This window comes from Sphingomonas sp. R647, assembly GCF_020177055.1.
Taxonomy (GTDB): Bacteria; Pseudomonadota; Alphaproteobacteria; order Sphingomonadales; family Sphingomonadaceae; genus Sphingomonas.
Genome location: NZ_JAIQXT010000004.1, coordinates 222,590 through 277,958, shown reverse-complemented (window position 1 = coordinate 277,958; position 55,369 = coordinate 222,590). Strand labels below are relative to the sequence as shown.

At 67.0% G+C, this 55,369-nt stretch carries 57 protein-coding genes, 1 tRNA gene and 1 other RNA gene (2 of these 59 cut by a window edge); 29 read left to right on the top strand and 30 right to left on the bottom strand.

Annotated elements, in window-relative coordinates; translation table 11 throughout:
• The 4 genes from flgK to K9B35_RS11445 all read left to right on the top strand — a co-directional run.
• Positions 1-434: the end of a flagellar hook-associated protein FlgK gene (gene flgK, locus K9B35_RS11460; RefSeq protein ID WP_224921973.1), read on the top strand. It extends 898 nt beyond the left edge of the window; only the last 434 of its 1,332 coding nucleotides appear in the window; the start codon falls outside the window, past its left edge; the stop codon is at positions 432-434.
• Between the two features lie 5 nt (positions 435-439).
• Positions 440-1,348, top strand: coding sequence for a flagellar hook-associated protein FlgL (flgL, locus tag K9B35_RS11455; RefSeq protein WP_224921972.1), 909 nt, complete (start codon positions 440-442; stop codon positions 1,346-1,348).
• 92 nt (positions 1,349-1,440) lie between these two features.
• Complete coding sequence (motA, locus tag K9B35_RS11450; protein WP_224921971.1) at positions 1,441-2,304, top strand: flagellar motor stator protein MotA; 864 nt, start codon at positions 1,441-1,443, stop codon at positions 2,302-2,304.
• A 3-nt stretch (positions 2,305-2,307) separates the two neighbouring features.
• The gene (locus K9B35_RS11445) at positions 2,308-3,210 is read left to right on the top strand and encodes a flagellar motor protein MotB (RefSeq protein ID WP_224921970.1); all 903 of its coding nucleotides are present in this window, start codon (positions 2,308-2,310) and stop codon (positions 3,208-3,210) included.
• A gap of 22 nt (positions 3,211-3,232) precedes the next feature.
• Here K9B35_RS11445 and K9B35_RS11440 read toward each other — a convergent pair whose 3' ends face one another.
• The 3 genes from K9B35_RS11440 to K9B35_RS11430 form a co-directional block, all read right to left on the bottom strand.
• Positions 3,233-5,752: a TonB-dependent receptor gene (locus K9B35_RS11440; RefSeq protein WP_224921969.1), complete on the bottom strand. Its 2,520-nt coding sequence runs from the start codon at positions 5,750-5,752 to the stop codon at positions 3,233-3,235.
• Between the two features lie 219 nt (positions 5,753-5,971).
• A complete protein-coding gene (locus tag K9B35_RS11435) occupies positions 5,972-7,087 on the bottom strand; it encodes a glycosidase (protein WP_224921968.1) in 1,116 nt (371 codons plus the stop codon).
• A gap of 45 nt (positions 7,088-7,132) precedes the next feature.
• Entirely contained in the window at positions 7,133-7,426 is a 294-nt protein-coding gene (locus K9B35_RS11430; protein ID WP_224921967.1) for a chorismate mutase, read from the bottom strand.
• Positions 7,427-7,539: 113 nt separating this feature from the next.
• Here K9B35_RS11430 and K9B35_RS11425 point away from each other — a divergent pair, with 113 nt between their 5' ends.
• Positions 7,540-8,553, top strand: coding sequence for a polyprenyl synthetase family protein (locus K9B35_RS11425; protein WP_224921966.1), 1,014 nt, complete (start codon positions 7,540-7,542; stop codon positions 8,551-8,553).
• Between the two features lie 104 nt (positions 8,554-8,657).
• Here K9B35_RS11425 and K9B35_RS11420 read toward each other — a convergent pair whose 3' ends face one another.
• Positions 8,658-8,870: a hypothetical protein gene (locus K9B35_RS11420; RefSeq protein WP_224921965.1), complete on the bottom strand. Its 213-nt coding sequence runs from the start codon at positions 8,868-8,870 to the stop codon at positions 8,658-8,660.
• A gap of 94 nt (positions 8,871-8,964) precedes the next feature.
• On the opposite strand from K9B35_RS11420, the gene hrpB reads away from it, so the two are divergent.
• A complete protein-coding gene (hrpB, locus tag K9B35_RS11415) occupies positions 8,965-11,415 on the top strand; it encodes an ATP-dependent helicase HrpB (RefSeq protein ID WP_224921964.1) in 2,451 nt (816 codons plus the stop codon).
• Between the two features lie 10 nt (positions 11,416-11,425).
• Positions 11,426-11,707, top strand: a complete 282-nt coding sequence (locus K9B35_RS11410; protein ID WP_224921963.1) for an ETC complex I subunit — start codon at positions 11,426-11,428, stop codon at positions 11,705-11,707.
• Between the two features lie 3 nt (positions 11,708-11,710).
• On the opposite strand, the gene K9B35_RS11405 is transcribed toward K9B35_RS11410, so the two are convergent.
• The 5 genes from K9B35_RS11405 to K9B35_RS11385 form a co-directional block, all read right to left on the bottom strand.
• On the bottom strand, positions 11,711-12,244 hold the full coding sequence (locus K9B35_RS11405) for an NUDIX hydrolase (RefSeq protein ID WP_224921962.1): 534 nt from the start codon (positions 12,242-12,244) through the stop codon (positions 11,711-11,713).
• The gene (locus K9B35_RS11400; RefSeq protein ID WP_224921961.1) at positions 12,241-12,915 is read right to left on the bottom strand and encodes a TPM domain-containing protein; all 675 of its coding nucleotides are present in this window, start codon (positions 12,913-12,915) and stop codon (positions 12,241-12,243) included. Before K9B35_RS11400 ends, K9B35_RS11405 begins: the two co-directional genes overlap by 4 nt.
• Positions 12,915-13,727, bottom strand: coding sequence for a TPM domain-containing protein (locus K9B35_RS11395; RefSeq protein ID WP_224921960.1), 813 nt, complete (start codon positions 13,725-13,727; stop codon positions 12,915-12,917). The genes K9B35_RS11400 and K9B35_RS11395 overlap by 1 nt, the downstream gene beginning before the upstream one ends.
• Entirely contained in the window at positions 13,724-14,146 is a 423-nt protein-coding gene (locus K9B35_RS11390) for a TPM domain-containing protein (RefSeq protein WP_224921959.1), read from the bottom strand. Before K9B35_RS11390 ends, K9B35_RS11395 begins: the two co-directional genes overlap by 4 nt.
• Before the next feature lie 83 nt (positions 14,147-14,229).
• On the bottom strand, positions 14,230-14,814 hold the full coding sequence (locus K9B35_RS11385) for a LemA family protein (RefSeq protein WP_224921958.1): 585 nt from the start codon (positions 14,812-14,814) through the stop codon (positions 14,230-14,232).
• Between the two features lie 143 nt (positions 14,815-14,957).
• On the opposite strand from K9B35_RS11385, the gene mscL reads away from it, so the two are divergent.
• Positions 14,958-15,416 carry a large conductance mechanosensitive channel protein MscL gene (gene mscL / locus K9B35_RS11380; protein ID WP_224922238.1) on the top strand — a complete coding sequence of 153 codons (459 nt, stop codon included), beginning with the start codon at positions 14,958-14,960 and terminating at the stop codon, positions 15,414-15,416.
• A 111-nt stretch (positions 15,417-15,527) separates the two neighbouring features.
• Here mscL and K9B35_RS11375 read toward each other — a convergent pair whose 3' ends face one another.
• Positions 15,528-15,959, bottom strand: a complete 432-nt coding sequence (locus K9B35_RS11375) for an RrF2 family transcriptional regulator (protein WP_224921957.1) — start codon at positions 15,957-15,959, stop codon at positions 15,528-15,530.
• A 47-nt stretch (positions 15,960-16,006) separates the two neighbouring features.
• Between K9B35_RS11375 and ssrA the strand changes: the two genes are divergently transcribed.
• Positions 16,007-16,390, top strand: a transfer-messenger RNA (tmRNA) gene (gene ssrA / locus K9B35_RS11370).
• Here ssrA and K9B35_RS11365 read toward each other — a convergent pair.
• The 8 genes from K9B35_RS11365 to K9B35_RS11330 form a co-directional block, all read right to left on the bottom strand.
• On the bottom strand, positions 16,390-17,532 hold the full coding sequence (locus tag K9B35_RS11365; protein WP_224921956.1) for a serine hydrolase domain-containing protein: 1,143 nt from the start codon (positions 17,530-17,532) through the stop codon (positions 16,390-16,392). The genes ssrA and K9B35_RS11365 overlap by 1 nt on opposite strands.
• Positions 17,532-19,358: a DUF885 domain-containing protein gene (locus tag K9B35_RS11360; protein ID WP_224921955.1), complete on the bottom strand. Its 1,827-nt coding sequence runs from the start codon at positions 19,356-19,358 to the stop codon at positions 17,532-17,534. Before K9B35_RS11360 ends, K9B35_RS11365 begins: the two co-directional genes overlap by 1 nt.
• Before the next feature lie 77 nt (positions 19,359-19,435).
• Positions 19,436-21,160 carry a methyl-accepting chemotaxis protein gene (locus K9B35_RS11355; RefSeq protein ID WP_224921954.1) on the bottom strand — a complete coding sequence of 575 codons (1,725 nt, stop codon included), beginning with the start codon at positions 21,158-21,160 and terminating at the stop codon, positions 19,436-19,438.
• A gap of 153 nt (positions 21,161-21,313) precedes the next feature.
• Positions 21,314-23,662 carry a polyribonucleotide nucleotidyltransferase gene (gene pnp, locus K9B35_RS11350; protein WP_224921953.1) on the bottom strand — a complete coding sequence of 783 codons (2,349 nt, stop codon included), beginning with the start codon at positions 23,660-23,662 and terminating at the stop codon, positions 21,314-21,316.
• A gap of 177 nt (positions 23,663-23,839) precedes the next feature.
• Positions 23,840-24,109: a 30S ribosomal protein S15 gene (gene rpsO / locus K9B35_RS11345; protein ID WP_224921952.1), complete on the bottom strand. Its 270-nt coding sequence runs from the start codon at positions 24,107-24,109 to the stop codon at positions 23,840-23,842.
• A gap of 21 nt (positions 24,110-24,130) precedes the next feature.
• Positions 24,131-25,027 (bottom strand): tRNA pseudouridine(55) synthase TruB, encoded by an 897-nt coding sequence (truB, locus tag K9B35_RS11340; protein WP_224921951.1) that lies wholly within the window; start codon positions 25,025-25,027, stop codon positions 24,131-24,133.
• Between the two features lie 10 nt (positions 25,028-25,037).
• Entirely contained in the window at positions 25,038-25,730 is a 693-nt protein-coding gene (locus K9B35_RS11335; protein ID WP_224921950.1) for a M50 family metallopeptidase, read from the bottom strand.
• Positions 25,731-25,814: 84 nt separating this feature from the next.
• Positions 25,815-26,399: a thymidine kinase gene (locus K9B35_RS11330; protein WP_224921949.1), complete on the bottom strand. Its 585-nt coding sequence runs from the start codon at positions 26,397-26,399 to the stop codon at positions 25,815-25,817.
• A gap of 89 nt (positions 26,400-26,488) precedes the next feature.
• Between K9B35_RS11330 and K9B35_RS11325 the strand changes: the two genes are divergently transcribed.
• Positions 26,489-27,058 (top strand): YceI family protein, encoded by a 570-nt coding sequence (locus K9B35_RS11325; protein WP_224921948.1) that lies wholly within the window; start codon positions 26,489-26,491, stop codon positions 27,056-27,058.
• Between the two features lie 5 nt (positions 27,059-27,063).
• Here the strand turns inward: K9B35_RS11325 and rbfA are convergent, their stop codons facing one another.
• The 5 genes from rbfA to rimP all read right to left on the bottom strand — a co-directional run bounded on the left by rbfA (position 27,064) and on the right by rimP (position 33,276).
• On the bottom strand, positions 27,064-27,468 hold the full coding sequence (gene rbfA, locus K9B35_RS11320) for a 30S ribosome-binding factor RbfA (protein WP_224921947.1): 405 nt from the start codon (positions 27,466-27,468) through the stop codon (positions 27,064-27,066).
• Positions 27,469-27,652: 184 nt separating this feature from the next.
• Complete coding sequence (gene infB / locus K9B35_RS11315) at positions 27,653-30,361, bottom strand: translation initiation factor IF-2 (RefSeq protein ID WP_224921946.1); 2,709 nt, start codon at positions 30,359-30,361, stop codon at positions 27,653-27,655.
• An 80-nt stretch (positions 30,362-30,441) separates the two neighbouring features.
• Positions 30,442-31,104: a DUF448 domain-containing protein gene (locus K9B35_RS11310; RefSeq protein ID WP_224922237.1), complete on the bottom strand. Its 663-nt coding sequence runs from the start codon at positions 31,102-31,104 to the stop codon at positions 30,442-30,444.
• Positions 31,091-32,731, bottom strand: a complete 1,641-nt coding sequence (gene nusA / locus K9B35_RS11305) for a transcription termination factor NusA (protein ID WP_224921945.1) — start codon at positions 32,729-32,731, stop codon at positions 31,091-31,093. Before nusA ends, K9B35_RS11310 begins: the two co-directional genes overlap by 14 nt.
• Positions 32,731-33,276, bottom strand: coding sequence for a ribosome maturation protein RimP (gene rimP, locus K9B35_RS11300; protein WP_224921944.1), 546 nt, complete (start codon positions 33,274-33,276; stop codon positions 32,731-32,733). The genes nusA and rimP overlap by 1 nt, the downstream gene beginning before the upstream one ends.
• 220 nt (positions 33,277-33,496) lie before the next feature.
• Between rimP and K9B35_RS11295 the strand changes: the two genes are divergently transcribed.
• Together K9B35_RS11295 and K9B35_RS11290 are read left to right on the top strand one after the other, a co-directional pair.
• On the top strand, positions 33,497-34,633 hold the full coding sequence (locus tag K9B35_RS11295; protein ID WP_224921943.1) for a PQQ-dependent sugar dehydrogenase: 1,137 nt from the start codon (positions 33,497-33,499) through the stop codon (positions 34,631-34,633).
• Entirely contained in the window at positions 34,630-35,817 is a 1,188-nt protein-coding gene (locus K9B35_RS11290) for a PQQ-dependent sugar dehydrogenase (RefSeq protein WP_224921942.1), read from the top strand. The genes K9B35_RS11295 and K9B35_RS11290 overlap by 4 nt, the downstream gene beginning before the upstream one ends.
• Here K9B35_RS11290 and K9B35_RS11285 read toward each other — a convergent pair.
• Together K9B35_RS11285 and K9B35_RS11280 are read right to left on the bottom strand one after the other, a co-directional pair.
• Positions 35,798-36,196, bottom strand: coding sequence for a PaaI family thioesterase (locus tag K9B35_RS11285; RefSeq protein ID WP_224921941.1), 399 nt, complete (start codon positions 36,194-36,196; stop codon positions 35,798-35,800). The genes K9B35_RS11290 and K9B35_RS11285 overlap by 20 nt on opposite strands.
• A complete protein-coding gene (locus K9B35_RS11280; protein WP_224921940.1) occupies positions 36,193-36,630 on the bottom strand; it encodes a PaaI family thioesterase in 438 nt (145 codons plus the stop codon). The genes K9B35_RS11285 and K9B35_RS11280 overlap by 4 nt, the downstream gene beginning before the upstream one ends.
• 127 nt (positions 36,631-36,757) lie before the next feature.
• Here K9B35_RS11280 and K9B35_RS11275 point away from each other — a divergent pair, with 127 nt between their 5' ends.
• The 13 genes from K9B35_RS11275 to K9B35_RS11215 all read left to right on the top strand — a co-directional run bounded on the left by K9B35_RS11275 (position 36,758) and on the right by K9B35_RS11215 (position 48,002).
• Complete coding sequence (locus K9B35_RS11275; protein WP_224921939.1) at positions 36,758-36,898, top strand: hypothetical protein; 141 nt, start codon at positions 36,758-36,760, stop codon at positions 36,896-36,898.
• A gap of 2 nt (positions 36,899-36,900) precedes the next feature.
• The gene (locus tag K9B35_RS11270) at positions 36,901-37,803 is read left to right on the top strand and encodes a hypothetical protein (protein WP_224921938.1); all 903 of its coding nucleotides are present in this window, start codon (positions 36,901-36,903) and stop codon (positions 37,801-37,803) included.
• A 5-nt stretch (positions 37,804-37,808) separates the two neighbouring features.
• Positions 37,809-38,729 (top strand): transposase, encoded by a 921-nt coding sequence (locus tag K9B35_RS11265; RefSeq protein ID WP_412103470.1) that lies wholly within the window; start codon positions 37,809-37,811, stop codon positions 38,727-38,729.
• A gap of 109 nt (positions 38,730-38,838) precedes the next feature.
• Positions 38,839-39,291, top strand: coding sequence for a response regulator transcription factor (locus K9B35_RS11260; RefSeq protein ID WP_224921936.1), 453 nt, complete (start codon positions 38,839-38,841; stop codon positions 39,289-39,291).
• A 34-nt stretch (positions 39,292-39,325) separates the two neighbouring features.
• A complete protein-coding gene (locus tag K9B35_RS11255) occupies positions 39,326-40,111 on the top strand; it encodes a crotonase/enoyl-CoA hydratase family protein (protein ID WP_224921935.1) in 786 nt (261 codons plus the stop codon).
• Positions 40,112-40,178: 67 nt separating this feature from the next.
• A complete protein-coding gene (locus tag K9B35_RS11250; protein WP_224921934.1) occupies positions 40,179-41,375 on the top strand; it encodes an acetyl-CoA C-acyltransferase in 1,197 nt (398 codons plus the stop codon).
• Between the two features lie 139 nt (positions 41,376-41,514).
• Positions 41,515-42,426 (top strand): hydroxymethylbilane synthase, encoded by a 912-nt coding sequence (gene hemC / locus K9B35_RS11245; RefSeq protein WP_224921933.1) that lies wholly within the window; start codon positions 41,515-41,517, stop codon positions 42,424-42,426.
• Positions 42,423-43,097, top strand: coding sequence for a uroporphyrinogen-III synthase (locus K9B35_RS11240; RefSeq protein ID WP_224921932.1), 675 nt, complete (start codon positions 42,423-42,425; stop codon positions 43,095-43,097). The genes hemC and K9B35_RS11240 overlap by 4 nt, the downstream gene beginning before the upstream one ends.
• A 24-nt stretch (positions 43,098-43,121) precedes the next feature.
• On the top strand, positions 43,122-44,009 hold the full coding sequence (locus tag K9B35_RS11235) for a hypothetical protein (RefSeq protein ID WP_224921931.1): 888 nt from the start codon (positions 43,122-43,124) through the stop codon (positions 44,007-44,009).
• A gap of 1 nt (position 44,010) precedes the next feature.
• Positions 44,011-45,195 carry an acyl-CoA dehydrogenase gene (locus K9B35_RS11230; RefSeq protein WP_224921930.1) on the top strand — a complete coding sequence of 395 codons (1,185 nt, stop codon included), beginning with the start codon at positions 44,011-44,013 and terminating at the stop codon, positions 45,193-45,195.
• Positions 45,195-45,713 (top strand): GNAT family N-acetyltransferase, encoded by a 519-nt coding sequence (locus K9B35_RS11225; protein WP_224921929.1) that lies wholly within the window; start codon positions 45,195-45,197, stop codon positions 45,711-45,713. The genes K9B35_RS11230 and K9B35_RS11225 overlap by 1 nt, the downstream gene beginning before the upstream one ends.
• Complete coding sequence (locus K9B35_RS11220) at positions 45,710-46,828, top strand: CaiB/BaiF CoA transferase family protein (RefSeq protein ID WP_224921928.1); 1,119 nt, start codon at positions 45,710-45,712, stop codon at positions 46,826-46,828. Before K9B35_RS11225 ends, K9B35_RS11220 begins: the two co-directional genes overlap by 4 nt.
• A 22-nt stretch (positions 46,829-46,850) precedes the next feature.
• Positions 46,851-48,002: an NAD(P)/FAD-dependent oxidoreductase gene (locus tag K9B35_RS11215; RefSeq protein ID WP_318245969.1), complete on the top strand. Its 1,152-nt coding sequence runs from the start codon at positions 46,851-46,853 to the stop codon at positions 48,000-48,002.
• Here the strand turns inward: K9B35_RS11215 and K9B35_RS11210 are convergent.
• The 4 genes from K9B35_RS11210 to K9B35_RS11195 all read right to left on the bottom strand — a co-directional run bounded on the left by K9B35_RS11210 (position 47,953) and on the right by K9B35_RS11195 (position 50,643).
• Positions 47,953-49,029: an acyltransferase family protein gene (locus K9B35_RS11210; RefSeq protein WP_224921927.1), complete on the bottom strand. Its 1,077-nt coding sequence runs from the start codon at positions 49,027-49,029 to the stop codon at positions 47,953-47,955. The genes K9B35_RS11215 and K9B35_RS11210 overlap by 50 nt on opposite strands.
• Positions 49,030-49,082: 53 nt before the next feature.
• Positions 49,083-49,883: a DUF72 domain-containing protein gene (locus K9B35_RS11205; protein ID WP_224921926.1), complete on the bottom strand. Its 801-nt coding sequence runs from the start codon at positions 49,881-49,883 to the stop codon at positions 49,083-49,085.
• A gap of 34 nt (positions 49,884-49,917) precedes the next feature.
• On the bottom strand, positions 49,918-50,370 hold the full coding sequence (locus tag K9B35_RS11200) for a DUF2147 domain-containing protein (RefSeq protein ID WP_224921925.1): 453 nt from the start codon (positions 50,368-50,370) through the stop codon (positions 49,918-49,920).
• 198 nt (positions 50,371-50,568) lie between these two features.
• Positions 50,569-50,643: transfer RNA gene (locus K9B35_RS11195), tRNA-Gly, on the bottom strand.
• A gap of 191 nt (positions 50,644-50,834) precedes the next feature.
• Between K9B35_RS11195 and K9B35_RS11190 the strand changes: the two genes are divergently transcribed.
• The 3 genes from K9B35_RS11190 to K9B35_RS11180 are packed head-to-tail and all read left to right on the top strand — an operon-like array spanning position 50,835 to position 52,677.
• Entirely contained in the window at positions 50,835-51,746 is a 912-nt protein-coding gene (locus K9B35_RS11190; protein ID WP_224921924.1) for a tetratricopeptide repeat protein, read from the top strand.
• Positions 51,743-52,363, top strand: coding sequence for an LON peptidase substrate-binding domain-containing protein (locus K9B35_RS11185; RefSeq protein WP_224921923.1), 621 nt, complete (start codon positions 51,743-51,745; stop codon positions 52,361-52,363). The genes K9B35_RS11190 and K9B35_RS11185 overlap by 4 nt, the downstream gene beginning before the upstream one ends.
• Positions 52,360-52,677: a hypothetical protein gene (locus K9B35_RS11180; protein WP_224921922.1), complete on the top strand. Its 318-nt coding sequence runs from the start codon at positions 52,360-52,362 to the stop codon at positions 52,675-52,677. Before K9B35_RS11185 ends, K9B35_RS11180 begins: the two co-directional genes overlap by 4 nt.
• Here the strand turns inward: K9B35_RS11180 and K9B35_RS11175 are convergent.
• A complete protein-coding gene (locus K9B35_RS11175; protein WP_224921921.1) occupies positions 52,674-53,891 on the bottom strand; it encodes an FAD-dependent monooxygenase in 1,218 nt (405 codons plus the stop codon). The two genes, K9B35_RS11180 and K9B35_RS11175, sit on opposite strands and share 4 nt — an antisense overlap.
• A gap of 200 nt (positions 53,892-54,091) precedes the next feature.
• Between K9B35_RS11175 and K9B35_RS11170 the strand changes: the two genes are divergently transcribed.
• Positions 54,092-55,369: the 5' portion of a DNA translocase FtsK gene (locus K9B35_RS11170; RefSeq protein ID WP_224922235.1), read on the top strand. Its footprint extends 1,029 nt past the window's final position; the window shows 1,278 of its 2,307 coding nt (coding positions 1-1,278); the start codon lies at positions 54,092-54,094; the stop codon falls past the right edge of the window.

The following is a 55,369-nucleotide window of genomic DNA, read 5'->3' as shown; positions in this document are numbered from 1 at the left end:
TGAACGCGGTGCAGGCGAGCGGCGATGACCTGAACGGCACGACCGGTTCGGCGATGTTCGCCGCGACCGGCGCGCGCGACTTCCAGCTGGTCCTGACCGATCCGCGCGGCATCGCTGCCGCGGCGACGGGCGGTGGCGAGCGCGACAATGGCAACCTGACCGCGCTTGCAACGCTGCGCCGCGACGAGGGCTTTGAAAGTCAGGTCACGACGCTGACCACCGGCAATGCCAGCGCGCTCGCGGGCCGCCGCGCGATTGCCGAGGTCCAGTCGACGATCCGCAGCAACGCGGTCGCGGCGCGCGATTCGGTGTCCGGCGTCAATGTGGATGAGGAGGCGGTCGACCTGATCCGCTTCCAGCAGGCCTATCAAGCGTCGAGCCGGGTGATCCAGGTCGCCCGCGAAACGCTCCAGACCCTCTTCGACATCCGGTGATCCCCATGCGCGTGACGACCAGCCAGAGCTATGATCGCCCCTCGCTGATGATGGCGAGCCTGAATAGTCAGGCCGACCGGCTGCAGACACAGGTGGCGACGGGCAAGAAGATTCTCGCCCCATCCGACGGCGCGTCGGGGTGGCAGCAGCTGTCGGGCCTCAAGCGCGCCGATGCCGACGACGGCGCCTATGGTGCCAATATCAAGGCGGCACAGGCGCTGCTCGGCGCGACCGACACCGCGCTCGATCAGGTCGAAACCCAGCTTCAGCGCGCCCGCACGCTTGCGGTGCAGGCCGGCAGCGAGACGCTCAGCGCCGAGGGCCGCGCGGCGATCAAGGTCGAGATCGAGGCGATCCTCGACGACCTGGTCGGCGTCGCCAACAGCACCGACACCCGCGGCCACCCGCTGTTCGGCGGCTCGTCGGGCACGACCGCCTTCACCCGTCAGGACGATGGCAGCATCGCCTGGACCGGCGGCGGCGAACCCGCCGCGATCCCGATCGGAGACGGCGAGTCGATCGCCGCCACCACCAGCGGCGCGCGCGCGTTCGGCGGTATCGCCGGATCGGATGGCGCGACCGACATGTTCCAGATTCTTTCCGCCTTCGCCGCGGCTCTCGGGCCGGACGGAGCGGAGGGCGGCGTCGATACCGCGATGAGCGACCTCGACGCCGCCCTCGACCAGCTCGGCGCGACCCGCGCCTCGGTCGGCGCGCGCGCCTTCCGCCTCGATCTGGAGGCAGATCGGCTGGGCGAGGCAGAGATCACGCGCGAAGCGGTGCGCACCGGCATCGAAGATGCCGACACCGCAACCTCGATCGCGGAGCTGCAAAAGACACTGACCATCCTTCAGGCGACACAGGCCAGCTTCACCAAGCTCACCAGCCTGTCGTTGTTCGATTATCTGCGCTGAGCCCTCAAGTTCAGGGTGAATCGGTCGTTAGACATGTTTGAATAGGCCGCCCGTTCCGGCGGCTCCGATGACTTCGGGGGAAGATCGCGCTCATGTTTCCAGCAATCGGCTTCGTCGTCCTGATCGCGATGGTGTTCGGCGGCTTCGCGCTGACCGGCGGCGCGCTCGGACCCGTGCTGCACGCGCTCCCGCACGAGATGCTGATCATCGGCGGTGCTGCGGTCGGCGCGCTGATCATCGGCAATTCGGGCCGTGAGCTCAAGGCACTGGGCGGCGGCTTCGTGAAGGTGCTCAAGGGGCCGAAATACAAGAAGCAGGATTATCTCGACGTCATCTTCCTGGTCAGCAAGCTGATGAAGCTGTTGCGGATCGACGGCCCGATCGCGCTCGAGCCGCATGTCGAAGACCCCAAATCATCCGCGATCTTCGCCGAATATCCCCGGCTGCTCGCCGATCATTCGCTGACCAATCTGATCGCCGACACGCTGCGGCTGGTCGTCGTTTCGTCCGGCACGCTCGACGTCCACGCGGTGGAAGAGGTGATGGATAACGCGATCAAGACCCACCATCACGAGGTCGCCGAGCCGCAACACGCGCTTCAGAACCTCGCCGACGCGCTGCCTGCTCTCGGCATCGTCGCGGCGGTGCTGGGCGTGGTCAAGACGATGGGATCGATCGACAAGCCGCCCAGCGTGCTCGGCGCGATGATCGGGTCGGCACTGGTCGGCACGTTCCTGGGCGTGCTGCTGGCCTATGGCCTGGTCGGTCCGCTCGCCGGGCGGCTGAAGCAGATCATCGATGCCGACGCGGCGATCTATCACACGGTCAAGCAGATCATCATCGCCTCGCTCCACGGCCACCCACAGCCTTTGGTGATCGAAGCCGCGCGCAGCGGCATTGCCCACCACAACCAGCCCGGCTTCGCCGAGGTGTTCGACGGATTGCGCGGGAGGTAACCCGTGACGGCCAGAGCTCCCCACGCGGCCAAGCAGCCGCCCAAGATCGTCGTCAAGAAGATCTACATTGGCGGCGAAGGCGGCCATCATGGCGGCGCGTGGAAAGTCGCCTATGCCGATTTCGTGACGGCGATGATGGCGTTCTTCCTGCTGATGTGGCTGCTCGGCGCGACCAATGAAAAACAGCGCAAGGCGCTGGCCGATTATTTCGCGCCCACGCTGATCGAGTTCAAGCAGAACAGTGCCGGGTCCAACGGACTGATGGGCGGCGACGCGATTCAGGGCAAGGACAATTACCCGACCAACGCCAAGCAGACCGGCACGCGGTCTATGACGATTCCCGCCGGCGCGACCGGCGGCGACCGGGTCGGCACCGGCGAGAAGGGCAGCCTCAAGAACAAGGAGGCGATGGCCGCCGCCGATCGCAAGGGCTTCGCCAAGATGAAGAGCGAGATCGAGCGCAAGATGAAGGCCAACGGCCTCACGCGCCTCGGCAAGCAGGTGCGGTTCGTGCCGACGCGGGAGGGAATGCGGATCGACCTGATGGACGATGCCGATTATTCCATGTTCGCGCTCGGCACGACCAGCTTCGTCCCCGACGCGGCGGCGCTGGTGAAGCTGGTCGCGCAATCGATCGCGGATTCGGACAATCCGCTGATGATCCGCGGGCATACCGACAGCCTGCGCTATGGCGACCCGACCAACATGAACAACTGGATGCTGTCGAGCGCCCGGTCGGAGGAGACGCGCCGCCGGCTGGTCGCCGCGGGCGTACCCGAGTCACGCTTCGAGCGGATCGAAGGCGTCGCCGATCGCGAGCCGATGATCGCCGCCGACCCCGCCGACCCGCGCAACCGCCGCGTCGCGATCACCCTGCTCTATCGCAAGAGCAAGCTGGATAAGTAATTCCTCCCCGGAACGGGGAGGATCAGAAAAACAGCTTCCGGACGCTGATCCGCACCGTGCGCCCGACCGGGTCCAGCAGCGTTGGCTGATAGCTGTACGGCGTCCCGCCCGTCGCGTTGGTCACCTGCAGCCGGCTGTCGAACACATTGTCGACCGACAGCACCACCCGCGTCCCCACCAGCCAGCGATTGTCGCGCACGAATTTGAACTGCGGGCCAAGGTTGGCGAACAGCCGCACCCCGACCGTGGTGAAGTCATCGAACCGCAGCTGACCCGCACCGGTCGTGCCGCCATCGACCCGCGTCGCGCTCTGCCAGTCGGCGTTGAGGCGCAGGCCGATCCCGTCGCGGACCACGCCGGCGCGCACCTCGACCTGATGGCGCGGCGAGCCACCCCGGCTGCCCGTCGCCGAGCCGTCGAGCAGGTCGAGCGCGGGAAGGCCGTCGCGAATCTCGATCCGGTCGGTCAGCGCGACGGTGTGGAACACGCCGAACTGCAGCCGTCCGCCGCCGCCCGGCCCCCCGGGACCGCCTCCGCCAAAGCCACCGGGTCCGCCCGGGCCGCGACCACCGCCAAAGCCGGGACCGCCGCCGGGGCCGCGCTGGCCGCCGGGACCCTGCGCGCCCTCGCCGCGCGGGCGCTCACCGCCGGGCGGCGGCGGGACGGCACCGCCCTCGCCTGCCTGCCCCTGCTGCGCCTGACGTGCGGCGATCATCGCCTCACGCCGCGCGCGAAACTCTTCGGCGGCCTTGCGCGCCAGCGGCGAGGCGATCGGTGCGGAGAAGTTGATCCCCCAGCGGATCTGCTCACGCTCGCTGCGCGCGAAATTGACCGGGCGGTTGTCGATGCGAATCAGGCGACCGCTGCCGTCCCGCACGAAGCGGTCGGGGAACGCCGCCTCGATCTCCGCCGTCGCGGTCGGGAACGACGCGATCGGGTCACGGACAATGCTCTTGGTATAATCGACGTTGAAGCTCAGATCGATCTTCTGCACCGGCTGATAGTTCAGCCCCAGCTTCATCACGCTGCGATTGTCCGCCGACAGGCCCGGATTGCCACCGTCGCGCCGCGTAATATCGACGCTCTCGCCCCGGACGAAATCGAACACGCGGACATTGGGCGTGTCGAGCACCGGGTTGCCGAGCTGCTGCGCAGAGGGCGCGCCCTCTTCCTCGGTGAATGAGGCGAGCATGCGCAGCCCGTCGACAGGCGACCAGTTGGCGCCATAGCCATAGGTGAACAACGTGCCGAAGTCGGACAGCTGTTCGACCTCCGCATTGGCGTTGAGCGACAGATTGCCGATCGGGCTCAGCACATCCTTGTTGCGGCTGGCGATGGGCAGATCGATGTTGCCGCGCGCACTGCCGCTGGTGCGGCCGATATCGGTCGCGACATATTGCCCGGCACGCCGCGATTGCGCGTCGAGGTCGCTGGTCCGCCCGGACAGCCGCAGGCTCGTGTTGATCGCGCCTGCGGGCAGCTCGGCGAGCGGGCCGTTGACCAGCCCGTCGATCGATCCGACATTCGACACCGACTGCGCCCAATCGGTCAGGCCCGTGTCGCGATCGGTCAGCGTGCGGCTTTCGATCCGGTCCCAATTGCCGGTCAGCGACCAGCGCCATTTGGTCGAGATGTCGCCGTTGAACGACACGCCGCCCTGCAGCGTGTTGGTTTCACTGCTCCGCTCGAGCGGGTCGGTGCGGCCGGTGGGCAGGCCGAGCAGCGAGTCGCTCCAATTCTGTTCCATCCGCAGGTTCGCGGTGGCGACGGTCTTGCCGATGTTGCGGCTGAGCACCCCGTTCATCGTCAAATTCTGCGTTTCGGGGCGCAGCGAGCGGAACTGCGTGTCCGGGCGCGGGAACGCCGGGTCCGGAATGATGTCGCGCTCGCTCTCCAGCAGCGTCGAATCGCGCTCATATTCGAGGTCGAGGTTGATGCGGCCATTGGGGTTGAGGCGGAGCATGCTGAGCTCGACATCCTGCCCGGCGGTGCCGCCGCCGGTCGCGGCGCTGCCATCGAGTTCGACCGTGAACGAACGGAAGCGGCGCCGCAGCACGATGTTCACAACGCGCTGATCGGCACGATAGCCAAGCTTGAGCGCGGCCTCTTCCGGAAGAATATCGATCCGCTCGATCGCCTCGGGCGGAATATCGCGAATCTCGCCAAAGCCGGAAATGCGGCGCCCGCTGAGCAACAGTACCGGCGCACCACCGCCGCGCCCGCGCCCGCTGCGCGTCTGCGGTTCCAGCTCGGTCAGCAGTTCGGCGAGCGATCCGACACCATAAGCGCGGATGTCGGCGGGGTTGAGCACCAGCTCGGGCTTGACGTCGCCGGGCACCGATCCGCGCGGCGCGCTGCCGGTGATGACCACTTCCTCGACATCATCGCCCATTGCCGAGCCGCCGGGGGCGCTGGGTTCAGGCTCCTGCTCGGCTTGCTGCGGTGTCGCGGAGGGAGCCGACGATCCGGTCTGATCCGCGGCCATCGCCACAGGCGACACCGTCGTCATCAACACTGCCGTCATCCAGGCCGCTTGCCGCATCCAACTACTCCAGAACCAATGAAACCCGCCGGACGATGGCCCGGCGGCTGCGCACTAGCCGCGCTTTGTCGCAAAATTGTGCCACTGCGAAGGCGAAGTTGGAGTTGAATTCAGCTGCGCTGAATTGCGGCACCGGCCCGCTCCCCCACCCGGCCACCCAGCGACAGTGTATTCTATGGGTGGCCGGGTGGGGGAGCGGGCCGGTGCCGTACCCCGACGCTAATCGAACCGCGCCTTTGGGATTTGCGAAACGCGGCAGGCAAGGTCAGCCTCGCCGCTCGCGACGATATAGGTGTCGCCGGCATCGGCGATCCCGGTGGTGAACACGACCGGCGCGGGCAGATAGCGGCGCTCGCCGATGCCATCGGTCAGCGCAGGCAGCTCCTCCAGCAACGGCGCGCCATCCTCCTGTCGCAGCACGACCGAGGGATCGTCGCGGTCCAGCAGAGCCCAGAAGGTGCGATAGGCGCCGATCGCCGCGCGCTGTTCAACCCCATGATAGAGCATCAGCCATCCCTGCGGCGTCAGCACCGGCGGCGTGCCCCCGCCCATCCGCGTATTCGTGCTGGTCCGGCGCCGCGCGCGCAGGCCCGGCGCATCGAGCGGCTTCCAGTGCAGCGCATCGGGCGACTGGGCGAGCTGGATCGCAGGCCCGCCCGCATAGGGGCTGTCGGGTGGCGGCGCGAACCACGCTTCGCCGAGCGGGCGGGTCAGCGCCATGAACTTGCCGCCAACCTTGCCCTCGAACAGGCACATGTCCTTGTTCTGGTGGTCGAGGACGATCCCCTCACAGCGATAGTCGAGCCCGTTCACCGAGCGATAGAGCGCGGTGCATTGTCGCTCGTCCGACACCGCGCACACCGTCATGTACCACGCCCCGCCGATCAGGCTGATCCGCGCATCCTCGATCCCCAGCCCCATGAACGACGCCGAGGGTTCGATCGCCTTGTCGTAATGCACCTTCACGACGCTGCGTCCGTCGCCCGAAATCTCGACCGGCAACAGCCACGACAGCGAGGTCAGGCCGGACAGGCGTGGGCCAGGCCCGCGCAGGCGAAAGGTGCGTGGATCGTCCATCTCGATCCCGTCGAGTGGATAGCGATCGAGAACATATCCATCCGGCGTCCAGCGAATCGCGCGGGCATGGCCGTCGACCACCGGCTGCGTCAACGCCTCGGCCACGCGCACCATCAGCAACAGATTGCCGCCGGGCAGCCGGGTCAGGCCGGGGTTGAACGCGCCGAGGACATAGGTGCCGGCATCGAGCGACCGCCGCAGCGGCGAGCGCGTCAGGTCGACATCGTCAGGCGTGAAGATCAGCGTGTCGTCGATCATGCCTACGACCCTTTGTACCCCGCCCAGCGCCAAGCGCGCCGGGCCTTACTCGGTTCCCGGCATATCCTGCATCCCGGCATGGTGGCGAATCACTTCATCGATGATGAAGCGCAGGAATTTCTCCGAAAATTCGGGGTCGAGATCAGCTTCGGCCGCCAGGTCACGCAGCCGCGCGATCTGGCGCTCCTCGCGTGCCGGGTCGGCGGGGGGCAGGTTGGTCTCGGCCTTGAACCGGCCGACCGCCTGGGTGATCTGAAACCGTTCGGCGAGCAGGAAGACCAGCGCCGCGTCGATCCGGTCGATGCTCTGGCGATAGCGTTGCAGCGTTTCGTCGCTCATGTTCCTGCCCTTTGGTTGCCAAATCCGCCGCTACGGCGCCTTCTTGCCGCGCTTTCCTCCCCACGCAACCCTCAACGCTTGCCTTTACGGCAACTTGCCGCCATCGCGTCGCCATGAGCGCGACCATCCATCGCATCGGCCGCAGCGCCGAACCCTCGCTCGAGCCGATGATCGCGCTGGTTGCGGGTGACATGAACCATGTCAATTCGGTGATCCTCGACCGCATGCAGTCGCAGATCCCGTTGATCCCGGAACTTGCGGGGCACCTGATCGCGGGCGGCGGCAAGCGCATGCGCCCGATGCTGACGTTGGCGAGCGCACGCCTGCTCGATTATCCCGGCAACCGGCACTACCGCCTCGCCGCCGCGGTGGAGTTCATCCACACCGCGACGCTGCTTCATGACGATGTCGTCGATGGCAGCGATATGCGGCGCGGCAAGCGCACCGCCAACCTCATCTGGGGCAATCCGGCGAGCGTACTGGTCGGCGACTTCCTGTTCAGCCGCAGCTTCGAACTGATGGTCGAGGATGGCAGCCTCAAGGTGCTGAAGATTCTGTCCAACGCCAGCGCGGTGATCGCGGAGGGCGAGGTCAACCAGCTCACCGCCGCACGCCGGATCGACCTGGACGAGGGGCGTTATCTCGACATTATCGGTGCCAAGACCGCAGCTTTGTTCGCCGCCGCATGTCGCATCGCCGCCGTGGTCGCGGAGCGGAGCGAAGCGGACGAGGCTGCGCTCGACGCTTATGGCCGCAATCTCGGCATCGCGTTCCAGCTGGTCGACGATGCGATCGACTATGTTTCCGACGCCGGGACGATGGGCAAGGACGCGGGAGACGATTTTCGCGAGGGCAAGATGACCCTGCCCGTCATCCTCGCTTATGCGCGCGGCAACGACGAAGAGCGGGCATTCTGGCGCGAGGCGGTGCTGGGTCGCCGCAACGACGACAACGACTTCGCGCATGCGATCGAACTGGTCCGGTCCAGCCGCGCGGTCGACGACACGCTCGCCCGCGCGCGCCATTATGGCCAGCGCGCGATCGATGCGATCGGCGGCTTTCCCGCCAGCGCGGCGAAGGACGCAATGATCGAAGCGGTCGAGTTCGCGGTGGCGCGGGCGTATTAGTCGCTGATCCAGCTTCGCTGGATCAGGTTCGATACCGGCCCGCTCCCCCACCCGGCCACCCTGGCGTCGGATGGTCGGGTGCGGAGCGAACCGGTACCGAGCGCTTACTCCTCGACCGGCTCGTCCGCGTCGTCATCGACGCCAAGCGCGTCTTCCTCGTCCGTATCCAGCGCTTCACCGATCGCGTCGGCGATCAGGTCGAGCTGCTCGAAGCTCGCGGTCAGCTCGATCGTCTCGCCATCCTCATCCTCGAAATTGAGCAGATAATCGCCCTTGCCGTCCGCTGCGACCGTGAAGCTCGAAACCGTGCGTGCCATGCTGTGTCTCCTTTTCCATCCGCCGCAACGCGCGCCACGCGATCCAGTGCCATCGCGGCTTCAAGCATCGCGTCGAATTGCGTAGGGCGGGGCGGTGAGCGACCTGCCGATCCATGCCGTCCTGCCCGATTTGCTCGCCGCCTTGCGTGGCGGCAGCAACGCCGTGCTGGTCGCGCCGCCGGGGGCGGGCAAGACCACGGCAGTCGCCCCCGCGCTGCTGAGTGAGCCTTGGTGCGACGGGGAAATCCTGCTGCTGTCCCCTCGCCGCCTGGCCGCGCGCGCCGCCGCCGAGCGGATGGCGGCGCTGGCGAGCAAGAAGGTCGGCGGTATCTTTGGCTATGCCACGCGGATGGACACGCGGCGGTCGGCGGCGACGCGGGTGACGGTCGTGACCGAGGGAATTTTCGTCAACCGCATCCAGGCCGATCCCGAACTGGCCGGGGTCAGCGCGGTGCTGTTCGACGAGGTGCATGAGCGCAGCCTCGACAGCGATTTTGGATTGGCGCTGGCGCTGGATGCGCAGGGGGCATTGCGGCCGGACCTCAGGTTGGTCGCGATGTCGGCAACGCTGGACGGTGCGCGGTTCTCGGCGCTCATGGACGGCGCGCCGGTGATCGAGAGCGAAGGGCGCGGCTATCCGCTGGAGCTGCGCCATCTCGGCCGCCCGGCCGAGGCGCGGATCGACGAACCGGTCGCCGCAGCGATCCGCCAGGCGCTGCGCGAGGCGGAGGGCGGCATCCTCGCCTTCCTGCCCGGTGTCGCCGAGATCGAGCGCACCGCCGATCGGCTGGGCGAGGTGCCCGGTGCGGTGGTTCACAAGCTGCACGGCAGCCTCGACCCCGGTGCGCAGCGCGCCGCCATCGGCCCCGATCCGACCGGCCGGCGCAAGATCGTGCTGGCGACGTCGATCGCCGAAACCTCGCTGACGCTCGACGGCATCCGGGTGGTGGTCGATTCGGGACTCGCGCGCCGCCCACGCTACGATCGGGCGGCGGGGATGACGCGGCTCGTCACCGAACGCGCGAGCCAGGCTTCGGCAACACAGCGCGCGGGCCGCGCCGCGCGGCAGGGGCGGGGCACCGCCTATCGTCTGTGGGAAGCGGCGGCGACGGCGGGACTGCCGCCATACGATCCACCCGAGATACTCGAGGCCGACCTGTCGGCGCTGACGCTCGACTGCGCGCTATGGGGCGTTGCCGATCCGCGCGATTTGCGCTGGCTCGATCCGCCGCCGGCCGCTGCGGTGGCCGAGGCGCGGGCGCGGTTGACGACCCTCGACGCACTCGATTCCGATGGCCGCCCGACCGCACATGGCAAGGCGATTGCCGCACTCCCGCTCCCGCCCCGGCTCGGGCATATGCTGGTGCGCGCGGGCGAGATGGGCATGGCGACCACCGCTGCACGAGTCGCCGTACTGCTCGGCGAGCGCGGACTGGGCGGGAACGACGCCGATCTCGAATCGCGGATGCGCCGCTGGCGTGGCGAACGGGGACAGCGCGCGGAAGGGGCGTGGAAACTGGCCGAGCGCTGGGCCAAGCTCGCTCCGACAGCGCCCGCCAGCACCGAGCCCGGCGCCGAACAGGTCGCCCTGTGCATCGCGCTCGCCTTTCCCGATCGCATCGCGCGTCGCCGCGACGCTAGCGGGGAGACCTGGGCATCAGCGGGCGGGCGCGGGTTCAAGCTCGATCCGACCAGCGCGCTCGCACGCAATGAATGGCTCGCGGTCGCAGAGACACAGGGGATGGCTGCAGGCGCACGAATCCTCTCCGCCGCTCCGCTCGACGCGGCGCAGATCGACAGCCTGTTCGCCGATCGCATCGAAACGCGCCGCCATGTCCGCTTCGACCCCGCGACCGGCCGGGTCGAAGCGACCCGCGAACGGCGGCTGGGTGCGATTCGCCTGTCCTCCGGTCCCGACAGCGCCGCGGACCCGGATGAGATCGCCACCGCGCTGCTGAAAGGTGTGCGCGCGCATGGCGTGGCGCTGCTGCCCTGGCCCGACACCGCACAGGCGCTGCGGACGCGCGCGGCTTATGCCGGGCTGGACGCGCTGTCGGACGCCGCGCTGATCGCCAATCTCGACGACTGGCTGCCCCCGCTGCTCGCGGGCAAGCGCCGCCTCGACGCGATTTCAGGCGAAGGGCTGACGCAAGCGTTGCAGAACCGGCTCGGCTGGGAGGGGCAGAAGAGCCTCGACCGCCTTGCCCCCGCGCGGCTGGAGACCCCCGCCGGGTCGAGCCATGCGATCGACTATGCCGCAGAAGGCGGGCCGAGCGTCGAGGTGCGGGTGCAGGCGTTGTTCGGCCTGGCCGCCCATCCGATGCTGGGCGATGGCACGCCGTTGGTGCTGTCGCTTACTTCCCCTGCCGGGCGACCGATCCAGACGACACGCGATCTGCCCGGGTTCTGGAAGGGCAGTTGGGCCGATGTCGCCAAGGAAATGCGCGGCCGCTACCCCCGCCACCCCTGGCCCGACGATCCCGCCGCCGCCAATGCAACGCTGCGCACAAAAAATGCGGATGCGCGGCGCGGAAGATCGGGTTAAAGGGGCAGGCATGTCGACCGCACGCATCTATCAGCGCCCGAAGAACGCCATGCAGTCGGGCCGCGCCCGCACCGATCGCTGGGTGCTCGAATTCGAATCGAATGAGAAGCAGCGCCCCGACCCGCTGACCGGCTGGGCCGGATCGGGCGATACGCGCGCGCAGCTGCGGCTCAACTTCCCGACGCTGGAAGCGGCCAAGGACTATGCCGCGCGCGAAGGGATCAACGTGCATGTCGTGCCCGCGCCGGTGAAAACACTCAAGCTTCAGGCCTACGCCGACAATTTCCGGTAAGCGTTAGCCGAGCAGGCTGCTTCCCAACGCCAACAGCAATTTGACGTCGATCGCCATGCCGCCTGCGCGGCAGTCGGCGACGTAAGCGGGGACATCCGCCAGCTTCACACGGTGGACGATGATGTCCTCGCCCTCCACGCCGCCGCCTTCGCCTACGCGCGTCAGCCCGTGCGCGCGGACCAGCGTGAAGCTCTCGCTGACCATGCCGGGCGAGGAGAAGAACTCGCCGAGCGATTCGATCCGCTCAGCGCGATAGCCGGTCTCTTCCTCAAGCTCGCGCGCGGCGGCGGTCTCGTCGGCCTCGTCATCCCCGCCATCGCCGATCAGGCCCGCAGGCAGCTCAAGGCAGCGGCGACCCAGCGGAACGCGATATTGCTCGACCAGCAACAGATGCCCGTCATCATCCACCGCGACGATCACCGCCGCGCGGATACCCCGGGCGCGCGCGACATATTCCCAGCGGCCCTGGCGTTTCGCGGTGATGAACTTGCCCTGCCAGACCGTCTCGACCGGGGCGTCGCTGTCGGGCGCGCTCACAGCTCGATCAGCCGATCCGGCAGCTCGTTGGCGTCACCTTCCGTCTTCGGGAAGTGCGTCGTCAGCACCGCGCCGATCCGCGTCACCGCATCGGCCATGCCACCCGCAGGGTCACCCGCGCGCACCTTGTCGACCAAAGCGACCATCGCCTCGCCCCACACGCCCACTTCGACCTTCGCCAGAATCGCTTCATCGGCGATGATCTCGGCGCGATGTTCGGCCAGGCTGACATAGAGCAGCACGCCGACGCGCTCGGCGGTGCGCTTCTCCGCGCTCGCCTTGAAGAACTGCACCGCGCGCCGCCGCACCCGCCGCCCGCGCACCGCGCCGGGGATCAACACCCCACGCCCCGGCAGCGCCTCGAACCCGAAGCGGACGGCGAGAAAGATCACCGCCTGCACCACTACCAGCAGCGCGAGCTGAAGGTGGCGCTCGGCCTCACCCCAGCCGCCGGTGAACAGCGCCAGCTTGGCGTCGAGCAGGTCGGGGAAGAATGCGAACAGCCCCAAAGCCGCGAGCATCGCCGCACCGGCATAGTAGAGCGAGACGTCGTGATAATGATCGGACCAGTCGGTGACGATCGTCACGATCTCACTGTCCGTACCGCGCTCTGCCGCTCCCACCGCAGCGGTGACGCGGGCATGTTCCTCAGCTGTAAATCGCCGTGCCATCACCATCCCCCCGATGCGCCGCCGCCACCGAACCCGCCACCACCGCCGGAGAAGCCCCCGCCGCCGCCAAAGCCACCGCCGCCTCCACCCCAGGAGCCGCCACCGCCGCCCCAGGACGATCCGCCGCCGTCACCAAAGCCCGGGCCCCAGATCACCACCGGCGCACGCCCACGGCGATATTTCTTGCCACGCGCCGCGCCAATTACGATCGGCAGCACGACCATCAACAGGATCACCACCCAGAAGATGAACACGAACGGCCCCGCGCCGCCCTTCTTGCGCGACTGGCCGCTGTCGATCAGCTGCTTCGCCCGTGCCTCGGCGGCTTCGAGCGGGAGCTTGAGCTGTTCGTTGATCGCGGCGGCACCCGCCATGATCCCGCCGGGCATGTCCTTGTCCTTGAAGCGCGGGATGATCGTGTCGCGCACGATCATTCCCGACAGCGCGTCGGTCATGATCGGCTCAAGGCCGTAACCAACCTCGATCCGCACCTTGCGCTCCTTGGGCGCGACCAGCAGGATGATGCCATTGTCGGCGTCCTTCTGCCCAATCTGCCATTCGCGGCCGAGCTTGTAGCCGAAATCCTCGATCGGATAGCCCTGAAGGTCCGGCACCGTCGCGACAACCAACTGCCGCCCGGTCGCCTTCTCGGTCGCTTCCGACATCGCAGTCAGTTCGGCTTCTTGCGCGGGGCTGAGCAGGTCGGCGGTATCGACCACCCGCCCGGTCAGCTTGGGAAAAGTCTGCGCCGACGCCGCCTGTCCGGCGAACGCGGCGAGCAGCAGCGCCAGAACCAGATGCACGAACCTCATGGTGTTGCTCCCGGTACATTGATTTCACGGATGATCGCGGCACTTCCGGCCAGGATCGCTCCGGGCATGTTCCCCGAACGGATACGCGGGATGATGGTGTCGTTGATAATCGCCTTCGCCTCCTCGTCGCGCAACACGCCTTCCAGCCCATAGCCAACTTCGATGCGCGCCTGACGTTCGGTCGGCGCGACGATCAGCATCACCCCGTCGTCAACGTCGAACCGGCCGATCTTCCAAGTGCGGCCCAGCTCCAACCCGACATCCTCGATCTTGCGGCCGTTCAGCGTCGGCAAGGTGACGACGACGAACTGACTGCGCGTCTGCTGCTCGGTCGATAGCAGCGCCTGCTCAAGCAGTGCTTCCTTGTCGCGCGGCAACAAATCGGCGTTATCGACCACCCGGCCCGTCAGGGCGGGCACGGTCGGCGATGCCTCTGTCGTCGGCCCGGATCCTGCCGTCCCGCACCCTGCGAGGAGCAGGAGCGGCAGGAAGCGGTGCGCGATCAGTTGCCGTTCCCGAAGTCCACCTTGGGCGCGGTGTCGGCGCCCGGGGTGGTTGCCTGGAATGGGGCCATCGGCTTGGCGCCGTAGAAGATTTTGGCGCCGATCGCGTCGGGGAAGGTGCGGATGGTGGTGTTATAGCCTTGCACCGCCTCGTTATAATCGCGACGGGCGATGCCGATGCGGTTCTCCGTCCCTTCCAGCTGGGTCATCAGCGTAGCGTAATTCGCCTGACTGCGCAGTTCCGGATAGGCTTCCTGCAGCCGCTGGAGCGAAAGAGTCACGCCAGCCTGCACGCGGTCATAGGCGGCGAGCTTGTCGGGATCGGTCAGGTCGGCATCGCTGACGCGCACCTGCGTCGCGGCGGCGCGTGCCTGCGTCACTTCAACCAGAACCGCCTTCTCCTGCGCGCCGGCGGCCTTCACCGTCTGAACAAGGTTGGGGATCAAATCGGCGCGGCGCTGATACTGATTCTGCACCTCCGCCCATTTCGCCTTGGCAGTTTCCTCGGCAGTCGGAACGCTGTTCAGACCACAGGCGGACAGCATGGCCGCTGCAACCAGCGCGGCAACCAGACGAAGCTTCATCGCGATCAGTCCCTCAAAGTGTGTCGCATTCATACGACACCGCGAATTTAGGGACCGCGTGAACACTGCGCAATGGAAACCCGACATTTGCAGCACCGACGCCCATTGCGCTAACCATGCCGCACACTCTCTGGGGGACATCAATGCTCAAGGAATTCCGGACCTTCATCGCCCGCGGCAATGTGCTCGACCTCGCCGTCGGCGTCATCATCGGCGCGGCGTTCGGGACGATCACCAAATCGCTGACCGACGACATCATCATGCCGGTGGTCGGCTGGATTTTCGGCGGGTTCGATTTCTCGAGCTACTTCATCCGGCTTGGCGAGATCCCCGCAGGCTATACCGGGTCGGCATCGGACTATGCCGCGCTGAAGGCGGCGGGCGTGCCGCTGTTCGGCTTTGGCCAGTTCATCACCGTGGCGATCAACTTCCTGATCCTCGCCTTCATCGTCTTCCTGCTGGTCCGATCGGTCAACAAGCTGCTGGCGAAGGTCGAGAAGGAAAAGGCCGAAGGCACCGCCGAACCCGCGGCCGATCCGGCGGATGTCGTGCTGCTGCGCGAAATCCGCGACGAGTTGAAGAAGCGGAACGAACCCGTCTAATCCGGTTACGGCACCGGCCCGCTCCCTAGCCCGGCAACCCAGCAAAGCTACCCTATGGGTGGCCGGGTGGGGGAGCGGGCCGGTGCCGTACGCCGTCAGGCGCCAAACCGATTAAGCCGCCGCCATGTCCTCGGCGGTCGCATCCGCAAGGCTGGTGCCGTCGAGAATGCGCGCGGTTTCATCGCGCACCCGCGCCATCGCGTTGCGGATCGCACACGCCGCCTCGTCCTTGCAGTCGAGGCAGGGGCGGTATGCGGTGCGGCTGACGCAGGGGACCAGCGCCAGCGGACCTTCGATCACGCGGATGATTTCACCCAGCGAGATCAGGTGGTTGGCGCGGGCAAGGCGGTATCCGCCCATCTTGCCGCGGGTCGACAGGATGAACCCCGCCTCCCGCAGATCGGCGAGGATCAGTTCGAGAAACTTGCGCGGGACATTCGCTTCAGCCGCGATCCGCGTCATCGGCGTCGGGGCGCCTTCCCGCGGCTGTTTCGCCAGAAACAGCATCGCGCGCAGGGCGTAACGGGAACGCTGGGTAAGCATGGCACGTTCTTTGCGCGCGGTTTATGGCCTTCACAAGGCCAAAACCCACTCTTTTCATTCGGATTTGGCGTCCCTATATCAGTCAGGCCGGGTTCGCCCGGCTATGACGATAAATTGTGGCGTGCAATAGACGCAGCGGACCCGGGGGCAGTACCCGGCGGCTCCACCATAAGGTGGTGTTTCTGGACACCGTTTCTGACGGGGCCGAACCAGGATCGACGTGTGTTGAAAAGCGTTTCTTTCGTTCGGAATGGGACCACCGTGACGGCCCATACTCACAAGTGCCAACGATAACGAAGCACTCGCTATTGCGGCCTAACCCCAAGTCCTAACGGATTAAGGTTAGACTAAAATGCGCGGTTGGACCGCACCGGGCAACAGAAGCGGATTCCAGCGGTACGGGGAGCACCGGGCAACAGAAGCTCCCCACTTACCTTCCCCTAGCGAGCCGCTCTTCCTCGACGCTGAACGCGGTGCGCCCCTTGCTCACCGGTGGGGTCGCGGAGGCGAAGAAGGCAACGCCCTTGCCGGTCGCGCGGTCGATCCACAGGCCTGAGCGCAATCCATAGGCTTCACCGGCATGACCAATCCGGGTGCGCCCATCGCCGAACAGATCATCGTCGCAATCCACACGCCCAGCCGGGAGCGTCGTCACTGCCAGTCCATATTGGCAGTAGAAGCCGCCGGTGGTGTCGCCATTCGCCCCGTCATATTGCCACTGCGTCCATGCCATCGCCGCGATCGATTCACGCGTAAGGAAACTTCCGTCGTTCTTCAGCAGCATCGCGCCGATCACCGCCAGATCGCGCATCGACGCGCGCAGGCCCCCTTGCGGCGAAAAGAGCGCGCCATTCTCCCCGAGCCGGTATCCGGCCAGATCGCAGCCATCCTTCGCGATCACCGGGCAATCGGGACGCTTGCCGCCCAGATCGTCGAGTGCGACCTCTCCGCTCGCGCGGTACAACACGATGTGCCGCGCGATCTTCGCGGCCGAACAGGTCGACCAGTTGAAGCATGCATCGAGCTTGAGCGGCGCGAGCACCAGCCGCTGCATCAGCGTATCGAACCGCTCGCCGCCCGCCTTCTCCATCACGCTGGCGATCACTGGAAATGCGACGTTGGAATAGCGGAAATAGCTGCCCGGCGCGTGCTGCGCGTCCCACAGAGCGGGCCGCGCAACCACATCGGCAAGCCGCTCGCCGAGCGGCACGCGATATTCGTCCGGGTCGACCAGCCCCGACTGGTGCGACAGCAGCTGGCGGAGCGTCACCGGGGCATCGGGGAAGGCCGGGTTGCGCACGCGCCAGCCCAATATCTCCGATACGTCGCGGTCGAGGTCGAGTTGCCCCGCCTCCACCATCCGCATCACGCCGAGCGCAACCACCAGCTTGGAGATGCTGGCGATCCGCACCGGATCTTCCGCCGTGACGCGACGCCCGGTGGCCCGATCAGCCACCCCGCTCGCCCGCGCCGCCGTCACACCGCTTGCGTCAAATGCCACCCGCACTTGCGCAGGCCGCGTGGTCGCACACCCGGAGAGCAACGCCGCGGCGATCAGGGCGGCTGCGCGCATCACCCCTTCTTCGCCGCGATATAGCGGTCGACTTCCTCGCTCAGCACATTGAGCGGCACCGCGCCATTGGCCAGCACGACTTCATGGAAATCGCGGATGTCGAACCGGTCGCCCAGTGCAGCTTCGGCCTTCTTGCGCAGCTCGGCGATCTTGAGCTGGCCGATCATGTAGCTCGTCGCCTGCCCCGGATTGTTGATGTAGCGGTTGACCTCACGCTCGATATCCGCCGCCGAAATCGACGAGTTCGCCTTGAAATAATCGATCGCCTGTTCGCGGCTCCACTTCTTGGCGTGCAGCCCGGTATCGGTCACCAGCCGGATCGCACGCCACATCTGCAGCGAGAGCATGCCAAATTCCGAATAGGGATCGGCATAGCCGCCCATCTCCTTGGCCAGCCGCTCGGTATAGAGGCCCCAGCCCTCGCTATAGACGCTGTACCCGCCAAAGCGGCGGAACTTGGGCAGCCCTTCCAGCTCCATCGCGCGTGCGATCTGGAAATGATGCCCCGGCGCGCCCTCATGCACCGCGATCCCCTCCAGCTGGATCTTCTGCACCTGGTCCATATTGGCGAGGTTGACGTAGTAGATGCCGGGGCGCGATCCATCGGGCGCGGGGCGGTTGTAGAAGGCGACCGACGCCGTCCCCTCGCGCCATTTCTCGACCGCGCGCACCTCCAGCTTTGCCTTGGGCAAGCGGTGGAACCAGCGCGGGGCGACGTCCATCATCCTCGCGATCACCGCGCGCGCTTCGGTCAGATAGGTTTCGCGACCGGCATCGGTGTTCGGATATTTGAACTTGGGGTCGGTGCGGATCGCGTCGAAGAAGGATTCGAGGCTTCCCGTGTACCCGACGCGTGCCTTGACCGCCTCCATCTCGGTGCGGATCGCGGCGACCTGATCGAGCCCGATCTGGTGGATCTGGTCGGCGGTCAGGTCGGTCGTGGTATTCTGCGCCAGCCGGTTGGCATAGAAAGCAGCGCCATTGGGCAGGCTCCATGCGCCGTCATTGCCCTTCGCCTTGGGCTCGATTTCGTCGAGTACCGCGAACAGGGTGTCGAAACCGCGCTTGAACGGCCCGGTCAGCGCCTTTTCAGCGTCGGCGATCAGCGCGGCCTTCTCCGCATCCGCGATGTCGAGCGCCGTCACCTTCTTGCGGAAATCGGCGAGCAAGGTGCTGTCCGCGCCCGAGCCGAAGGGCGCACCGGTGATGACCTTTGCCGCATCCTCACGCGCCGGCTTGAACACCATCTTGGGCGGGACGATGCCCTTGCTTGCCTGATCGCGCATCGTCGTGGCGACTTCGCGCATCACCCGCTCGGTCTCGCCGATGCGGGCGATATAGGCGCGCGCGTCGGCAACGCTGGCGACGCGATGGTTGTTGATCAGGAACACCGGGATTTGCCCCGCCGGGCTGCCATTGGTCGACACCGGAAAGCCATAGTCGCGGAACTGGAACGAAGTGCGCGAACGTTCGACCTGGGTTTCGTAGAGGCGATAGCTCAGCCGCCCCTGCGGCCCGAGCTTCGCGGGATCGAACTGCGCGCGCATCTGCTTGAGCGTCGCCTCGGCCATCGCCATCCGCTTCGCGCCCTCGGCACGGCTATAATCGTCGAGCTTGTCGTAATTGGTCTTGAGGCCGAGCGCGGTCTGCGATTCCGGGCTCAGCGCGATATTGGCGTCGAAAGCGGCATCAAGGAACGCGTTGAGCCGGGCGTCCTCCGCGCGGGTATCGGCAACGGCAGCTTGAGGCTGTGGCGCGGCGTTCGCGACGAGCGCGGGGGCGGCGACGCCAGCGAGCAGAAGGGGAAGTGCAAGACGCAGGGTCACGGGCGGTTCCTGTGCGGGAGGACGGATACCGCACGCTATCGCCACTCGTTCAGCGGAGCAAACCCGCCAAGGGAATTTCAGGCCGCAGCCGCCGCGTCGAATCGGCCGACCAGTGCCTGCAGGCGATCGGCTTCCGCGCGCAACAGACGCGCTGCGGCATTGCACTGCTCACCCATCGCCGCGTTCTTCTGAGTCATCTCGTCGATGCTGGCGATCGCTTCCCGCACCTGGACGATGCCTGTGGTCTGGTCCGCCGCGCTTCCGGCGATCTCGCCGACCAGCGCGTTGCCGTCAGATACTTTGGTAATGATGGCCTTCATCGCATCGCCGGAGGACAGCACCAACCGCGCGCCCGCCCGCACCTCCTCACTCGATCGGTCGGTCAGCGCCTTGATGTTGCGCGCAGCGTCGGCGCTACGTTCGGCAAGCGCGCGGACGGCGTTGGCGACCACGTCGAACCCCTTGCCCGCCTCTCCCGCACGGCCCGCCTCGATACTGGCATTGAGCGCCAGCATATTGGTCTGGAAGGCGAGGCTGTCGATAAAGCCGACGATCTGGTCGATTTCGCTCGCCGCTTCTTGCACCCGCCCCATCGCTGCGACCGCATCTTCCAGGATCCGGGCATTTTCCCCAGCCTGCCGATCGGTTTCGGTCATGATCCCGGCGGCATGGCTCGAAGCTCCCGCGGCAGCACGCACCCGCTCGGTCAGCGCGGTCATCGCCGCACTGGTTTCCTCGACGCGCGCAGCCTGCTGCTCCGTGCGTATCGACAGGTCGGACGTGGCCTCTGCGATCTCGCTCGCACCGGTATTGAGGATCAAAGTGGTGTCCCGAACCGCGGCGATCGCAGTCTCCATCGCCTCGGCCGCAGCGTTATAATCGTCGCGCAACTGGGCATATTCCTCGGGAAACGCGCTGTTGATGCGGTGGCGCAGCACGCCTTCGCGCAGCCGCCCCAGCCCTTCGCCCAATGCGGTCACGACCGCGCGCTGGACAGCCGCCTGAGCCTCCGCTTCGCGTCCCGCCTTCTCCGCGACATAGGCAACGATGCCCTCCAGCGCGCGGGCGATGTCGCCGATCTCGTCGCGGCGCGATGCCTCCGCCTCCGCGTTCGCCGCGCCGCCCTCGGCCATCACGTTCATCGCGGCGGTGATCGTGCGGATCGGTCGGATGACCTTGCGCAGCACAAACACGATAAAGCCGATCGTCGCAGCGCCGATCAGGGTCGCGAGGGCAAGAAGCTGCCAGATGGTCAGTTCGATCTGGCGCTCGGCATCGGCCTTCAACTGCTTCTGATAGGCAATGGCCATTTCCACCGCGCGGTCGACGGCGACGCGATGCCCCTCATATGCCTCGCTCATGCGCTCGAAACTGGCATTGATCGCGACCGGGTCGCCGGTGCGGACAGCAGGAAGGAAATCCGCATCCAGCTCCTTCCAGAATGCCTGCGCGCCCGCATCGATGTCGCGCGTGATCGCCGCCTGCAGGTCGGGCGCAATCGCACTGTCCCGCCAATAGGCCTGCCGCGCGTCATAGGCTTCACGCAGCGTGCGCAGCCGCGCTTCGTTCGCCGCCAGCGTCTCAGGGTGCCGCGCGATCTGGTTGGCGACCAGATAGGGTTCGATGACATAGACCGGGGGCGGTAGAATGTCCGCGATCAGGTCCGATGCTTCCTGCGACTCGCGCTGGATCGGCCCGCCCATGATGACCCGTTCGATCCGCCAGCCGCCATAGGCAAAGCTGAGGGCAGTCAGCGCGATCAGGATCGCACCGGCGATGATGGTCAGACGGCGAATGCTCATATCGGGTCCCCGATGTCGCGCAGCTTCTTCCGTATGATAGGTGTGCGCTGACAGTGCCGGTCGCCGCCTCCCCCTCTACCTAGCGATACCGTAGTGACGAAAAAGGGGCCCGGATTGCTCCGGGCCCCTCATGTCGTTGGTTGGAAACGACGATCAGTCGTCGCTGCCGCCGGTCAGGAAAGCGGGGAGGCCGATATTCTCGCCGCCCTCATCCTTCGATTCCGAACGCGCCGGACGGTCGTTGCGGTCGCCACGGTCGCGGCGCGGGCCACGATCGCGCTCGCCGCCACGCTCGCCGCCACGGCCGCCTTCGCGACGACGGTCACCGCCGCGGCCGCCTTCGCGGTCGCCACGCTCGCCACCACGGCCACCTTCACGCGGCTCGCGCGCAGGACGGGTGTCCTCCAGCTCAGCACCGGTCTCCTGATCGACGACGCGCATCGACAGGCGAACCTTGCCGCGCTGGTCGATCTCGAGGACCTTGACCTTGACTTCCTGGCCTTCGCTCAGGACGTCGCTGACCTTCTCGACGCGCTCGTTGCGGATTTCGCTGACGTGGACGAGACCGTCCTTGCCGCCCATGAAATTCACGAACGCGCCGAAATCAACGAGGTTGACGACCTTGCCGTTATAGACCTTGCCGACCTCGGCCTCCTCGACGATGCCCTTGATCCAGTTCATCGCGGCTTCGATCTGGCTGACGTCGGACGAGCTGACCTTGATCACACCCTCGTCGTCGATGTCGACCTTGGCGCCGGTGGTGGCGACGATCTCGCGGATCACCTTGCCGCCGGTGCCGATGACGTCGCGGATCTTCGACTTGTCGATCTGCATCGTCTCGATACGCGGGGCATGTGCCGACAGCTCGGTGCGGGTTTCGCCCAGCGCCTTAGCCATTTCGCCCAGGATGTGCGCGCGGCCTTCCTTGGCCTGTGCCAGCGCGACGCGCATGATCTCGTCGGTGATGCCGGCGACCTTGATGTCCATCTGCATCGTGGTGATGCCTTCGGACGTGCCCGCAACCTTGAAGTCCATGTCACCGAGGTGATCTTCGTCACCCAGAATGTCGGACAGGATCGCGAAATCCTTGCCTTCCAGGATCAGGCCCATGGCGATACCCGACACCGGACGCTTGAGCGGAACGCCTGCGTCCATCATCGACAGCGAACCGCCGCACACCGTCGCCATCGACGACGAGCCGTTCGACTCGGTGATGTCGGAGAGAACGCGGATCGTGTAGGGAAACTCGTCCTTGCTCGGCAGCACCGGGTGCAGCGCGCGCCATGCCAGCTTGCCATGACCGACTTCACGACGGCCCGGCGCGCCGAAGCGGCCGACTTCACCGACCGAATAGGGCGGGAAGTTATAGTGGAGCATGAAGTTCGAGTAGGACAGGCCGTCCAGCCCGTCAATCATCTGCTCGGCGTCCTTGGTGCCGAGCGTGGTGGTGCAGATCGACTGCGTCTCGCCACGCGTGAACAGTGCCGAACCATGCGCGCGGGGCAGGAAATGCACCATCGCTTCGATCGGACGGATCTGGGTGGTCGAACGACCGTCGATGCGGGTGCCGTCCTTGAGGATGGCGCCGCGGACGATCTCCGCCTCCAGCTTCTTCATCAGCTTGCCGGCAGCCATCTGGTCCTGCGGCGTCGCATCAGCGAACGCAGCCTTACCCTTGGCGCGGGCTTCGTTGAGCATGTTCGAGCGCTTGGACTTGTCGACCACCTTATAGGCGGCGGCGATGTCCTTGCCGATCAGCTTCTTGAGCTTGTCCTTGGCAGCCGACAGGTCAGCCTGCTCGGCCATTTCCCACGGATCCTTCGCGGCCTGCTCGGCCAGGTCGATGATCGCGTTGACGGCCTGCTTGCATGCCTTGTGCGCGAACTGGACGGCGCCCAGCATGACCTCTTCCGACAGCTCCTTGGCTTCGGATTCGACCATCATCACGGCGTTGCCGGTGGCGGCAACGACCAGGTCGAGATCGCCTGCGGCAACCTGTTCGGTGGTCGGGTTGAGGACATATTCGCCATCGACATAGCCGACGCGCGCGGCGCCGATCGGGCCCATGAACGGCACGCCCGAAATGGTGAGTGCAGCCGATGCCGCGACCATCGCGAGGATGTCCGGCTCATTCTCGCCGTCGTACGACAGAACCTGACAGATCACGTTGATTTCGTTGTAGAACCCTTCCGGGAACAACGGACGGATCGGGCGGTCGATCAGGCGGCTGGTCAGCGTTTCCTTTTCGGTCGCGCCGCGCTCACGCTTGAAGAAGCCACCGGGAATGCGGCCGGCGGCCGAGAATTTTTCCTGATAGTGCACGGTGAGCGGGAAGAAATCCTGCCCTTCCTTCACCGACTTGGCGGCGGTGACGGCGCACAGCACCACGGTTTCGCCGAGCGTCGCCATCACGGCGCCATCGGCCTGACGGGCAACCTGCCCGGTTTCGAGTGTCAGGGTTTGTCCGCCCCACTCGATCGATACGGTCTTCTTGTCGAACATCTGATTTCCTTTGGACCGGGCGCCCAATGCGCCCGGGGCCTGTGTGCAAGCTGTCCGGCTTGCGCGGTGCGGGGTGACGTCACCCCTGGTGCGGGTCGGTGGCCGAATTGCCGGTGACCCAGGATCCGGGCACATGCCCGAAATGGCAAAAAGGCGACCCGAAGGCCGCCTTTTCGGTTACTTGCGAAGCCCGAGCTTCGCGATGAGGGCGGTGTAGCGATCCCCGTCCGTCTTGCGGAGGTAGTCGAGGAGGCTGCGGCGCTTGTTGACCATCATCAGCAGGCCGCGACGCGAATGGTTGTCCTTCGCATGGCCCTTGAAGTGGCTGGTCAGGTTGACGATGCGCTCGGTCAGGATCGCGATCTGGACTTCGGGGCTGCCGGTATCGCCTTCGGCGCGGCCATGTTCCTTGGTCAGTTCTGCCTTGCGCTCGGTCGTGATCGTCATGTGTTTTCCTTCGACATCATTCTACAGGTTGAAGCCGCGCACGACGCGGACGTTTCCGTCCGAAACCTCGACCAGCGCGACCGGCGTTTCGCCGTCCAGCGCAAAGTGTTGGCCATCATTCGCGGCGATCCCGGTCAGCACTTTCCCCTGACGGAGAGCCCCTGCCTGACCGGGTTCGAGGAGTAGAGCCGGGATGTCGTCCAGCCCCGCCCTCAGCGGCAGGAGGCATTGTTCAAGGTCGCGCGCCTTACCGGATTCGGACAGTTTGTCCAGCGATATCGCGGATTCGAGGGTGAACGGCCCCGCCTTTACCCGCCGCAACATGGTGACATGGCCGACGCTGCCGAGCGCCAATGCGATGTCGCGCGCGAGGCTGCGGATATAGGTGCCCTTGGAGACATGCGCGGTGAGGGTGGCCGATTCGCCATCGGCTTCGCCCAGCGTCAGCGCATGGATCGTGACCGCGCGGGTCGCCAGCGTCACGACCTCCCCTTTGCGCGCGAGGTCGTAGGCGCGCTCGCCATCGACCTTGAGCGCCGAATAGGCCGGCGGCATCTGGTCGATCGGGCCGGTGAAGCGCGGCAGGATCGCCGCAATCTGGTCGCGCGTCGGTCGCACATCGGACTCGGCGACCGGCTTGCCCTCCAGATCGAGCGTGTCGGTCTCGACCCCGAAGCGCACGGTAAAATCATAGACCTTGTCGCTGTCGAGCATCCGCCCGGCAAGCTTGGTCGCCTCCCCCACCGCGATCGGCAGCACGCCGGTCGCCAGCGGGTCGAGCGTGCCGCCATGCCCGACCTTGGGCAGGTCGCGCAGCTTTGGCCCATAGCCGCTGTCACGCAACGCGCGCTTGACCGCGCTCACCCCCTGGGTCGAGCCTAGCCCCAGCGGTTTGTCTAAAATGATCCAGCCATCCATCGCGCGGCTCCTAGACCGTCAGGTTGACGAGTCCCAGCACGAAGCGCGTGATCGCATTGATCATCGGTGCGGCGATCCACTCGCCGATGCGGGCGTGCGGATCGAGCAGCGGAATCGCCACCACCGTCGCGATCACCGCCAGCACCACCAGCCGTCCCGCCTTGCGCAGCCTTTGACGCAGCGGCAGCGGGAGCAGCGCACTCAGCGCCCGCCCCATGTCGAATGGCGGGACGGGCAGCAGGTGAAAACTCGTCATGCACGCATTGGCGAGGATGAAGTTGAACAGGTTGGCGGTGACCAGCCACGCCACGCCATGGTCCGGCATCGCCCCGCCCGCCGCCGCGACCAGCGCGCCCAGCGCCATTGCGCCGACTAGCGCTGCGGCAAAGCTCGCCACCGGCCCTGCAAGCGCGCTGACCAGTCGCCGCCACCGCGCCAGCGCATCCTCGCCACGCGCGAAGGGGCGATAGCGCGGCCAGCCGAAGACCGGCGCCCCGGTCAGCGCCAGCGCGATCGGCACGATTACCGTCCCGACCGGGTCGATCGCGCGCAGGATGCGGGGCAGGCGATGCGGCGGGGGTTCGGGCGCATCCGGCTCGGCCGGCATCCAGCTCGCCACCATCCGCTGGCCGGCATCATGGAGTAGAACCGCCGCGATCGCGGGTAACGCCCACACGGCCAGCGACGCGATAATCGGCTGCATCCTTCTCCCCCGGTGGACACCGTGGCGGAAGGATGCGCGCGGCTCCACCCGATTCGTGCCGGATGCCGTTACGGAACGGGACGTTTATTCGGCAGCGGCGAGCGCTTCGGTGAAATGCCGCCGGCACAGCGCGGCATAGCGATCATTGCCGCCAATCTCGGTCTGCGCGCCATCGGCGACCGCCCGCCCCTCGCCATCGACGCGCAGGTTCATCGTCGCCTTGCGCCCGCAGCGGCACACCGACTTGATCTCGACCAGCGAGTCGGCGAGCGCCAGCAGCCGCGCCGATCCGGGAAACAGCGCTCCCCGAAAATCGGTTCGCAAGCCGTACGCGAGCACCGGAATGCCGAGGACATCGGCGACCGCAGCGAGTTGATCCACCTGCGCCGCACTCAGAAACTGCGCCTCATCGACCAGCACGCAATGCACCGGGCCATGATCCATCTCACGCTCGACATGCAGCCGCAGATCGGTATCCGCGGCAAAGCCGACCGCGGCGGTATCCAGCCCGATCCGCGACGCGATCCGCCCCGTCCCCGACCGCTCATCCAGCGCCGCCGTGAACAGCAACGTCCGCATCCCGCGCTCGCGATAGTTGAAATCGGCCTGCAGCAACGTGGTCGATTTCCCCGCGTTCATCGAGGCGTAGTAGAAATAGAGCTTGGCCATGATCCCCCTGTTGTTGCGCGTTTTAACCGAAGTCGGCGCGATTGACAGCCGCCGGTCGAAGGCAGAGGGTCGGGCCAGGGAGAGAGAGTATGTGGCGTTGGTGCATTGCCGCCGTTCTCGCATTGGCGCCGACTGCCACCGGCGCACCCGCGACCCAGCGCTACGCAATCGAATCGCCCAGCTCGGCGACGGCGCAGGTCGCGTTTTTCGGCGTTGCGCGCCGACAAGCGCGGTTCCCCAGTGTCAGCGGTGCAGTGACGATCAACCCTGCAGACATGGCCCGCATCGCGATCGACGTCACGCTCGACGCGTCGGCGCTGACTGCCAGCGACGACCTGACCCGCGACCGGCTGCGTGGATCGGCATTTTTCGATGTAAAGCGGACGCGGACCGTGCGCTTTGTCGGGGGCCAGATGCGGCTGACCGGCCCCGCCAGCGCGGTGATCGCGGGGACATTGACTGCGCGCGGGGTTTCCAAACCAGTGACGCTGGACGTCAATTTTTCGCGGCCGGTGGCACAGGCGGGCGCTGCGCCCGAACTTCGCCTGACCGCGCGCACCCGGATCGACCGGACCGATTTCGGGATGACCAGCTATCGCCTTGTCGTCGGGCGCAAGGTGGATGTCGCGCTGGACATCACCCTGCGTCCGGCCGGCTGACCGGATCAGTCAGCGGCGTCTTCGGCGGACAGGTCGCGCGCCACCTTGGGATCGCGCAGCAGCTGTTCGATATGGCTGCCCTCGTCGAAGCTCTCATCCGCAAGGAATTTGAGCTTGGCGGCATATTTGAGCTTCACGCGGGCGGCGACCTCGCGCTGGAGATAGGCGGTGTTGGTTCGCAGCGCCTTGATCACCGCCTCTTCTTCCTTGCCCAGCAGCGGCTTCACGAAGACGGTGGCGTGGCGCATGTCGGGCGACATACGCACTTCGGTGACGCTGACCATGTGCTTGGCCAACAGCTCGTCATGCACCTCGCCGCGCGCGAGGATGTCGGACAGGATATGGCGCACCTGCTCGCCCACGCGCAGCAGGCGGACGGAGCGGGTTTCGGGGGTGTCGTTGTGTTTCATGAACTCCCTCTCCCCTTCAGGGGAGTTTGAGGCCGGTCGCGCTCCCAGCGCGACCTAAACGTCACGGAGTGACGTTCACCTCGAACTGGCCGGGGGAGAGGGGCAGTTCAAGACTGCCACCGTCCGGCTTAGGGACAGGCCCCTCTCCCAACCCTCTCCCCTGAAGGGGAGAGCGCAATTTTGATTACAGCGTCCGTTCGCGCAGCTCGACCTCAAAGGTTTCCAGCATGTCGCCGGCCTTGATGTCGGTGAAGTTCTGCGTGAACGTCACACCGCATTCCAGACCTGCGCGCACTTCGGCGACATCGTCCTTGAAGCGGCGCAGCGATGCGATCTCGCCCTGGTAGATGATGACGTCGTCGCGCGTGATGCGAGCCTTGAGCGCCTTGCGGATCGCACCGTCGACCACCAGCAGACCGGCGGCCTTGCCATGCTTGCCCGCCGAGAAGACCTCGCGGATTTCCGCACGGCCGACCACGGTCTCGAACGCTTCCGGACCAAGCTGCCCCGCCATGCCGGCGCGAATCTCGTCGGTGAGTTCGTAGATCACGTCATAATATTTGAACGCGACCTTGTGGCGATCGGCGATCTCGCGTGCCTTGGCGTTCGGACGGACATTGAAGCCGATGATCGGCGCGCCCGAGGCCGCAGCCGCGTTCACGTCGCTTTCGGTAATGCCGCCGACGCCCGCATGCAGCACGCGCGCCTTGATGTCGTCGGTGCTGATCTTGTTGATCGCCGCGACGATCGCTTCGACCGTGCCCTGGGTATCCGCCTTGACGACCAGCGGATATTCCATCGCCTGCTTTTCCTTGAGCGCACTGAACATGCTCTCGAGGCTGGCGGGGGTGTTGGTCGTGCGCTTGTTCTGGATCACGCTGGCGCGATAGGCGGCGACCTCACGGGCGCGCGCCTCATTCTCGACGACCTGCAGCAGATCGCCCGCCATCGGCACGCCCGACAGGCCGAGAATCTCGACCGGCATCGACGGACCAGCTTCCTTGATCTGGCGACCCTTGTCGTCGATCAGCGCGCGGATCTTGCCGCTCTCGGCACCGACCACGAACACGTCGCCGACCTTGAGCGTGCCGCGCGTGACGAGGATCGTCGCGACCGGGCCGCGGCCCTTGTCGAGCTTCGCCTCGACCACATTGCCCTCGGCAGCGCGGTCGGGATTGGCCTTGAGCTCCATCAGCTCGGCCTGAAGCTGGATCTTCTCGATCAACGCGTCGAGGCCGATCTTTTCCTTCGCGGAAACCTCGACGTCCTGCGTCTCGCCGCCCATTTCCTCGACCTGGATGTTATGCTCGAGCAGGCGCTCGCGCACCTTCTGGGCATTGGCCTCGGGCTTGTCGATCTTGTTGATCGCGACGATCATCGGAACGCCGGCCGCCTTGGTGTGATTGATCGCCTCGATCGTCTGCGGCATCAGGCCGTCATCGGCGGCGACCACCAGCACGACGATGTCGGTGACGTTCGCGCCGCGCGCACGCATCTCCGAAAACGCTTCGTGACCCGGCGTGTCGAGGAAGGTGACCTTGGACTTGTCCTTCAGCGTGACCTGATAGGCGCCGATATGCTGGGTGATGCCACCGGCTTCGCCGCGCACCACATCGGTGCCGCGCAGCGCGTCGAGCAGGCTGGTCTTGCCGTGATCGACATGGCCCATGATCGTCACCACCGGCGGACGCGGCTTCAGCGCATCCTCGGTATCTGCATCGGTATCGAGCACCAGATCGATATCGCTGTCGCTGACGCGCACGATATTGTGGCCGAACTCGGTCACCAGCAGCTCGGCGGTGTCCTGATCGATCGTCTGGGTCAGCGTGACGGGCATGCCCATCTTGAACAGCGCCTTGACCAGATCCGCGCCCTTTTCGGCCATGCGGTTGGCGAGTTCGGCGACGGTGATCGTCTCCGGGACCTTGACGTCGCGGACCTGCTTGGCCTGCGGCTCGCGCGGGCCGGAGTGGCGGCGTTCCTTGTCACGCGCACGCTTGAGCGCGGCGAGGCTGCGCGCGCGCGCGCCATCGTCACCGCCCGTTGCGCGGTTGACCGTCAGCTTGCCGCCGCGGCGCTCGTCGCCCTTGCGATCGCGCTGCTGCGGACGCTGCGGCTCAGGCGCACGCGCCGGGGCGCGGTTGGGGCCGAGATTCGGCCCGCGCGGAGCACCGGCAGCAGCGCCACCAGCATTCGCCGGTGCGCTCGCCGTCGCGGCAGGCGCAGCAGCGGCCGCCGGCTCAGGCTTGGCCGGCGCCGGGCGCGGAATTTCAGGACGCTGCACCGGGGTAAACAGGCGCGGCGCAGGACGGGTGGAGTCGAGCTGCAAAGAAACCGGCTCGGGCGGCGCAGGCGGAGCGACCGGAGCCGGAGCCGGCGTCACAGGCGCGGCGTCAGGGGCAGCCGCGGGCGCGGGCGCAGGCGCCACTTCGGCGACCGGCTCGGGCTTTGCTTCGACGACGGGCGGCTTGGCAGCCTCGGCTTCGGCGCGGGCCTTTTCCTCAAGGCGGCGCTGTTCGGCTTCGGCAGCCTCGGCACGCTCGCGCTCTTCGCGGCGGCGGGCTTCCTCATTGGCCTGCATCCGCTGATCTTCGGCTTCACGCAGCAGGCGCGCCTGGCGCTCCTGCGCGGTCTCGCCCGCCGGAGCGGCGGGGCGCGGTGCAGGGGCCGGCGGGGCCGGAGGCGCTGCGACAGGTGCGGGTGGCGGTGCCGCTTCCTCCTGCGGCGCGCCGGTCTGCGGGCCGAGCATGCGGCGGCGCTTGACTTCGACCACAACGGTGTTCGAGCGTCCGTGGCTGAAGCTCTGCTTCACCTGGCCGGTCTCGACCGTGCGCTTCAGCCCCAGCGGCTGGCGCATTCCGAGCTTCGGCTTTTCGTTTTCGGTATCGCTCAAGTGTCTAATTCCTGCTTTTCTTCGTCGTTCGTTCAGATCGCCGCAAGGCCCGATGCGCCTTGCGAGCGGGTTTCGCAAGGCTATGGGGCCGGGTCGGGTCCGATAAAATGGAGCAGACGATCGAGTGCTTCGCGCACCCGCGCCGCCGCTCTGGGGTCGGTCAGGCCTGCATGTACCACATTTTCGCGGCCAAGCGCCAAGGACAATATGGTGCGGGGGAACGGCAATGTGAACCCCGTGTCCCCGGAACCTTCGCGTTCGGTGCCGACCCGCAGCGCCTGATCGAGTTTACGCGCGCCATCGCCGCCGGCGTCGGCCGCGTGCAGCAGTAGGTGCAGCTTGCCGCTGCGCCCCGCTTTTTCGATGCGCTCGCCGCCGATCACGACATAACCGGCCTTGGCTTCCAGCCCCAGCCGGTCGAGGAACGCGCGCTCGAGCTGCGCGGTCACCCGCGCGCCGAGATCGTCGGGAATGTTCAGATCGCCCGTCTTGAACGCGCGCGACAAGGCGCCGCGCAACTGCTTGCCGCTCGCGTCGAGCTGCGCGCGAGTCACGCCGATCCACGCGCCGCGGCCCGGAGCCTTGGCGCGGACATCGGGCAGCACATCGCCATCGGGCGACACAGCAAGCCGGATCAGCCCGTCGCGAGGCTGACCCTCACGCGAGAGAATGCAGGTGCGGATGGGGCCACCATCCGCACGCTGACCATCCGTCAGTTCAGCCGGGCGCTCATTGTTCGGAATCCGCAATTGCGTCCTCCGCACCCGACGAAGCAGGCTCTTCATCCGCGAACCAGTGCGCGCGGGCAGCCATGATGATCTCGTTGCCCTGCTCGTCGCTCAGACCATATTCGCCGAGCACGCCGCCCTTGTCCTGCTCGCGGGCGCTGTCGCGCTGCGGAGCGGCAGGACCGTCGCCACGGCGGCGCGGTTCGGCGCGCTTCTTGGCAACCAGCTCGTCGGTGGCGAGGTCGGCAAGATCGTCGAGCGTCTTGATCCCGGCCTTGCCCAGCGTGACCAGCATCGCTTCGGTCAGATACGGCATGGTCGCCAGATCGTCCTCGACGCCCAGCGCACGACGGGCTTCGCGGTTCGCTTCCTCACGCCGCTCAAGCGCCTCAGCCGCACGGCTCTGCAGCTCGCCCGCCAGATCGTCGTCGAACCCTTCGATGCTCGCCAGTTCGTCGATCTCGACATAGGCGACTTCCTCGAGCTGGCTGAAGCCTTCGGCGACCAGCAGCTGGGCGAGCGTCTCGTCCACGTCCAGTTCGTTCTGGAACATCTCGCTGTTGGTGACGAATTCCTGCTGGCGCTTCTCGCTCGAGTCCGTCTCGGTCAGGATGTCGATCGCCTTGCCGGTCAGCTGGCTGGCGAGGCGGACATTCTGGCCGCGGCGACCGATGGCGAGGCTGAGCATGTCGTCGGGAACGACGACTTCGATGCGGTCATCCTCTTCGTCGATGACGACGCGCGCGACATTCGCCGGCTGCAGCGCGTTGACGACGAAGGTAGCCGTATCCGGCGACCACGGGATGATGTCGATCTTCTCGCCCTGCATCTCCTGCACGACGGCCTGCACGCGGCTGCCCTTCATGCCGACGCAGGCGCCGACCGGGTCGATGCTCGAATCGTGGCTGATCACGCCGATCTTGGCGCGCGAACCCGGGTCGCGGGCGGCGGCCTTGATCTCGATGATCCCGTCATAGATTTCGGGGACTTCCTGCGCGAACAGCTTCTTCATGAAGTCGGGGTGCGCGCGCGACAGGAAAATCTGCGGCCCGCGCGTTTCGCGCACGACCTTCAGGATCAGGCTGCGGACGCGGTCGCCGACGCGGACCACTTCGCGCGGAATCTGCGCGTCGCGGCGGATGACGCCCTCGGCGCGGCCCAGATCGACGACGACATGGCCGAACTCGACGCGCTTGACGACGCCGGTGATGATCTCACCCTGACGGTCCTTGAATTCCTCGAACTGGCGCTCGCGCTCTGCGTCGCGGACCTTCTGGAAGATGATCTGCTTGCTCGCCTGCGCCTGAATGCGGCCGAATTCGATCGGGGGCAGCGGATCGACGATGAAGTCGCCGACCTTCGCGTCCTTCTGCAGCTTCTGCGCGCCCTTGATGTCGACCTGCTTGAAATAGTCGTCAACCGCTTCGACCACCTCGACCACGCGCCACAGGCGCAGATCGCCGGTTACGGGATCCAGCTTCGCGCGGATGTCGTTCTCGACGCCATAGCGGTTCTTGGCGGCACGCTCGATCGCGTCCTCCATCGCCTCGATGACGATCGCCTTGTCGATCATCTTCTCGGACGCCACCGAATTGGCAATGGCGATCAGTTCGGCCTTGTTGGCGGAAATGGCGGTGGCCATCAGTCCTGTTCCTCTGCTTCGAATTCGTCGGCGCCCTCGGCAGAGAGCGGTTTGGTTGCGGCGATCAGTCGGTCGGTAATCACGAGCTTTGCGTCCTCGATGGTCGCAAAGGCGATGTTGTGGGTCAGCCCGTGCCCGTCGGTGATGGCGATCACGTCGCCCTCCACCCCGGCAAGGTCGCCCTTGAATTGTTTGCGCCCATCGATCTTCTCGGCGAGCGTGATGCGCGCCTCATGCCCCTGCCAGTCGGCGAAGTCCTTGAGGCGAGTCAGCGGCCGGTCGATGCCGGGCGAGCTGACTTCCAGCCGATAGGCTTCGGGAATCGGATCACGCCCCGCCTCTTCCAGTTCGTCGAGCCGGTCGGAGATGCGGCGCGACAGGTCAGCGCAATCGTCGATGTTCAGCTGGCGGGTATCGGGCCGCTCGGCCATCACCTGCAGCGTGCGGTCGCCCTCGCCGCCGAACAGCTTGACGCGCACCAGATCGAAGCCGAGCGCACGCGCCTCAGGCTCGATGATACCGTTCAGGACTGCCAGGTCGGCCAACGCAAAAACTCCAAATACACCGGAAACACCCCGTCGCCGCCGGACCCGCTGGGGCCGACCTCGCCAAGTTTCCAATGTCGAGAACAGCGCCTCTATAAACGCAAGGCGCGCGAACAGCAAGGCGTTCGACTCTGCCCCTTTGGCCCCCTTTTCGCGCGTTGTTTCACGTGCAACATCCGCGCGTCCCGCGCGTTGCGGAAATTGCTCCAGGGAGGATTCGATGCGCCTGTTACCGATTGCCGCCATACCGTTCGTGCTGATTGCCTGCACCGCCGCCCAGCCCGGAAACAGCCAGGAGACGGCAAATGGAGCGGACGGCCTGCCCTTCACCGTCACTCCGGTCGCCGATTTTGACGCGCCTTGGTCGATGACGTTCCTGCCCGACGGGCGTATGCTGGTGACCGAGAAGGCTGGCAAGCTGATCCTGCTGAGCGCCGACGGCAAGACCAAGACCGAAGTGAGCGGCGTTCCCGCGGTCGACAGCGCCGGGCAAGGCGCGCTCAAGGAAATTCTGCTCGCGCCCGATTATGCCAAGAGCAAGCGCGTGTATTTCAGCTTCTCCGAAGCGGGACAGGGCGGCAAGGGCGTGGTCCTCGCCCGCGCGGTTCTGACCGGTGGTGCAACCCCCGCCCTGACGCAGGTCGAGCGCCTGTTCCAGGCAGCGCCCTATGTCGAAGGCAGCGGCCATTATTCGGGCCGGATCGCCTTCGCACCCGACGGCAAGCATCTGTTCTTTGCCAATGGTGAGCGCCAGAAGTTCGACCCGGCGCAGGACCCCAAGTCAACGCTCGGCAAGATGCTGCGCCTGACCCTCGACGGCAAGCCGGCGGGCGATCCCGGCCTGACCGCCAAGGGTTTCCACCCCGCGGTCTGGTCGTACGGCCATCGCAACCTGCTCGGCATCGCCTTCGACAGCGCCGGCAATCTGTGGGAGCAGGAAATGGGGCCGAAGGGCGGCGACGAGGTCAATCTGGTCCTGCCCGGCCGCAACTATGGCTATCCGATCGTCTCCGACGGCGACCATTATGACGGGCGCGACATCCCCGACCACAGCACGCGCCCCGAGTTCGAGGCACCCAAGGTATCGTGGAACCCGGCAATCTCGCCCGGCGGGCTGATCGCCTATTCGGGCAAGATGTTCCCGCAATGGAAGGGCGACCTGTTCATCGGCGGCCTGTCGAGCCAGGCGCTGATCCGCGTCGACGTCAACGGCACCAGCGCCGCCAAGGGCGATCAATGGTCGATGGGCGCGCGCATTCGCGAGGTCGAGGAAGGCCCTGACGGCGCGATCTGGCTGCTCGAGGACGGCGGGCGCGGATCGGAAGGCCGGCTGCTCAAGCTGACGCCGGTTAAATGATCGCCGGGCGCCGGTTCGCGCTCGGCGCCGCGCTCCTCGCCCTCGCCGCGTGCGATTCGGGCGGCGGGAGCGGCGGCGGCGTGTCGACACCGGCGCCCAGCCCGACCGTCGCGCCCTCCCCGTCTCCCAGCGCAAGCCCGACCGCAGCACCGATCACGGGGGTGCAGGCGACGGCGGTCGCGACCTTTGCCTCACCTTGGGCGATGGTGTTCCTGCCCGATGGCCGGGCACTGGTGACTGAAAAGGGCGGCACGCTGCGCATCGTGACCCAGGCCGGGGTGAAATCCGCCGCGCTGGTTGGCGTCCCCACCGTCGCGGCGGGCGGGCAGGGCGGCCTGCTCGACGTTGCCCTGCATCCGAACTTCGCGAGCAACGCGCTGGTCTATTTGAGCTTCTCCGAAGCGGGGACCGGCGGATCGGGGCTGGCGGTGGCGCGCGGCACTCTGGTCGAAGATGCCGGCGGGCCGCGCCTGACCGGCGTCAGCACGATCTGGCGACAGGCTCCGAAGCTATCGGGAAGCGGCCATTTCGGCGGGCGCATGGCCTTTGCCCCTGATGGCACGCTTTATGTCACTGCGGGCGAGCGGCAGCGCGGATTGCCGGCGCAGGATATGACCCAGACGTTGGGCAAGATTATCCGCATCAACGCCGATGGCAGCGTCCCCGCCGACAACCCGTTCGTCACCACTGCGGGCGCGCGGACAGAAATCTGGTCGCTCGGCCATCGCAATCCCTATGGCCTCGCCTTCGATGCCGCCGGACGATTGTGGGAGCATGAGATGGGGCCGGAGGGCGGCGACGAGTTCAACCTTGTCACGCGCGGCGGCAATTATGGCTGGCCAAACGTCTCCAACGGCCAGGATTATGGCGGCGGCAACATCCCCGATCACATGCCGGGCGACGGCTATGTTGCGCCGCTGCTGTCCTGGACCCCGGTGATCGCACCGGGCGGGATGATCCTCTATTCGGGCAGCCTGTTCGCGGCATGGCGCGGCGACGCGATCGTCGCGGGCCTTGTCAGCCAGGGGCTGGTCCGCGTCCGTTTCACCCCGACCAGCGCGACCGAACTGCAACGCATCCCGCTTGGCGCGCGTATCCGTGAGGTCGAACAGGGGCCGGACGGCGCGATCTGGGTGCTGGAGGATTCCAGCAGCGGTCGATTGCTCAGGCTGGTCCCGAACTGATCAGAAAGTTTATCCGAGCGGCCGCAACCGGTCGCTCGGGATCGTCCTGCCACGCGAACGCCTCGACATTGGCGACGCGGTTGCCGAGACGGCTGACTTTTCCCTGCGCGCGGGTCGGCTTTTCGCGTCCGCCACGCATGAAATCGACGGTGACGTTGACCGGCTTGATCCGCGCACCGCCGCGCTCATCCGCTGCCAGTGCATGACGCAACGCCGCGATCGCCGCCATTTCGAGCAACCCGGACAGCGCACCGCCATGCACAAAGCCTGGGCGCCCCAGCACGTCGCTGCCGAACGGCATCGTCAGAACCGGCGGGCCATCGCCGCGCTCGATCGTGATGCCGAGCAGTTCGGCATAGGGTGGCAGGGCAAAGCTCATGCCGCGCCCTCCATGAACATGAACGTGCCCGCGACATGCGCGACCGGATCGTCGGGGTCGCCGTCATGCGCCACCCCGCGCACAAAGCCGACCGACCGCGTCACGCGATAACACTCGCCCCGCCCGATCACCTCGCGCCCCGCGACCGCCGGCCGCAGATAATCGACGCGCAGGTCGAGTGTCGCGTGCGGCAGAAACCCGCCGCGCTTCATCCACACTGCGACGCTGGTCGCCATGTCGAGCAGGGTGATGATCGGCCCCGATGCCAGCACCCCGCGCTCGACATCGCCGATCAGTTTCGGATCGAACGGTAACGCGAGCTCGCACCAGTCGGGGCCGTGCGCGCGATAGCGGATGCCCAGCGCGTCGCCATGCCCGCCGACGCGGTGCGTGAAAAAGCGTTGGGGGTCAAAGGGGATCGGCGCAGCGCTCATCCCCTGCGCGCTAGCGGGCGCGGCGACGCACGGCAAGCCGGGGGCATCAGCAACATAAAGCCGAATTAACTCAGCCGTGGCGGAGCATCCGCCTAGCCTGACCCCACATCAAAAAGGGGGATCGACTATGCTGACTCTCGCACTGTCCGACATCGCTACGCTGGACACGCAGGTTGCGATGCATGGCGCACTCCGTGCCTCCGAAATCGCCGGGGACGAGATTTTCGAGATGATGGTGGCGATCGTCATCATCGTTTACGAGACCTGAGCTTGACCGCGTTCGACGCGGCGGTGCCGGACGCGCGCGGCCGCTCCGCATCAGGCAATGCCGCCTTTGCCGACGCCGTGCGCGACCGCATCGCGGCGCGGTTCGATGGGCTTACCGAAGCCGACGCGGTGTTGCGACAGGCCCGCGCATTGCTGGCCGATAGCGGCTGGATCGCCGGGCTGATCACCCCACTGGTCGATGCCCTGCGCGCCGATCCGTGGTTCGATCCCGCACTCCGCATCACGCGCGATGCAATGCGCACCGCAGTGGTCCTCGCCGACCTGCCCGCAGTGTCGCTGACCGCCAGCGTGACCTCGGCAGCGGCGCTCGCCCGGGTCGATCCGCCCGCCACGGTCGTGCTGTCCGGTCGGCGCGCGCTGACCCTGTATGTGCGGGGCGGGCAGGCGCAGGTGCGGCGATGGCGCCTTGCCGACACGGAACCACGCCGCTGCGTCGAGATCGAGCGCCAGCTTCTCGGCGACAACGATCTGATCGAACAGGACGGACGCCGCGAGGGGCGGCTGATCATCGCGGCGACAAGCGACGTAGTCGCCGTCACCGCGACCGCCAAATCGGGCGCCGATCCGCTGATGCACGAATTCGCCATTGCCGATGGCCGTCTTGTCCGCAGTGTCACCGCCGACGACCGCAGCTCGCGCGCCGAACTGCTCCTTGCCCTGCTCCGCGCCAATGGAAGAAGCGACGCGGCCGACAGCTTTGACGCGATGACGCGCGATCCGGCCTTTCACCTGCGCTGGGCCGCGATGCGCGAATGGCTGATGCTCGATGCACGCGCCGCCCGCCCCCGGCTGGTGGAGATGGCGGCAGCAGACCCCGATCCGGGGGTACAAGTCGCCGCAGCGCAGACGCTCGACCGGCTCGACGCACGGCTGGCGGCGGCGTGACCCGCATGATCGATCCCGGCGCGGGCAGCGCGATGACTCTCGAAGAACTGGTCGAAGCACTCGAGACCACCGCCTTTGATCCGCATGACGAAGATAGCTTCGCCGCGCTCGGCCCGCTGCTCGCCCGCCTCGGACGCAATCGCCGCTTCCTTGCCGACCTCGCCATCGCCGAACTCAAGACGCGGTGTGCCGGGCAGGGTGTCGCCAACAACTATGGCGCGCAGGTATTCCTGCTCCGCCCGCCCAACGGCCGGTTCGTGCTGCGCGCCAATTTCTGGCCATCGACCGATGACGGCATCGTCCAGGCGAGCGGCACCGCGCCGTTCGTCTATGGCATGGCGCACGACCATAATTTCCCGTTCCTGACCTATGGCTATCTCGGGCCAGGCTATTGGAGCGATTATTGGGAGCGCGATCCGGCGCAGCCAGAGACGCCGATGCGCTTTACCGGACGGCGGCGGATCGAGCCGGGGCAGCTGATGCTCTACCGCATGTCCCGCGACGTCCACGCCCAGCTGCCGCCCGACGCATTTTCGGTGACGCTCAACATCCTTGGCAGCCACCCGTCGCATCGCTGGATCGACCAGCATCGCTTCGACCCGGCCACCGGAGCCGTCGCCGAAATACTGACCACCGCGCCGTCGGAGGGGCTGGCGACGATCGCCGCGCATCTCGGCGGCGGCAACGGCCTTGACCTGATCGACCATCTCGCCCGCCAGCACCCGCATCCGCGCATGCGCGCCACCGCACTCGCCGCGCTGGCATCGGCGCGTCCGGATTGCCCCGACGCGCTTGCACTGATCGCCCGTGCCGCGCCGGATCACCCCGCTTTGGACCCATCTGCGGCAGACAGGCTGCTGCAGAACCGCGCAAAAGCGCCATGTGGTCCCGGTGATTCTATCCGAAGTCGAGATACCGTGGCTTGACCACGCGATACGCGCACGGGGCTACCGACTTGAAATCGGGTACGCCCGCGCCGCGCCGACGCCGCATGTAGCGGCGATTCTGTGTCGGTGGCAGATCGGGCGCGCGATCATGGCCAGGCCAGTCCCGCAGATCGCGCTGACGGAGGACCGCGCTGCACTGGTCGCAGCACTCGACGCCGGAGCTTCCGACGCGGTGGCGGTTCCGGTCGATCCCGATGAGCTCGCCGCGCGTGTCGATGTCCGGGTGCGCCGCCACGCCGCCACCCCGCTCACGGTCGGCGCGCTGACGCTTGACCCGGTCGCACGCAGCGCCAGTCGGTCCGGAACGCAGATCGCGCTGGTCCCGCGTGAGTTCGCGCTGCTGCGCTACCTCGCCGAATCGCGCGGACGATTTGTGCCGCGATGCGAGCTGCTGGAGCAGGTCTGGGGACTTCGCTTCGACCCCGGCACCAATGTCGTCGCGGTCCATGTTTCGAACCTGCGCGCCAAGCTCGACCGCCCCTTCCCCACCGCAATGATCGAAGGTCGCAAGGGGCTGGGCTATCGCCTCGTCGCGGGTTAACGTGCGCGTAAAGCAAGATCGAGCGGAGAGGACCATGACCGAGCAGCGCGTGACAATCCATATCGCCAATGGCATCGCCGATGTCCGGCTGGCGCGCCCCGACAAGATGAACGCGCTCGACCCGGCGATGTTCGCAGGGATTGTTGACGCGATCGACCAGCTGGCCGCCATGCCGGGTCTGCGCGCAGTAGTGTTGTCGGGCGAGGGGAAGGCCTTTTGCGCCGGGCTCGACATGGCGAGCATGGCCGGTGGTGGCGGCGCGCTCGACATCCATGCGCGCAGCCATGGCGAGGCGAACCTGTTCCAACAGGTCGCCTGGGGCTGGCGCACCTTGCCGGTCCCGGTGATCGCGGCGGTGCATGGCATCGCGTTCGGCGGCGGGTTTCAGATCATGTCGGGTGCGGACATCCGCGTCATGGCCCCGGGCACGCGCTGTTCGATCATGGAGATGAAATGGGGGATCGTCCCCGACATGGCCGGATTCGCGCTGTGGCGGACGACGGTGCGCGACGATGTGCTGCGCGAACTGACCTACACCGCGCGTGAGTTCGATGCGGCGGAGGCGGCGGCGCTCGGCTTTGTCACCCATCTTTCCGACGCGCCCTATGCCGCCGCGATGGACATTGCCGCCGCCATTGCCGCGCGCAATCCCGAGGCGATCCGAGCCGCCAAGCGGCTCGCCAACCTGTCCGCCGATGCCAGCGCCGGCCCGATTCTGGTCGCCGAAAGCGCCGAGCAGGCAAAGCTGATGCGCTCGCCCAACCAGATGGAGGCGGTGATGGCCAACATGCAGAAGCGCACGCCGAGCTTCACCGACTGACTCTTCCAATGCGCCCGCTCTCACGATAAAGGATCACCATACCCGATATACGAATGAGAGGATGTCCATGCGCGAAGCCGCGATCGTCTCCACCGCCCGCACCGGCATCGGCAAGGCCTATCGCGGCGCGTTCAACGCGACCGAGGCGCCGGTGCTGGCGGGGCATGTGATGAACGCCGCGGTGGAGCGTGCCGGGATCGACCCGGCGCGGATCGACGACATCTTCTGGGGCGTCGGCAATCAATGGGGCACCCAAGGCGGCAATGCCGGGCGCATGGCGGTATTCGCCGCTGGATTGCCGCAGAGCGTTCCCGCCTTCACGCTCGACCGCAAATGCGGCTCCGGCCTCACCGCGCTGGCGCTGGCGGCGCGCTCGATCATCGCGGGCGATATCGATGTCGCGCTGTCCGGGGGCATGGAATCGATCAGCCTGACCGTGACCAAGGACGCCCCGCGCTTCGCCAACCAGTCGGTGCTGGCGAACGAACCGCACGCCTATATGCCGATGATCGAAACCGCCGAGATCGTCGCCGAACGCTATGGCATCAGCCGGGAGGCCCAGGACGCCTATGCCGCGCAGAGCCAGCAGCGCGCCGAGGCCGGCCTCGCGAAGGGCGCGTTCGTCGAGGAAATTGCGCCGATCACGGTCGAAAAGGCGCTGTTCGACAAGGAAGGCAACCGCACCGGCAGCGAGACCGTCACCGTCGCCCAAGACGAAGGCATCCGCCCCGGCACCACCGCCGAAGCGCTGGCGGGCCTCAAGACCGTGTGGAAGGGCGGGCAGGTGATCGCGGAGGGCAATCACATCACTGCGGGCAATGCCAGCCAGCTGTCCGACGGCGCCGCCGCCCAGATCGTGATGGACCGCGCCACCGCCCAGGCCGAGGGCAAGGACATCCTTGGCATCTATCGCGGCTTTCAGGCGGCAGGCTGCGGCCCCGATGAAATGGGAATCGGCCCGATTTTCGCGATCCCCAAGCTGCTCGACCGCGCCGGCCTGTCGGTAGCGGACATCGGCCTGTGGGAACTCAACGAAGCTTTTGCCAGCCAGTGCCTCTATTGCCGCGATCACCTCGGCATTGATCCCGAGCGGTACAACGTCAATGGCGGCGCGATCGCGATCGGCCATCCGTTCGGCATGACCGGCGCGCGACTGGTCGGCCATGCCTTGATAGAAGGCCGCAAGCGTGGAGTGCGCTGGGTCGTCGTCTCGATGTGCACCGCCGGCGGGATGGGCGCGGCGGGATTGTTCGAGATCGTGTAGCGTCCGTTTGCCCTGAGCTTGTCGAAGGGCCGCAAGCGAAACGCCTGTTGGGAAAGGCCTTTCGACAGGCTCAGGACAAACGGAGGTAAGGTTTCTTACCCCCTTCGACATCGCCGAAACGCTTCGCTAGACGGCGCACATGCTTCTTCGTCTCGGTACCCGCGGTTCGCCGCTCGCCCTTGTTCAGGCCAATATGGTCCGCGATGCGCTGCTCGCTGCGCATGGCTGGGCGCCAGAGGCGGTCGAAATCGTGCCGATCCGCACCACCGGCGACCGCGTGCAGGATCGCCCGTTGGCCGAAATCGGCGGCAAGGCGCTGTGGACCAAGGAACTCGATCGCGCGCTGCTCGATGGCGACATCGACCTCGCGGTGCATTCGATGAAGGATGTCGAGACGATCCGCCCGGAGACGATCGCGGTCGCCGCGATGCTGCCGCGTGCCGATGTGCGCGACCGGCTGATCGGCGCGGAGTCGATCGCAGCGCTGCCGCACGGCGCCCGGATCGGGACCAGCTCGCCGCGCCGCGCGGCGCAGCTGCGCCGCCTGCGCCCGGACCTCGCCATCGTCGCGCTGCGCGGCAATGTCGACACCCGCCGCGCCAAGGTGGCGGCGGGCGAGGCGGACGCGACCCTGCTCGCCGCTGCCGGGCTCGACCGGCTGGGCTATGGCGATGTCGGCGTCGCGATCGGCGTCGACCAGCTGCTCCCCGCCCCATCGCAGGGCGCGGTCGGGATCGAAGTGCGCGCCGACGATTCCATGACGCGCATCCATGTCGCGGCGATCGGCGATGCCGTCACCGAACGCTGCGTGTGGGCCGAGCGCGCCTTGCTCGCCGCGCTCAACGCCGACTGCCACTCCCCCGTCGCCGCGCTCGCCACGATCGAAGCCGACGGCCTGCGCGTGCGGGCGGAGATCCTGAACGAGGACGGGTCGGAGCATGTCGGGGTCGAGCGCAGGAACCTCGGCGGCACCCCACATGAAGCCGCAGAGCTGGCGCAAGCGCTCCTGAGCAGCGCGCCGCCGCATCTGCGCCGCCTGTTCGGGCATTGAGCCGCCCGCTCGCCATCCTGCGCCCGCCACCGGGCGGTGCGGCCACCGCTGACCGCGTCCGCGCCGCCGGCCTTGAGCCGCTGCTCGTGCCGCTGTTCGAGGTCGTGCCGCTCGACTGGACGCCGCCCGACCCGAAGCTGTTCGACGCGCTGCTGCTGACCAGCGCCAATGCCGCGCGCCATGCCGGGCCGGGGCTGGCGGCACTGGCGCGGCTTCCCGCGCTTGCCGTGGGGCCGGAAACGGGGCTTACCGCCGAGCATGCCGGGCTGCGCGTCGTCGAATGCGGCAGCCGCGGAGTCGCGGCGCTGCTCGCGCGCCAACCATCGAACCAGCGGCTGTTGTGGCTCGCCGGGCGCGACCGGATCGTGATCGAGCACACCGCGATCCGCGCGATCCTTCCGGTCTATGCCAATGAAGCCGTCGCGCTGACCGCAGACGCAGCGGCGCAGCTGTCCGGCAGCGTCGCGCTGGTCCATTCCGCCCGCGCAACGCGTCAGCTCGGCGCGCAGCTCGACGCGCATGGCATTCCGCGCAATTCGGTGCGGATCGCGGCGATCAGCGCCCGCGCCGCCGACGCCGATGGGCGCGGCTGGGCGCGTGTCGCCATCGCTGCGGAGCCCAGCGATGCCGCACTGATCGCCGTTGCACAGCCGCTGGCGATTGACCCCTGACCGCATCGGGAGAATAAGCAGGTCATGACCCCCGACGCTCCGGTTCCCACTGCCCCCGTGCGCGGCAATCCCCTCACGATGATTCTAGTCGCCGTGCTGATCGCGTTCATCGCCGGTCTCGCCGCGATGGCCGTAGTGTTCCGCGCCGGCGACTGGTGGGGCGGCCCCGCCGATGCGCCCGTCGCCGTCGTGCAGCCGCCGATCTCCGCGGTTCCCGTCACCGCCCCCGGAATGGACGTCGCGACGCTCGCCGCGCGCGAACAAATACTCGCCGCGCGACTCGAGTCGCTCGACGCCCGGCTCAAGGCGACCGACGCCGATGCGCGCGTCGCCGCCAGCTATGCCGGCCGGGCCGAAGCGATGATGCTGGTGTTCGGTGCCCGCCGCGCGCTCGAACGCGGGCAGGAGCTGGGCATCATCGCGGGCGAGCTGCGCCGTCGCCTCGGCGGTGCCGCACCCGAAGCCGTCGCGACCGTCGTCGGTGCCTCGGGCGAACCGATTACGCTGGAGGATCTGCGCGTCGCGTTCGACCAGATCGCCCCGCGCCTCTCCACGTCGCAGCCCGATGACGGCTGGTTGAGCGCGATCCAGCGCGAGCTGACGACGCTCGTCATCATCCGCAAGCAGGACGCCCCCAGCCCCCACCCACGCGAGCGCCTCGCGCGCGCGCGCCGTCTGCTCGGACAGGGGCATGTCGAAGCGGCCCTCGCTGAAGTCTCGCGCCTGCCCGGCGCACAGGGCGCGGAAAGCTGGATGGCCGCGGCAGGGCGCTACATCGCGACGCGCCGCGCGCTCGACACACTCGAAACTGCGGCGATCGAGGGCAAGGCTCAGCCTGTCCCCGGCGCACGCACACCGGCCCCGGCAGCCCCGCCTGCCCAGGAGCCGACACCACTGACTCAGGGAGAGTAAGATGGCCGAGATGGGCCGGTTCGACTGGCAGGATCCGTTCGCGCTCGACGCACAGCTGACCGATGAAGAGCGGATGGTCCGCGACGCGGCGCGCGCCTATGCGCAGGAACAGCTGCTCCCACGCGTCACCCGCGCGTTTCTTGACGAGAATTTCGACCGCGAGATCATGTCCGAGATGGGCCAACTCGGCCTGCTCGGCCCGACCATCCCCGAAACCTATGGCGGCGCGGGCCTTGGCTATGTCGCCTATGGCCTCGTCGCGCGTGAGGTCGAAGCAGTCGATTCGGGCTATCGCAGCGCGATGAGCGTGCAGTCGAGCCTCGTGATGCACCCGATCCATGCCTATGGGACCGAGGAGCAGAAGCGCAAATATCTGCCCAAGCTGGCGAGCGGCGAATGGGTCGGCTGTTTCGGCCTGACCGAACCCGATGCGGGCAGTGACCCGGCCGGCATGCGCACCCGGGCGGTCAAGATTGACGGCGGGTACAAGCTGACCGGCGCAAAGATGTGGATCACCAATTCGCCGATCGCCGACGTCTTCGTCGTCTGGGCCAAGAGCGACGAACATGGCGGCGGGATCAAGGGCTTCGTCCTCGAAAAGGGGATGAAGGGTCTGTCGGCACCCAAGATCGAGGGCAAGCTGAGCCTGCGCGCATCGATCACCGGCGAAATCGTGATGGACGGGGTCGAAGTCGGCGAAGACGCGCTGCTGCCCGAGGTTCAGGGGCTCAAGGGCCCGTTCGGCTGCCTCAACCGTGCGCGCTACGGCATCGCCTGGGGCACGATGGGCGCCGCTGAAGCATGCATGCAGGCCGCGCGCCAGTACACGCTCGACCGCCATCAGTTTGGCCGCCCGCTCGCCGCGACCCAGCTGGTGCAGCTGAAGCTCGCCAATATGGAGACCGAGATCGCACTCGGCCTTCAGGCAGCCCTGCGCGCGGGCCGGATGTTTGACGAGGGCACGCTGTCGCCCGAAGCGATCAGCATCATCAAGCGCAACAATTGCGGCAAGGCGCTCGATATCGCCCGCGTCGCGCGTGACATGCATGGCGGCAACGGCATTTCCGCCGAATTCCATGTCATGCGCCACGCGATCAACCTCGAAACGGTCAACACCTATGAGGGCACCCACGACGTCCACGGCCTAATCCTCGGCCGCGCCATCACGGGCATCGCTGCGTTCTGATGGAGCCGGATCGGCAGCCGATTCTTGAGGGCGAGTTGGTCACGATTCGACCGCTCGTCGCCAAGGATTGGGATGCGCTGTTCGCCGTCGCGTCGGACCCGCTGATCTGGGAACTCCACCCGGCCAACGACCGCTGGCAGGAGCCGGTGTTCCGCAAATTCTTCGACGACGCGCTGGCGTGCGGCGGCGGGCTCGCGATCCTCGACAAGGCGACCGGCGCGATCATCGGCTCGAGCCGCTATGACTGCTGGGTGCCGGACGAAGACGAGATCGAGATCGGCTGGACCTTCATCGCGCGGAGCAATTGGGGCGGCACCTATAACCGCGAGATCAAGCGGCTGATGCTCGATCACATCCACCGCTTCGTGAATCGCGTGGTATTCATCGTCGGGCAAAACAACCTCCGCTCGCGCGGCGCGATGGAGAAGATCGGCGGGCACCTGATCCCCGGTCGCACCCATCGCGGTGGCGGGAAATCCTTCCCCGACCATGTCGTGTACGAGATTTGCCGCCCATGAAGCCGCTCGCCGGGGTCAAGGTGGTCGAACTCGCCCGCATCCTCGCCGGGCCGTGGTGCGGCCAGTTGCTTGCCGATCTGGGTGCGGAAGTGATCAAGGTCGAGCGCCCCGGTGCCGGCGACGATACCCGCCACTGGGGGCCGCCCTTTCTGCATGACAGCGAGGGCGTCAGCCGCGACGCCGCCTATTACCACTCCGCCAATCGCGGCAAAGCCGCCCGCTTCATCGACATTGCGACGCCCGAGGGTCAGGCAGAGGTCCGCGCATTGGTCGCCGATGCCGATGTCGTGATCGAGAATTACAAGGTCGGCGGCCTCGTCAAATATGGCCTCGACCATACCAGCCTCAGCGCGATCAACCCGCGCCTGATCACCTGCTCGATCACCGGATTCGGCCAGACCGGTCCCTATGCCCATCGCGCCGGCTATGATTTCATCATTCAGGGGATGGGCGGGATCATGTCGCTGACCGGCGAGCCCGATGGGGCGCCGCAAAAGGCGGGGATCGCCTATGCCGACATCTTTACCGGGGTCTATTCCGCCGTCGCGATCCTCGCTGCGCTGCGCCAGCGCGATGCGACCGGAAGCGGCGCGCATATCGACATGGCGCTGCTCGACACCCAGGTCGCGGTGCTCGCCAATCAGGCGCTGAACTGGATGGCGAACCCGGCCAAAGTGCCGCACCGCATGGGCAATGGCCACGCCAACCTCGCCCCCTATCAAGCGTTTACCGCGAGCGACGGCGACCTGATCATCGCGGTCGGCAATGATTCGCAGTTCCGCAAGCTGTGCAGCGTGCTGGGCCTCACGCTCGCCGACGATCCCGACTTCGCCACCAACCCCGCGCGCGTGCGCAACCGCGCCCGGCTGATCGCGCCGATTCAGGCTGCGGTGGCGGGCTGGACCAAGCAGGCGCTGTCCGACGCGCTCGAGGCACGGGGCGTCCCCGCCGGACCGATCAACACGGTCGATGAGGTCTTCGCCGACCCGCAGGTGATCGCGCGCGGCATGCAGATCGCGGCGGAGGGCCTGCCGGGGGTCGCCAGCCCGATCGTGATCGACGGGCAGCGCATGGTCTCCGACCGCGCCAGCCCGGCGCGACCGGTGGAGGGTTAAGCTGCCCCCGCTGGACATCGCGGTGGCGGGATGCGGCACTGCGGGCCTTGCCGCCGCCTTGCTGCTCCACCGCGACGGCCATCGCGTCACCTTGTTCGAGCGCTTCGACTCGCCGCGCCCGCTTGGCTCGGGCCTGCTGATCCAGCCGACCGGTCAGGCCGTGCTGCGCGCGCTGGGACTGGAAGCCGAATTGCTAGCGCGCGGCGCGCCGGTCACGCGGCTGATCGGTCATGCCGGGAAGCACTGCGTCCTCGACGTGCGCTATGCCGCATTGAAGCGCGGCGGCGTTGGCATCGGCGTCCACCGCGCAACCCTGTTCGCGATCCTCCACGATGCGGTGCTGGCCGAGGGCATCGCGATCGAAGCCGGTCGGGCGATCACGGCGTGCGCGGACGGTCGGCTACACTTCGCGGATGGCACCCAGTCCGGGCGCTTCGACCTGATCGTCGACGCAATGGGCAGCCGCTCCCCGCTTGTCCCGGTGACGCACCCGCTGGCGTTCGGCGCGCTCTGGGCCGATCTCGACTGGACGGGCGCGTTCATCCCCGATGCGCTGCAGCAACGCTATCGCCGCGCCAGCGTGATGACCGGCGTGCTGCCGATCGGAACGCCGCGCCATGCAACGGGGCCACGCGCGGCGTTGTTCTGGTCGCTGCGGGGCGATCGCCTTGCCGAGTGGCGCGCGGCTGGCCTCGCCGCATGGAAGGCCGAGCTGCTGGCATTATGGCCCGCGACCGCGCCGCTGCTCGACCAGATCAGCGATCCCGACCAGCTGACCTTCGTCAGCTACGCACACCGCACCTTGCGCCAGCCGGTCGAGCCGCGCCTGATCCATCTCGGCGATTCCTGGCATTCGACCAGCCCGCAGCTGGGGCAGGGCGCGAACATGGCGTTGCTCGACGCCTATGCCCTCGCGCTCGGCCTGCGCCGCGCGCGCACGCTGCCTGAGGCACTCACCGAGACCATCCGCCTGCGCCGCGACCAGATTCAGCTGTATCAGCTGCTCAGCCGGTTGCTGACCCCGGTCTATCAGTCCGATGGCGCGGCGATTCCGTGGCTGCGCGATCGGGTGATGGGGCCGGTGTCGAAGCTGTGGCCGTTCACCGCGGCTCAGGCGGCGTTGGTCAGCGGGGCGGTGGGTCACCCGCTCGCCCGCCTTGGGCTCGACGCCTGAGCCAGTCGCGCAGCACCACTGTCCGCGCCTCGGTCTGTGCCGCAAACAACCACGCTGCGGCGAGCGCCAGGATCACGATCGCCACCACCGCCAGCACAGCCTCACCCCCGGGCGCCAGCCGCGTGTCCCCGACGATCCACCCCGCCGCCAGCGCCATGAGCGGGAAATGGATGGCGTAGAGCGAGAAGCTCGCCTGCGCGCCATAGCTGGCGAGCGGGCGCAGCGCGGCGATGCGGGGCGGGTCGCTGCGCAGCAGGGTGAACAGGAACAGCGCGAAGCTGGCGGCCTCGATCGGATCCTCGATCCCGAAATCGCCCGTCCGCCCCCACAGCAGCGCGGCGAGGCACAACAGCCCGGCCGCGATCGGCGTCCAACGCGACAGGCGCAAGTCGGGCCAGCGCCGCTCTGCCCCATGCAACGCCGCGCCGCACAGCCAGCTCAGAAACCCGAGCGCGATCTCTGGATTGGCCAATGCGATTCCCAGCGTCACCAGCGCGATGCCGGGCCGCCGATAGCGAAGAGCCAGCCAGAGCGCGGGGAACCACAGATAATACCAGAATTCGAACGCCAGGCTCCACAACGGCCCGTTGCTGCCAAAAGGCGGCACGATCAGATGCTGGAGAAACACCAGATTGCCGGCCAGCGCGCGCAGCGTCAGCGATTGCGACAGATCCTGCGTGAACACCCACGCACCGGTCAGCCCGTAATGTGTGGGCAATTCCAGCGCATGATAGCCGATCCAGTCGAGCACGCCCCCCAGCACTAGAGCCGGGACCAGCACGATCCCCAGCCGCGCGACGCGGTCGATCAGATAATCGTCCCAGCGCCAGCCCCGCTCTGCCCGCGCCGCAACGCTGCGCGCGATCCAGTAGCCGCTGAGCACAAAGAACAGGATCACCGCCGAATGCGCGAACCCGGCAAGGAAATAGCCTGCGCGCACCAGCAGCGACGCGGTCGGCCGGTAATCCTCGACCAGCAGCCCCCACAAATGCCCGAACGCGACCGTCACCGCGAGCACGGCGCGCATCGCATCCATATGGAACCACGCTGCGGGCGGCGCAGACTGTGCCCCGGTCGCGCTCAGCCGCGCACCCGAGTCGCCAGCGCCTGCGCCCCAGCCGGCGCGCGCACCTTTCCGCCATGGATCAGGAACACAAAGGTTTCGCGCGGGGTCACGGGCGGATCGCGATCCTCGACATAGGGGAGGCCATCCGGCCGTCCGCCCGACGCCCAGCAGCGCGCGACATCGGCCCAGCGGTCCAGCTCAGCCTCGGGATAGCAGAGCGGGTTATCGTCCTCCCCCGATTCGAGCCGCGCATAGACGAAATCGCCGGTGACATCGGCGATGGCGGGGTATTCGGGCGAATGCGCGTAGACGATCGCAACCCCCGCATCGCGGCACATCGCCACGAACTCCGGCACCGCAAAGCTCTCGTGCCGCACCTGCACCGCGTGGCGCAGCGCCACACCGTCGTGAGTCGCGGGCAGCAGCTTCAGAAACGCACCAAAATCCTCAGCGTCGAACTTCTTGGTCGCCATGAACTGCCACAGGATCGGACCAAGCTTGTCGCCGAGCTCGACAATGCCCTGCCCGACAAACTTCGCGACCGATTCGCCCGCGTCCGCGAGGACCTTTCGATTGGTGCAATAGCGCGACGCCTTGACCGCGAAGACGAACCCGTCGGGCACACTCGCCGCCCATCCGGCAAAGGTCGCCGGCTTGAACCCCGAATAATAGGTGCCGTTGATCTCGATCGCGCCGAGCTGGCGGCTGGCAAACTCCAGCTCCTTCTTCTGCGTGAGCCCCTCAGGGTAGAAGGTCCCGCGCCAGGGTTCGAAGGTCCAGCCACCAATGCCGGTGCGAATGGGAGCGTGCGTCATGTCGCGTGCTTAGCGCGCCGCCGCCCGCCTCACATCACGAAATACGCGTCCAGGTCTGCGACTTGCAGATGAAGCCGAGCACACAGCCCTTGCCGATCATCGAATCGCCGGCGATTCGCATCTGCCCGGAAAAGGTGCGGTTCATGTCGGGGACGAACACGCGGCCCTTATATTCGCCCGGCCCGACCTGACGGATCTCGCGAAACAGGTTCGCGCCGACCAGCTTGTCCGTGCCACCCCTACGCGCGTCGGCCTTGGCCTTCTCGCTCGCCCAGATCACCGTGCCGCACATCCGGTCGCCGCATGACGTGATGCGGATATGCACGCTGTTGCCGGGATTGCGCCACTCGCTTGCGACAGGCAGCGCCGCGCCCTTGCCAGCCGCATTCGCTGCGCCCAGCGGCGTCGCCAGCATCGCTAGCCCCGCTAGTGCCACCATCCATGCGCGCGGACGCGCCGTGCGCCGCACCGGTCCCTCGATCGTCATGGTTGAACCTCCATTATGTCCATCGGGATCACGCATCCGCGCGTCGAAATCCCGTTTGAACAGATAATTAGGTACGCGGACTGGCCGGAAAAGGGCGAGAAGGGGGCAATTTGCGAAACGCGGTGTTTGTCAAACCGCGCAAAGCGGATGTCCAGTCGATTCGCTGGACTTACGGCTCTGCCTATTCGGCAAGCCGTCTGGAGCGGGCGAAGGGATTCGAACCCTCGACCCCAACCTTGGCAAGGTTGTGCTCTACCCCTGAGCTACGCCCGCTCTCTGGCGCCATATGTGCCCGCTCGGTAAGCCGAGGGGGCGGGGCAAGGTGGCGGCCTCTAGCAGCGGGTTTCGGGGTCTGCAAGGGGGAAGTTGCGGGATTCGTGATTCCTGCTCAGGGGGTTGGCCCTGACGCTGCGAGCGCCCAAATAGGGGACTCAACGCATTGCTCGAACGACAAGGGATTCGCCGTGGCCACGCTTGGACTTTCCGCCGCCGACAAGGACGCCGTCGAGGCATTTCGTCGCGACATCGTCGAACCGTCGATGACGAAGCTCGTCATCCTCGATTTCTGGGCGGAATGGTGCGGGCCGTGCAAGGCGCTGGGCCCTCTGCTCGACAAGGTCGCCGCGGATTATGCCGACAAGGGCGTGATGCTGGCCAAGATCGATGTCGACGCCAATCAGTTCATCGCCGCGCAGTTCCAGGTGCGATCGATCCCGACCGTCTATGCGATGTTCCAGGGCCAGCCGATCGCCGACCTGACCAACGCGCGCACCGAATCGCAGCTCAAGGCGATGCTCGACCAGATCCTCGCCCAGCTGCCGATCGAGAGCGAAGCCGCGGCGCAGGCGGCCGAGCTCGAACCGCTGCTGGCGATGGGTGAAGAGGTGCTGGCGGGCGGCGAGACCGAGCGTGCGCTGTCGATCTTCGAACAGATTGCCGAGATCGCGCCCGACAATGCTCAGGCCGCTGCCGGCCGCGCCCGCGCGCTGATCGCGCTCGCCCGCCTCGACGAAGCCGCTGCCGTGCTCGCCGCGCTACCCGAGGACGCCGCCAAGGCACCCGAGGTCGAACGCGCCCGCGCCGCGCTCAGCATCGCGCAGGAGGCTCCCGCCGCTGCCGATGACAGCGAACTCGGCGAACTGCGCGCCAAGGCGGCGAGCGGCGACATGGACGCGCGCTATGATCTCGCCGGCGCGCTGATGGCGAGCGACCGTGAGAGCGCGGCGGAAACGCTGCTGGCGATGATCGCGGAGGACAAGGACTGGAATGAGGGCGCCGCCCGCGCGCGCCTGCTCAAGCTGTTCGAAGCGGTCGGGCTCGAAGACCCGTGGGTCTCGGCACAGCGCCGCAAGCTGTCCGCGATCCTGTTCGGATGACCGCATTGGCGACCGGCACGCGCCTCTCGATCTTCCCGCTGCCCGGGGCGCTGCTGTTCCCCGGCATGCATTTGCCGCTGCATATTTTCGAGCCGCGTTACCGGGCGATGGTCAATGACAGCCTCGCCCGCGACCGGCGTATCGCGATGATTCAGCCGAAGGGGGGCGGGGACAAGCCACCGCTGTTCGAGATCGGCTGTGTCGGCCGCATCGCCGATGTCGAGGCGATGGAGGATGGCCGGTACAACGTCGTGCTGGAGGGGCTGTCGCGCTTCCGCATCCTGCGCGAGCTGGAGGTGACGACGCTGTTCCGCCAAGTCGAGGCCGAGTTGATCGCCGATCCGGTGGACGAGGTCCTCTCGATGGGCGCACGCGCCGCACTCGAACTCGAATCGCGCCGCTTTGCCGAGACTCAGGGCTATGCCGTCGACTGGGAAGCGGTCGCGCGGCTCGATGATCAGAATCTGGTCAACGGCATTGCCCAGATCGCCCCCTTCGACCCCGCCGCCAAACAGGCGCTGCTGGAAGCCGACACGATCGCCGACCGCGCCGAGCTGATCATCCAGCTGATGCAGTTCTTCGGGCGGCATGAGGGGGAAGAGGGGACGTTGCAGTGACTCAGACCCGCAAGTTAAGCGCGGAGGAGTTCGACGCGCTTTTCGAACCGGGGATGGAAGATGTGACGGCAAGCGGCGATGCGTTAGTGGACATCTGGCCTTATGTGGATGCGATCCCCGCCACCGATCTGGGCGACATTGTTACCCACGATGTTCATTACGTGTTTCGGAGCAAGAGCAGCGGCGAGGATCACGTTATCGTGGCGACGTGCGCTGAGAATGTTGAACTCGTCATCGTGGTTGACCGCCACCAGCGGTCAATCGTTGGCCACCATCTGCTGAACTTGGCTCAGCTCTACGGCCTGTCGAACTAAGCCATCTCCCCATGCAGCAATCGCGGCACCTTGCCCGATTCGCCGCGCGCCTCGGCCATGAACCAGTTTTTCAGCGTCGGCACCTTGTCCACCGCCGACAGGCCGAAGCGCCGCGCCGCGTTCGCCGCCCCACCCGGAAGCCCGAACAGATGCGTCAGCGCATCGGTGGCGATGCTGACCATCATCGTGTCGAGGCTGCGCCAGCGCTCGTAGCGCGACAGCAAGGCCGGATCGCCCATGTCGAGCCCGAGCCGTTTGCCCTCGACCAGCACCTCGACCAAAGCCGCGACATCGCGAAAGCCGACATTAACCCCCTGCCCCGCAATCGGGTGGATGCCGTGCGCGGCGTCGCCGACCAGTGCCAGCCGCTCCGCCGTGATCTTCGCGGCATGGTGGAAGCCGAGCGGATAGCTGAAGCGCGGCCCCAGCGGCCCGAGCTTGCCCAGAAACCCACCCATCTTCTTGTCCGCCTCAGCGAGGAAGCCGCGTTCGGACAGCTTCATCATCCCCGCTTCCTCGCTGCGCTTCACCGACCAGACGATCGCCGAGCGATGCCCGTTGGCATCATCACGCAGCGGCAGGATCGCGAACGGCCCCTGCGGGTAGAAAATCTCGAACGCGGTATTCTCGTGTGAATGCTCGTGATGGAGCGAGGTCACGATCGCCGCATGGTCGTAATTCCAGCGTGCCACCCGCAACAACGCCGCGTCGCGCGTCGGCGATGCACGCCCCTCCGCCCCGATCAACAGTTGCGCGCGCACCGTCTCGCCCGAATCCAGCGTCGCGGTCACGCCATGCGCATCACGCTCGACCGACAGCGCCCGCGTCTTCATCCGAACATCGGCCAGCGGCGCGCGCTGGGCGGCGGTCATCAGCGCGCGGCGCAGGTCGCGATTCTCGAACATCGTGCCGAGCGCGCCCTCGCCCTCCTGCGGGTCGAAGTCGAGCTTGCCGGGCTTTAGGCCATCCGACACGCGGATGCTCTCGATCGGGCAGCCCTTGCCCGCCAGATCGTCGGTCAGGCCGATCGCCTCCAGCATCCGCAACGGCGCAGCTGCGATGGCGGATGCGCGTCCGTCATGGCTGGCGGCGAGGATCGCGTCCGGGTCCGCCGTGTCGATCACGATGCTGGAGATGCCATGCGCGTCGAGCGCCACGGCAAGCGCGCTCCCGACCAGTCCGCCGCCGAGAATGAGAAGGTCTGCGTTGCTCATGTTGCCCTTTTCGACTTCGTCGAAACGGCACCGGCCCGCTCCCCCACCCGGCCACCCAGCGGTAGCATCATATGGGTGGCCGGGTGGGGGAGCGGGCCGGTGCCGCACTCCATTAAGACTCGCCTAAACCACCCCTCGCCTTGACGCCAGACTCCCCAAGGTGAATGCTTAGAACGATTACCGAACATATGGGTGGGATGATGGCGAGCCGGGCGCAGCCGATGCTGTGGCGTGACACGATGAAGGCAGGGGCACGGCGGAGCGGGGCGCTGATCGGCGCGATCGCGCTGTTCGCGCTGACGCTGGCGGCCGTGCTCGCGATCGGGACGTACAGCGGCGAGGATCCCTCGCTGAATACCGCCGCGGGCGGCCCTGCGCGCAACCTGCTCGGCACGCCAGGCGCGTGGCTCGCCGATCTGCTGCTCGCCATCGGCGGGCTGCCGATCGTGCTGCTCGCGCCGGTCGGGGTAATTCTCGGTCTGCGCTTGTGGCGTGGCGAATCGGCGGGAAGCTGGCGGCGGATGCTGCTCGGCGCGCTCGGCGGCATCGCGCTGATGGGCGCGGCGCTTGCGTCGATCTCCAGCAGCGCGGTGATGGATTTGCCCGGCGGCTGGGGCGGCATTGCCGGCCTCGCCGTGGCGGGAAGCGTGCGCGGGCTGTTCAACCTGATCGGCGACGCCACCGTAACGCTGTGGGGCGTGCGCGCGCTCGGCCTGCTTCTCGGCATCGGCGGCGTCATCCTGTGGGCGCGCAGCGTGCAGTTCGACTTCCGCCAGCATATCCGCCTGCCAAAGCGGCCGCAGCGCGAAGGCGTCGACGCGCTCCCGTTCGATACCGACATCGACGATGCCGAGGATGTCTTCACCCCCGCCGCCCCGCGCCCGCGCAAGGTGGCGCTGCCCGACGCACGCCCCGGCCCGGTCATCGCCGATCGCACCCCGGCCCCCGCTCCGCCCAAGGCCAAGCCGGTGCAGGCGACCCTCGACTTCAAGGGCAGCTACCAGCTTCCCCCGCTCAAACTGCTCAAGGAACCGACCAAAAGCGGAACCACTGCGATCGACAAGGCCGCGCTGGAGCGCAATGCCCGGTTGCTCGAATCGGTGCTCGACGATTTCCATGTGAAGGGTCAGATCGTCGAAGTCCGCCCGGGCCCGGTGGTGACGATGTACGAGCTGGAGCCCGCCAGCGGCATCAAGGCGAGCCGCGTCGTCCAGCTCGCCGACGATATCGCGCGCAACATGTCGGCAGTATCGGCGCGCGTCGCGACCATCCCCGGCCGCAGCGTGATCGGCATCGAACTACCCAACGTGAAGCGCGAGATGGTGTCGCTCCACGAACTGATCGGCAGCGAGACGTTCGAGGATATGGGCGCGCAGCTGCCCATCGTGCTTGGCAAGAATATTGCCGGTGATCCGGTGATCGCCGATCTCGCGCCGATGCCGCATCTGCTCGTCGCCGGCACCACCGGTTCGGGCAAG

What these genes read in the sequence shown, in the direction of transcription:
- flgL (WP_224921972.1), top strand. Translation starts at nt 440, where the DNA reads ATGCGCGTGACGACCAGCCAGAGCTATGATCGCCCCTCGCTGATGATG.
- motA (WP_224921971.1), top strand. Translation starts at nt 1,441, where the DNA reads ATGTTTCCAGCAATCGGCTTCGTCGTCCTGATCGCGATGGTGTTCGGC.
- K9B35_RS11440 (WP_224921969.1), bottom strand. Translation starts at nt 5,752, where the DNA reads ATGCGGCAAGCGGCCTGGATGACGGCAGTGTTGATGACGACGGTGTCG.
- K9B35_RS11435 (WP_224921968.1), bottom strand. Translation starts at nt 7,087, where the DNA reads ATGATCGACGACACGCTGATCTTCACGCCTGACGATGTCGACCTGACG.
- K9B35_RS11430 (WP_224921967.1), bottom strand. Translation starts at nt 7,426, where the DNA reads ATGAGCGACGAAACGCTGCAACGCTATCGCCAGAGCATCGACCGGATC.
- K9B35_RS11425 (WP_224921966.1), top strand. Translation starts at nt 7,540, where the DNA reads ATGAGCGCGACCATCCATCGCATCGGCCGCAGCGCCGAACCCTCGCTC.
- K9B35_RS11420 (WP_224921965.1), bottom strand. Translation starts at nt 8,870, where the DNA reads ATGGCACGCACGGTTTCGAGCTTCACGGTCGCAGCGGACGGCAAGGGC.
- K9B35_RS11410 (WP_224921963.1), top strand. Translation starts at nt 11,426, where the DNA reads ATGTCGACCGCACGCATCTATCAGCGCCCGAAGAACGCCATGCAGTCG.
- K9B35_RS11400 (WP_224921961.1), bottom strand. Translation starts at nt 12,915, where the DNA reads ATGGCACGGCGATTTACAGCTGAGGAACATGCCCGCGTCACCGCTGCG.
- K9B35_RS11395 (WP_224921960.1), bottom strand. Translation starts at nt 13,727, where the DNA reads ATGAGGTTCGTGCATCTGGTTCTGGCGCTGCTGCTCGCCGCGTTCGCC.
- K9B35_RS11385 (WP_224921958.1), bottom strand. Translation starts at nt 14,814, where the DNA reads ATGAAGCTTCGTCTGGTTGCCGCGCTGGTTGCAGCGGCCATGCTGTCC.
- mscL (WP_224922238.1), top strand. Translation starts at nt 14,958, where the DNA reads ATGCTCAAGGAATTCCGGACCTTCATCGCCCGCGGCAATGTGCTCGAC.
- K9B35_RS11375 (WP_224921957.1), bottom strand. Translation starts at nt 15,959, where the DNA reads ATGCTTACCCAGCGTTCCCGTTACGCCCTGCGCGCGATGCTGTTTCTG.
- K9B35_RS11365 (WP_224921956.1), bottom strand. Translation starts at nt 17,532, where the DNA reads ATGCGCGCAGCCGCCCTGATCGCCGCGGCGTTGCTCTCCGGGTGTGCG.
- K9B35_RS11355 (WP_224921954.1), bottom strand. Translation starts at nt 21,160, where the DNA reads ATGAGCATTCGCCGTCTGACCATCATCGCCGGTGCGATCCTGATCGCG.
- pnp (WP_224921953.1), bottom strand. Translation starts at nt 23,662, where the DNA reads ATGTTCGACAAGAAGACCGTATCGATCGAGTGGGGCGGACAAACCCTG.
- rpsO (WP_224921952.1), bottom strand. Translation starts at nt 24,109, where the DNA reads ATGACGATCACGACCGAGCGCAAGGCAGAACTGACCAAGGAACATGGC.
- truB (WP_224921951.1), bottom strand. Translation starts at nt 25,027, where the DNA reads ATGGATGGCTGGATCATTTTAGACAAACCGCTGGGGCTAGGCTCGACC.
- K9B35_RS11335 (WP_224921950.1), bottom strand. Translation starts at nt 25,730, where the DNA reads ATGCAGCCGATTATCGCGTCGCTGGCCGTGTGGGCGTTACCCGCGATC.
- K9B35_RS11330 (WP_224921949.1), bottom strand. Translation starts at nt 26,399, where the DNA reads ATGGCCAAGCTCTATTTCTACTACGCCTCGATGAACGCGGGGAAATCG.
- K9B35_RS11325 (WP_224921948.1), top strand. Translation starts at nt 26,489, where the DNA reads ATGTGGCGTTGGTGCATTGCCGCCGTTCTCGCATTGGCGCCGACTGCC.
- rbfA (WP_224921947.1), bottom strand. Translation starts at nt 27,468, where the DNA reads ATGAAACACAACGACACCCCCGAAACCCGCTCCGTCCGCCTGCTGCGC.
- nusA (WP_224921945.1), bottom strand. Translation starts at nt 32,731, where the DNA reads ATGGCCACCGCCATTTCCGCCAACAAGGCCGAACTGATCGCCATTGCC.
- K9B35_RS11295 (WP_224921943.1), top strand. Translation starts at nt 33,497, where the DNA reads ATGCGCCTGTTACCGATTGCCGCCATACCGTTCGTGCTGATTGCCTGC.
- K9B35_RS11290 (WP_224921942.1), top strand. Translation starts at nt 34,630, where the DNA reads ATGATCGCCGGGCGCCGGTTCGCGCTCGGCGCCGCGCTCCTCGCCCTC.
- K9B35_RS11285 (WP_224921941.1), bottom strand. Translation starts at nt 36,196, where the DNA reads ATGAGCTTTGCCCTGCCACCCTATGCCGAACTGCTCGGCATCACGATC.
- K9B35_RS11280 (WP_224921940.1), bottom strand. Translation starts at nt 36,630, where the DNA reads ATGAGCGCTGCGCCGATCCCCTTTGACCCCCAACGCTTTTTCACGCAC.
- K9B35_RS11275 (WP_224921939.1), top strand. Translation starts at nt 36,758, where the DNA reads ATGCTGACTCTCGCACTGTCCGACATCGCTACGCTGGACACGCAGGTT.
- K9B35_RS11265 (WP_412103470.1), top strand. Translation starts at nt 37,809, where the DNA reads ATGATCGATCCCGGCGCGGGCAGCGCGATGACTCTCGAAGAACTGGTC.
- K9B35_RS11260 (WP_224921936.1), top strand. Translation starts at nt 38,839, where the DNA reads ATGGCCAGGCCAGTCCCGCAGATCGCGCTGACGGAGGACCGCGCTGCA.
- K9B35_RS11255 (WP_224921935.1), top strand. Translation starts at nt 39,326, where the DNA reads ATGACCGAGCAGCGCGTGACAATCCATATCGCCAATGGCATCGCCGAT.
- K9B35_RS11250 (WP_224921934.1), top strand. Translation starts at nt 40,179, where the DNA reads ATGCGCGAAGCCGCGATCGTCTCCACCGCCCGCACCGGCATCGGCAAG.
- hemC (WP_224921933.1), top strand. Translation starts at nt 41,515, where the DNA reads ATGCTTCTTCGTCTCGGTACCCGCGGTTCGCCGCTCGCCCTTGTTCAG.
- K9B35_RS11235 (WP_224921931.1), top strand. Translation starts at nt 43,122, where the DNA reads ATGACCCCCGACGCTCCGGTTCCCACTGCCCCCGTGCGCGGCAATCCC.
- K9B35_RS11230 (WP_224921930.1), top strand. Translation starts at nt 44,011, where the DNA reads ATGGCCGAGATGGGCCGGTTCGACTGGCAGGATCCGTTCGCGCTCGAC.
- K9B35_RS11225 (WP_224921929.1), top strand. Translation starts at nt 45,195, where the DNA reads ATGGAGCCGGATCGGCAGCCGATTCTTGAGGGCGAGTTGGTCACGATT.
- K9B35_RS11220 (WP_224921928.1), top strand. Translation starts at nt 45,710, where the DNA reads ATGAAGCCGCTCGCCGGGGTCAAGGTGGTCGAACTCGCCCGCATCCTC.
- K9B35_RS11210 (WP_224921927.1), bottom strand. Translation starts at nt 49,029, where the DNA reads ATGCGCGCCGTGCTCGCGGTGACGGTCGCGTTCGGGCATTTGTGGGGG.
- K9B35_RS11205 (WP_224921926.1), bottom strand. Translation starts at nt 49,883, where the DNA reads ATGACGCACGCTCCCATTCGCACCGGCATTGGTGGCTGGACCTTCGAA.
- K9B35_RS11200 (WP_224921925.1), bottom strand. Translation starts at nt 50,370, where the DNA reads ATGACGATCGAGGGACCGGTGCGGCGCACGGCGCGTCCGCGCGCATGG.
- K9B35_RS11185 (WP_224921923.1), top strand. Translation starts at nt 51,743, where the DNA reads ATGACCGCATTGGCGACCGGCACGCGCCTCTCGATCTTCCCGCTGCCC.
- K9B35_RS11175 (WP_224921921.1), bottom strand. Translation starts at nt 53,891, where the DNA reads ATGAGCAACGCAGACCTTCTCATTCTCGGCGGCGGACTGGTCGGGAGC.